Source organism: Burkholderia sp. PU8-34, assembly GCF_053427725.1.
Genome location: NZ_JBSAXC010000008.1, coordinates 227,934 through 283,273, shown reverse-complemented (window position 1 = coordinate 283,273; position 55,340 = coordinate 227,934). Strand labels below are relative to the sequence as shown.

Below are 55,340 nucleotides of genomic sequence, written 5' to 3'. Positions count from 1 at the left end.
TGATCGACTCGACGACTGCCGGCGTGTCGGGATCGACCGGCTGCCGTTGCGCCGTCACGGTGACGACGGTCAGCACGTCGCTGGCCGCAGCCGGCTCGGCCGGCGCGGCAGCAGACGCTGCAGCGGACACGCGGTTCGCTTCCCCGGCAGGTTCCGGTATGGGATCGACGCGCGCGGCGTCCGGTTGCGCCGCGTATGCGGCGGGCCACGCAAAAGCAGCCGCGCAGGCAAGCGCGAGCGGGCCGCGCGGCAGTCGCGCGGCAATGGTGAACGACATGGGTGATTTCCTGGAAACGTGATCGAACGCCGCCCGCTGCAAGGCCGCGTGACGCGCCGACGCAGGCACAGGCACAGGCACGGCACACGCGGCCGGCACGCGAGCGGAAGCGCGCCGTCAGGCGCGCGCGAAATCAGATCGAGACGGTTTCAGGCGGGGCGCGCGGCTGGGCAAGACGAATGCCCTTGCGCACGAAGACGGGAATGGACGGTGCAGGCGCGCGGATCGCGAACGTCCGCACGAAGCCCGGCATCGCGGGCAGGCTCGCACCGAGTGCGACGTTCGCCGCGAAGCCGGGACAGTACACGCAGTGCGGCACGCCCGCATGATCGAACGACGACGCGTCGTGATCGCCGGCGGCCTGCGCGAGCACGACCTGACGCGCACCCGCTGCACTGCACAATTCGAGCGTGAGCTCACCCGAACCGCTCGACGCGAGACGCGCGTAGCCGATGACGGGCGACAGTACGTTCAGTACCAGCGCCAGCCATACGAGGCCGATCCATCGCGTCGTTCGTTTCATCGCGGTCCAGGAAAAAGTGCGCGCAAGTATAACAAGGGCCGGGATTGTTGCTGAATCTGCAGAGGGTAATGACCGGCATCACACTGCGTGCCGGAACGCATGTGCCGTTAATACAACAGAGACAAAATCTAACGATTCGTTTCTGGCATAAATTCGAGCACGAGGTTGATAATTATTGAACCTGCTGGAGAAACGATCATGGACGAAAAACCGACTCGCGTGCCGCCCCCGGACCAAGTGATGAGCCCGGATCCGGAGCCCGTTGGCGTGGAATTCCTCGCCGAGCTGCCCGAACACGTTCGGGCGTTCTTCGACGAACAGCACAAGCTGTATTCGCCGAAGTGAACGAGCGTTCCGCTCTGTAACCGCCGCGTGTCGACGCTCGAAACCGTGCGGTACATCGCTGCGCACTTGCCGCAGTCCGCCTCGCACCCGGGTCGCAATGGCCTGACGGTGCCGGATCAGCTCGTCCGCTGATTCTCCTGTCGCGACGCCACGCCGCGCGACCGTCTTCGTCTATCCTTCTGCTTTTCCACTTCCGGTTCACCCGGCACGCGATCGTTCCGATGAAGCATCCCATTCGCGCGAGCCTCGCTGCAGCAGCGCTCGGCCTCGCCCTCTTCTCCGCGCCCCCTGCCGTCCATGCCGACGGCGACGATACGGCCCTGACCAACCTCGTCGCGCTCGCGTCGCAGCGCCTCGCGCTCGCCGAGCCGGTGGCGCGCTGGAAATGGGCGAACCACATGCCGATCGAGGATCGTCCGCGCGAAGCGGAATTGCTCACGTCGGTCGAACGGCGCGCGACGCGCGCCGGCGTCGATCCTGCATTCGCCCGGACGTTCTTCGAGGATCAGATCGCGGCGAGCAAGGACGTGCAGAATGCACTGTTCGCCACATGGCGCGCAACGCGGCCGCCTGAAGGCACACCGCCCGATCTCGCGACGAGCACGCGCCCGAAGCTCGACCAGCTGACGCAGGCGATGCTCGCCGGCCTCGCGCAGGTCGAACCGCTGAGAACGGCGCCCGACTGCCAGGCGCGGCTCGCCCGCAGCATTGCCAACTGGAAATCGCTGACGCGCTACGACGCAAGCCAGGCGCAAGCGCTCGGCACCGCGTTGTCGCACGTATGCGCGGCAGGCGGCGCAAGCGCGATCGGCTGACCGCGGCCGGTCAGCCGCCGGCGGGCGCGAGCACGGCGAGCGGGATCAACTGCAGCCCACGCGACAGGTGCGTCTGCAGCAGACGATACGTGAACGGCTCGAACGGCTCGGTCACTTCGGCGGCTTCGCCGGCGGCAAGCCGTGCGGCGGCATCGATCGACTCTGCCGCGCCGAGATAGCGCCAGCCGTCGATCACATGGAACAGCGAGCGCTCGCCGCGCGCTTCGAACGCCACCGCGCCCTCGAACGGCCATGGCGCCGCGCTGCCGGCGCGTGCCGCGTCCGCCGCCGGACGGCGATTGAATGCCGGCCGCAGGCGGGCGATCCACTGCGCCTCGGCAAGCATCGCGCCGAGCTCGTTGCCGGTCTCGCGCCACTCGACGCGCCGCACCTGCTGCGCAAGTCGCATCTCCTTCGACGAACGCCGCTCGCCGGTCAACAGCGCGCGCAGCCTTTGCCGCACGCGCACGCTGCGCCCGACATAGAGCGGCTCGTCCGCTTCGCCGAACAGCGCATAGGCGCCGCACCCCGCCGGCGCCGTGTCGAGCCACGCTTCGGTGATACCGCCGGCAAGACGGAAATGCCGTGTCGTGCGGGCGATCTGCTCACGCAATCGCTCGAGCGGCACGATTTCATGCAGCTGGCGCCAGAACTGCCACAGCAGGTCGGCGTCCGCGAGCGCCCGATGCCGGGCGGACGGCACGAGGCAATGCCGCTCGACCAGCGCGTCGAGTCCGTGCCGCGACTCGCGCGGAAACAGCGCGCGCGACAAGCGCACCGTGCACAGGACGTCGGGATTGAATGCGAAACCGGCGCGCTCGAATTCGGCGCGCAGGAAACCGCGATCGAAGCTCGCGTTGTGCGCGACGAACAGCTTGCCGTCGAGCCGCTCGAACAGCGCCGGCGCAAGCGATGCAAAGGATGGCGCATCGCGCACCATCGCATCGGAAATGCCTGTCAGTTGCTGAATGAACGGCGGGATCGGCTGCCCCGGATCGACGAGCGAGGCCCACGTCGACACGCCATGCGGGCCGATCTCGACCACGCCGATTTCAGTGATGCGATGCTCGGCGGACGAGCCGCCGGTGGTCTCGAGGTCGACGAAAACGAGCGGAAGTTCGCAGGCGGGATCGGACGGGCGGGAATCGGACATGAAAGGACTGGGGAAACGGCGCTTCCGTGAGTATGCACCGGCTTGCGCATCCACGGCCAGCGCGAACCGGTTGCCGGCGCGGTTCTGCCCTGTCGCAGCGCCCATCGAAGCGCCTGTCAAAGCAAAAAGCCCCCGCATCGCGGGGGCTCGGACGTGATCGGCAACACGCAGCGCGTCAGATCGCCTGGATATTCGCCGCCTGCTTACCTTTCGGTCCGACTTTCACGTCGAACGAAACGCGCTGATTTTCCTTCAGCGACTTGAAACCGTCCATCTTGATTTCGGAAAAGTGCGCAAACAAATCCTCGCCGCCATTGTCCGACGTAATGAAACCGAAGCCCTTAGCATCGTTAAACCATTTCACGATACCGGTATCCATACCTTCGTTCCCCACTCGATTTGATCAAAAAAGCTATTCCTTATAGCCGTTTTCCGAAGCCCCGAAGCGTCATGCCGGCGCAAGCCAGAAGCGCTCCGCCCGAGGACGGAGTGGTGACTTTATAAATTGGACAATCCGGGCACGTCAAGAAAATTTTTGGTAAACGCATTATAAAAAAAGCGCTAATGCCACTGGAATCGGTACCTGGTCCTTATCGATAAATCGACCCCTGCAAAAAACCTGTCATTATTACCGGGGCCGGCTCCCTGATAATCCCGACCACGAAAAACCTACCGGCTCGATATCGGGTCGGAAAAATCCTCAGTATTTTTCCGGGTTGCGGAAAACGCAGAGCATTGCAATGCTGAAGCGACGCGCATGGTGAGGGAGAGAGTCATGTGGCTGGACGGAATCAAGCGCTTCGCGAGCCGGCTCGGACGCGTACGCCGCAAGTCCCGCGCACTTGCCGACGCCGCCGCTCGTGAAACGCCCTGCGGCGCCGAGTTCGACACGACCTGGCATGGCGACCACTGGCAGAACCTGCTCGCGTCGCCGCTCGACGCGCGTCATTACGTGATGGAAGACTGGTCGCACGAGCCGCCGCCGGCCGAGACCAAGGAAGCGCTGCCGCCAGCCAGGCGCCGACGCCGCTGGTACGAGCAGTAAGGGGTGGGAAAGCGACGCAAAAAAAAAAGCGCGACTGGGAAGTCGCGCCGACAAAGGTTTGGAGATCTTTTCCGTCAACGAAAAAGTCTGCTTCGGAAAGCAGAGATTGCAGTATAGCGACATAACATCCTTTCATTATCCATGCTCCACACAAACCTCTATTGCCGCCGTGGCAATAATCGCACTAACGCACCCGGCGCCCGCCGATAACCGCCTGTCGCAATCGCGCAACGCCCGACGCGTCGAGCGCATCGCCCCACTCGCTCCCTGCATTGCCGCAAACCCTTGACGGACAGGGCTTCCCGGCTACCCGGCAATCATTGCGGAATCCAAAATAGACTATTGTTTAAAGTGTTTTCCTCGCCGCTCGGGGCCGCTCCATACACTTTGCATGAGGTCCGAAGAAACGAGGGCGTCCACGCCCGCCCGGCGTCATCGCGATTTGCCACCGATTCGCCGTACACACTCGCCGGTGCCAGCAGCAGGTTCGATTTGCATCATCCTGTTTGGAGACAGATCAATGAGAAAGACCCTGATCGTCGCGGCATTGTCGGGCGTGTTCGCAACCGCCGCGCATGCACAAAGCAGCGTCACGCTGTACGGCCTGATCGACGCCGGCATCACGTACACGAACAACCAGGGCGGCCACAGCGCGTGGCAGGAGACGAGCGGCTCCGTCAACGGCAGCCGCTGGGGCCTGCGCGGCACCGAGGATCTCGGCGGCGGCCTGAAAGCGATCTTCACCCTGGAAAACGGCTTCGGCATCAATAACGGCACGCTGAAGCAGAACGGCCGCGAATTCGGCCGGCAGGCCTTCGTCGGCCTCGCGCACAACACTTACGGCTCGGTCACGCTCGGCCGCCAGTACGACAGCGTCGTCGACTATCTCGGCCCGCTGTCGCTGACCGGCACGCAATACGGCGGCACCCAGTTCGCGCACCCGTTCGACAACGACAACCTGAACAACTCGTTCCGGATCAACAACTCGGTCAAATACCAGAGCGCGAACTACAGCGGCCTGAAGTTTGGTGCGCTGTACGGCTTCTCGAACTCGACGGACTTTGCGAACAACCGCGCGTACAGCGTCGGCGTGTCGTACACCTATATGGGCTTCAACTTCGCGGCCGCCTACCTGCAGCTGAACAACAACGTGAACGCGTTGTCGCAGGCGGTCAGCGATCCCGGCGCGGTCGCGGGCGACTGGACCTTCGCGGCCAGCCGTCAGCGCACCTGGGGTGCAGGCCTGAACTACACGTTCGGCCCGGCGACGGCCGGCTTCGTGTTCACGCAAACGCGCCTGACCGACACCCGCACCATCAGCGCCGCAGCTTCGGGCGTGACGGGCGGCATTACCGGCCTGTCGGGCGGCACCCGCTTCAACAACTATGAAATCAACGGCCGCTACGCACTGACGCCGGTGCTTTCCCTCGCCGGATCGTATACGTACACCGACAGCCGCATCGTCGGCCAGACGCCGAGCTGGCACCAGTTCAACCTGCAGGCCGACTATGTGCTGTCGAAGCGCACGGACGTATACCTGCAGGGCGAATACCAGAAGGTGAACGCGGACGGCCTGAAGCTCGACGCGAATATCAACGGCCTCGGCACTGCATCGTCGACCAACAAGCAGCTTTCCGTCACGGCAGGCCTGCGCCATCGCTTCTGAGCATCGCTGCGTTCACTGCCAGCGGATTCACCGACAAGACAGAGCGCCCCGAACGGGGCGCTTCCTGTTTGCGCGACAGCGCGTGCCCCGCCGAGCTCAGGCCTTGCCGGGCTCAAGCCTTGCCGGGCTCAGGATAGTGCACGTCGAGCACGTCGATCGGCTGCGGGCCTGCGGGGGTCAGCAGCGTAACGGTATCGCCGATCTTCGCCTTGAGCAGCGCGCGCGCCACCGGCGAGATCCAGCTCACATGTCCGCGGTCGAGATCGACCTCGTCGATGCCGACGATCGTGATCGTGTGCTCGCCGCCGTCCGGCGTCGCATAGTCGACCGTCGCACCGAAGAACACCTGGTCGGTATTCTCCTGCCGGCTCGCGTCGACCACCTCGGCGATGTCGAGCCGCTTGGTCAGGAAGCGGATACGCCGGTCGATCTCGCGCAGCCGCCGCTTGCCGTAGATGTAGTCGCCGTTTTCGGAACGATCGCCGTTCGATGCCGCCCACGACACGAGCCGCACGACCTCGGGACGCTCGACGTCGATCAGGTTCAGCAGCTCGTCCTTGAGCCGCTTGTGCCCGACCGGCGTGATGTAGTTCTTCGAGCCAGCCGGAATCGCGGGCTGGGCCTGGTCGAGATCGTCGTCGTCGCCGTCCGACTCTTTGACAAACGCCTTGTTCATGATGCACATTCAAACATGGATTGCGGATGCTTCAAGGGTACACGATGGACCGCCCCGGCAGACCCGGAGCGCATATTTTGCGAATAAGGCTTCCCTTTTTAAACAACCCTGCTATAATCCCTCTTCTGCGTGCGGCTGTAGCTCAGTTGGATAGAGTACTTGGCTACGAACCAAGGGGTCGTGGGTTCGAATCCTGCCAGCCGCGCCACCTGATTCAAGGGCCTTCTTCACCGAAGGCCCTGCCAGTTTGAAGTAGTACCGTTTTGCGTGCGGCTGTAGCTCAGTTGGATAGAGTACTTGGCTACGAACCAAGGGGTCGTGGGTTCGAATCCTGCCAGCCGCGCCATTATTGAGGGCCTTCCCATCGAAGAAGGTCCTGTCAGTTTGAAGTAGTACCGCTTTGCGTGCGGCTGTAGCTCAGTTGGATAGAGTACTTGGCTACGAACCAAGGGGTCGTGGGTTCGAATCCTGCCAGCCGCGCCACCTTCAAGGGCCTTCCTCCGGGAAGGCCCTTTTTCTTTCCCCCTCCCCGCTCGATCGCGGCGCCACGCACCCATCGGGCAATCCGGGCACACACACCTTCTGTCCCGTTCGCATCCTCCAGACAAGCCCGCACGGCTCGTCCACGCAATCATCGGCACGCCGCATGCGGGCGACGCACAGTTCGAGCGCCGCAGCCGCTTCCAAAGCGCATCAACAAAAACGGCGGCCCAAGGCCGCCGTCGCATTGCTCGATCCAAACACCCGGTGCGTCAGTAATCCTGCCGCTCGCGCTCGATACGCATCCCGCCATCGTGACGCGCATGGGCGCCGTCGTCGGTCGAGCGCTCGCGCATGATCCGCATCACGTCCGGATTGGTCCGCACGCGCCGCATCACGTTCGCCAGATGGACGCGGTCGCTGACCTGGATCACGAAGCGCAGCACCGTCGATTCGTGCGTGAGATCCTCGTCCATCGCGATGTGGACGATGTTCGCGTCGGCCGACGTGATGTCCGCCGCCACGCGCGCGAAGATCCCCTTCGTATTCTTCACGAGCGCCTTCACCGCGACGTCGAAGAGGCGCCCCGGCTGCGGCGCCCATTCGACATCGATCCAGCGGCCCGGATCGCGGCGATGGATGCGCTGCGCGACACGGCAATCGGTCGTATGAATCGCCATCCCGAGGCCGATGCCGATATAGCCCATGATCGCGTCGCCCGGAATCGGCCGGCAGCACGCGGACAGCTGCACCGACATCCCTTCGGTGCCCGTGATCACGACAGGCGGCGCATGATGCGCGGCATGTCGCTCGGCCTTCGGCAGATCGTCGTCCGCGTCGCGGCCGCTCATCAGCACCTCGATGCGCTTCGCCATCACCGCCGCGACGCGGCGGCCGAGGCCGATGTCCGCGAAGATTTCCTGGCGGCTCTTGTTGCCCGTCCACTGCACGAGCTTTTCCCACACTTCCGGCGTGATGTCGGCCAGCGCGAGACCGTAACCCTTCAGGCTCTGATCGACGAGCCGCTCGCCGAGCTGCACCGACTCGTTCAGGCGCATCGTCTTCAGGTAGTGACGGATCGCCGAGCGCGCCTTGCCGGTGCGCACGAAGCCGAGCCACGCGGGGTTCGGCTTCGAATACGGCGCGGTGATCACTTCGACGATGTCGCCGCTCTTCAGCTCGGTGCGCAGCGGCAGCAGCTCGTTGTTGATCTTCACGGCGACGCACTGGTTGCCGAGATCGCTGTGGATCGAATACGCGAAGTCGAGCGCCGTCGCGCCGCGCGGCAGCGCCATGATCTTCGACTTCGGCGTGAACACGTAGACCGCATCCGGGAACAGGTCGATCTTCACGTGCTCGAGGAATTCGCTCGAATCGCCGGCTTCGCTCTGGATGTCGAGCAGCGACTTCAGCCACTGGTGCGCGCGCTTCTGCACATCGCTGAGATCCGCGCTGCCGTTCTTGTACAGCCAGTGCGCGGCGACGCCCGCCTCGGCGATCTCGTGCATCTTGCGCGTGCGCACCTGGAACTCGATCGGCGCACCAAACGGGCCGACGAGCGTCGTGTGCAGCGACTGATAGCCGTTGATCTTCGGGATCGCGATGTAGTCCTTGAACTTGCCCGGCACCGGCTTGTACAGCGCATGCAGCGCACCGATGCACGTATAGCAGTCGAGCGGATTCTCGACGACGACACGGAAGCCGTACACGTCGAGCACCTGCGAGAACGACAGCTGCTTGTCGCGCATCTTCCGGTAGACGCTGTAGATGGTCTTTTCGCGGCCGGTGATTTCGGCGTCGATCTTCGCGTCGGCCATCGCACGCTGCGCGGCCTCGAGGATCTTGCCGATCACCTCGCGGCGGTTGCCGCGCGCGGCCTTCACGGCCTTCTCGAGCGTCGCGTAGCGATGCGGGTTGAAATTCGCGAAGCTCATGTCCTGCAGCTCGCGATAGGTATTGTTCAGACCGAGGCGGTGCGCGATCGGCGCATAGATGTCGAGCGTCTCGCGCGCGACGCGGCGGCGCTTTTCCATCGGCACCGCGCCGAGCGTGCGCATGTTGTGCAGGCGATCGGCGAGCTTGACGAGGATGACCCGCACGTCGCGCGCCATCGCGAGCAGCATCTTGCGGAAGTTTTCCGCCTGCGCTTCCTCGCGGCTGCGGAACTCCATCTTGTCGAGCTTGGACAGGCCGTCGACGAGTTCCGCGACCTTCGGCCCGAACCGCTCGGCCAGCTCGCTCTTGGTCACGCCCTGGTCTTCCATCACGTCGTGCAGCAGCGCCGCCATGACGGCCTGCGCGTCGAGCTTCCAGCCGGCGCAGATTTCCGCGACGGCGACGGGATGGGTGATGTAGGGTTCGCCGCTCTGGCGATATTGACCGAGGTGGGCTTCGTCGCTGAAGTGGAACGCCGCCTTGACCTCTTTGATTTCCTCCGGCGCGAGATACTCGGCGAGCGTGGCGGTCAGTTTCGCGATCGAAACGACGCCGTGCTTGCGCGGCTGCTCCGGGGTGGCGGTCGGCCCGAACAGATGCCGGAACGACTGTTCGAGGACCGCGTCGATGTACTGGCGCGCAGGCGATTGTGCCGTGGCTTCGGTGGTCGGATCCGCGGAGGCGGACGATGGGGTGGTGCTCATATTCGCCTCCTCGGTCAGCAATCGTTGCGCGCGTGGACTACATGGCTGGCGTGAAGCAAGCGCGGTTAGACCGGCACCTTCTTCAGCATCTCGATGCCGACCTGGCCGGCCGCGATCTCGCGCAGCGCGACGACGGTCGGCTTGTCGCGGCTTTCGATCTTCGGCGTATGGCCTTGCGCGAGCTGCCGCGCGCGATAGGTGGCGGCGAGCGCCAGTTCGAAGCGGTTCGGGATCTGCTTCAGGCAGTCTTCGACGGTAATGCGAGCCATGTTGGGTAATTCCTTCTGAATATAGTGCTTATTCTACCTTATGTCCCTTGTCGCTCGCGTCATTCCGCGTGCGGCAGGTGGATGCCGAGCTCGATGAACAGCTCCGCATGTCGCGCGTACTGCGAAGCAAAGCGAAGGCGCGTGGCGGCGACGATGCATTCCAGCTCGGCCAGCGCGCAGTCGAAGTTCTCGTTGATCACGACGTACTCCGCTTCCGACGCGTGCGCGATCTCGCTGCCGGCCGCGAGGAGGCGCCGCGTGATCACGTTCGGCTCGTCCTGGCCGCGCTTCTTCAGGCGCTCCTCGAGCGCGTCGAGCGACGGCGGCAGGATGAAGATGCCGACCGCGTTGCGGAACTGCTTCTTCACCTGCAACGCGCCCTGCCAGTCGATTTCGAGCAGCACGTCGTGGCCGTTTTTCATCTGCTCTTCGATCCACACGCGCGACGTGCCGTAGTAGTTGCCATGCACTTCCGCGCTCTCGAGGAACTCGTGCGCCGCGTGACGCTCGCGGAAATCGTCGACCGTCGTGAAGTGGTAATGCTGGCCGTCCTGCTCGCCCGGCCGCGGCTTGCGCGTCGTGTACGAGATCGACAGGCAGATCTCGCTGTCCTTCGACAGGAGCGCATTCACGAGCGTGGACTTGCCGGCGCCCGACGGCGCGACGACCATGAACAGGTTGCCGGGATAGACGCCCGCGTGCAGCGAATGCGCGGCGTGGCCGTCGTGGGGGGTTGGGGTCATGTTGCGTTACTCCAGGTTTTGCACTTGCTCACGCATCTGCTCGATCAGCAGCTTGAGCGCCATCGACGCGTCGGCCAGTTCCTTGGCCGCCGCTTTCGAGCCGAGCGTGTTCGCTTCGCGGTTCAGTTCCTGCATCATGAAGTCGAGACGTTTGCCGACGCGGCCGCCCTTCTCGATCACATGACGCGTTTCGTTCAGGTGCGCGGTGAGCCGCGACAGCTCCTCCGCGATGTCGATCCGGATCCCGTACATCGTCACTTCCTGACGGATGCGCTCCGCGGCTTCCTCGCGCGACACGATCGGCGCGCTGCCTTCCGGCGCCGCGATGCCGAGCGCCTCCTGCAGCCGCTCGACGATCTTCTGCTGATGCTTCGCGATCAGCTCCGGCACGAGCGGCGTAATGCGCGCGACGATCGCTTCCATCTCGGCGACGTTCGACAGCAGCATCGTCGCGAGCTGCGCGCCTTCGCGCGAACGCACGACGACGAGCTCGCCGATCGCTTCCTTGCCGCACGCGAGCACCGCGTCGCGGATCGCGTCGGCCGACACGCCGCTTTCCGCGATCACGCCGGGCCAGCGCAGGATCTCGCCCGCGCGCAGGCGGCCGACGCCCGGGAACGATTCGAGCACCGAGCGCTCGAGGTCGGCGAGCTGGCCGAGCGCCGTCTGGTTCAGCGCGCCCGCGCCAATGCTCTGCTCGCCGCGTTGCAGGTTGATGCGAATGTCAACCTTGCCGCGCGACAGCTTGTTCATCAGCATTTCGCGCAGCGCGGGCTCGCATGCGCGCACGTCGTCGGGCATGCGGAAATTCAGGTCGAGAAAGCGCGAGTTCACGGTACGCAATTCGACCGACACGCTGGTGCCGCCGTTACCCGTCGCCGCCGCGAGTTCGCGCGTGGCGCTCGCATAGCCCGTCATGCTGTAGATCATGGTTCGTCTCGCCGTCTGGATGCCCTTGCGGGCCGGGAATCAATCGAGGCGCCCGGCGCGTCGTAAGCGCGGGGCGGAAACGCGCATTATCCCATTTTTGGCGCCGACCCCGCCGGGCGCGCGAGGCGTTCAGCGCTAAAATCGGGGTTTCCTCTCCCACTCTCTATCTCGCTCATGACGCAATCCTTTTCCCGTCCGAGCGGCCGCCGCGCCGACGAACTGCGCAAGGTCGCCATCACGCGCCACTACACGAAGCATGCGGAAGGCTCCGTGCTGGTCGAATTCGGCGACACCAAGGTAATTTGCACCGCGAGCGTCGCCGAGCGCGTGCCGGAGTTCCTGCGCGATCGCGGGCAAGGCTGGCTGACGGCCGAATACGGGATGCTGCCGCGCGCGACGCATACGCGCAGCGACCGCGAGGCTGCACGCGGCAAGCAGACGGGCCGCACGCAGGAAATTCAGCGCCTGATCGGCCGCGCGCTGCGCGCGGTGTTCGACCTCGAGGCGCTCGGCCCGCGCACGATCCATATCGACTGCGACGTGATCCAGGCCGACGGCGGCACGCGCACCGCGAGCATCACCGGCGCGTTCGTCGCCGCGCACGACGCGGTGTCGAAGCTGATCGCCGCCGGCAAGCTCGCGCGCTCGCCGATCAACGACCACGTGGCCGCGATCTCGGTCGGCGTGTTCGAGGGCACACCCTTGCTCGATCTCGATTACGCGGAGGATTCGCGCTGCGACACCGACATGAACGTCGTAATGACGGGTGCGGGCGGCTTCGTCGAAGTCCAGGGCACCGCCGAAGGCGTGCCGTTCTCGCGCGACGAGATGAACGCGCTGCTCGATCTCGCGCAAAGCGGGATCGGCACGCTCGTGCAGATGCAGAAGGACGCGCTGGGTAAGAGTCATGTCTGAGGATCGCACCACGCCGCCGCTGTCGCGCATCGTGCTCGCGTCGAACAACGCGGGCAAGCTGCGCGAATTCACGGCGATGTTCTCGACCGTCGGCATCGACGTGATTCCGCAGGGCGACCTCGCGGTGCCGGAGGCGGACGAGCCGTTCCGCACGTTCATCGAGAATGCGCTGACGAAAGCGCGTCACGCGTCCCAGCTCACCGGGCTGCCGGCGATCGCGGACGACTCCGGCCTGTGCGTGCGCGCGCTGCGCGGCGCCCCCGGCGTCTACTCCGCACGCTACGCGCAGCGCGCGGGGCTCGAGAAAGGCGACGCGGCGAACAACGCGCACCTCGTCGACCAGTTGCGCGGCATCGCGGACCGCCGCGCATACTACTGCTGCGTGCTCGCGCTCGTGCGCCACGCCGACGATCCGGAGCCGCTGTTTGCCGAGGGCCGCTGGCACGGCGAGATCGTCGACGCGGCGCGCGGCGCACACGGATTCGGCTACGACCCGTATTTCTACCTGCCGGCGCTCGGCGCGACGGCGGCCGAGCTCGAACCGCCGGTGAAGAACGCACTCAGCCATCGCGCGCTCGCGCTCAAGGCGCTGCTCGCGCGGCTCGCGGAGGGAGAATGAACAGCCCCCACGCTCACATTCGTTCGCTGCCCCCCGAGGGGGCGGCTGCCTCCCTTGGGGCGGCCCGGCGGGAGGCAGCATGAACAGCCCCCACGCTCACATTCGTTCGTCGCAGGAGGCAGCATGAGCCAGGCTGCGGAAACCGGCGCGCGCGTCGTCGCGACGTTCACGTCGCCCGGCCAGGTGCGGCTGACGTCGCTGCCGCCGCTCGCGCTGTACGTGCATTTCCCGTGGTGCGTGCGCAAGTGCCCGTACTGCGACTTCAACTCGCACGAGTGGAAGGGCGAGCGGTTTCCGGAAACCGAGTATCTCGACGCGCTGCGCGCCGATCTCGAGCACGCGCTGCCGCTCGTCTGGGGACGCCAGGTGCATACGGTCTTCATCGGCGGCGGCACGCCGAGCCTGCTGTCGGCAGCGGGCCTCGACCGCCTGCTGTCCGACGTGCGCGCGCTGCTGCCGCTCGACGCGGACGCGGAGATCACGCTCGAGGCGAATCCGGGCACGTTCGAGGCGGCGAAATTCGCGCAGTTCCGCGCGAGCGGCGTGAACCGCCTGTCGGTCGGCATCCAGAGCTTCAGCGAGACGCACCTGAAGGCGCTCGGCCGCATCCACGACGCCGCGCAGGCGCGCGCGGCCGTCGAGGTCGCGGCGAAGACGTTCGACAACTTCAATCTCGACCTGATGTTCGCGCTGCCGAACCAGACGCTCGACGAATGCCGCACGGATATCGAAACGGCGCTGTCGTTCGCGCCGCAGCATCTGTCGCTGTATCACCTGACGCTCGAGCCGAACACGCTGTTCGCGAAGTTTCCGCCTGTCGTGCCCGACGACGACGCATCCGCCGACATGCAGGAGTGGATCCACGCGCGCACGGCCGAAGCCGGTTACGAGCGCTACGAGGTGTCCGCGTATGCGAAGCCGCATCACCAGTGCAAGCACAACCTGAATTACTGGCGCTTCGGCGACTACCTCGGGATCGGTGCGGGCGCGCACACGAAGCTGTCGTTCCCGAACCGCATCCTGCGGCAGGCGCGCTACAAGCACCCGGCCACCTTCATCGAGCAGGCGCTGGCCGGCACGCCGGTGCAGGAAGAACGCGAAGTCGGCGCGCGCGACCTGCCGTTCGAGTTCATGCTGAACACGCTGCGGCTCGTCGACGGCTTCCCGGTGCACAGCTTCGCCGAACGCACGGGCCTGCCGATGAGCACGATCGAACCGGCGCTCAAGGAGGCGGAACGGCGCGGGCTGATCGCGCGTGATTTCGCGCAGATCGCACCGACGCCGCTCGGCCAGCGCTTCCTCAACGACCTGCAGGAACTGTTCCTGCGCGACGATTGACGATGACAGGGGCGGCATTTCGGTTACAATGCCGCCTCGTGGAAGCGTGGCCGAGCGGTTTAAGGCACCGGTCTTGAAAACCGGCGACGGGCAACTGTCCGTGAGTTCGAATCTCACCGCTTCCGCCAGAAAATCCCGCTCAGGCTTGTCCAGTAAGGCGGGATTTTTTCTTTTCTGCCCTTCCCCCGCTGCAACCCACACGATGCGCTACGCATGAGCGATCGAGTCGGCGGACTGAAGGCGCCGCCTCGAGACCGCGCCGTTCCGGCGGCAACAAGATCCCCTATGAGCAGGCTCGCTCTCGGACTGCTCCTTCTGGCGTCCGCCCACACCTTCGCCGATCAGACGCCAGCCGACGAGAGCAACTGCTCGAATTTGGCCGACGACAGCAGGACTTCAGCGCCTCCCTTCTCGGAATTCAACAAGCAACGTTGAGTCCGCAACGTTCTCGCGAAAAGATTCGTTTGACGCAGCGATGGGGTGCCAGTACAATTCGCGCCGCGGGGTGGAGCAGTCTGGCAGCTCGTCGGGCTCATAACCCGAAGGTCGTAGGTTCAAATCCTACCCCCGCAACCAATATCGAAGCCCGCTCTGCGACAGCAAGCGGGCTTTTGCTTTTGGCAACCATGCAGCGGAAAGGTCTGGAAAAAGGCCCGACCCAATGAGGGTCGAGCGAAATCGTCGGATGCCCGACGATGGAGGTAATCGAAATACAACTGGCCCGCTACGGGGTTCAATTGCAGTAGCGAGCCAGTTCGTCAGAGGGGCGCGCCCAGGTACTGCGCGCTTAGAGGCGGTGCTCGGCGGCTTCGTGAGCTTCCAAGACGTCCCGCCGTCAACTTAGCTGCCGCGATACAGCGACTTCATTTCTTCGTCGCTTGCCGGGCGAACGACCGGGGCACGCGAACCGGATGCCGATGCACCCTTGGCTTCAGCGCCAAATCCGCTCTGATCGGCGCCCTGAGCTTGAGCAAGGGCGTTTTGTTGCGCCACGCGAGCTTCGGCGGCCTGGATGTCAGCCGGGTAGTGCGGATCTTCCCCTACCGCCGGGTTATAGCCAGCCTTTTCGAGCTGAACCAGTTCGGCGCGGACTTGCGCACGCGTAAGCGGCGCATTGGTTTGAGCGAAGACGGCAACCGGCGCAGCAAGGGCAGCGGCAACGACAACGGCTTGAATCAGGTTCTTCATGATGCTTACCTCCATTTTGTTTGTCGGGCTTCGAACACCTTGTTCGTAACCGATGACCGTAGTCTAGGTAAGCGCACGCTTAAGAGTTATAGGGCTGCGGGGAAGAGATTGTTCCTGATTCTTCGCTGAATCGTCGCATTCGCCGTGAGCGCGCCAGGTCGCGAAGTGTGTCCTTGCACCACGTGCGTGCGCGTGCAGCCGCTCGTGAGTTCCGTCTTCCGGATGCGCTTGCCGGGATCCCGTTACAATCCCGCGCTCTGAACCGCAACACGGGAACCCATGCCATGAAGCACCTCATCGCTTCGTCGCTCGTCGCAGCGCTGGCCGCCATCAGCGCGCACGCGTCGGCCGACACGTCGACCGGCAACGACGCGCCGGCGCAATCGTGCGCGATCGCGTACGTCACCGGCGTCGGCGGATCGGCGCAGAGCCTGCGCGAGTATCTCGCGAGCGCCAATCCGTATCGCTACCTGGCCGACAACGAGATTCAATGCAAAGTCTCCGACGATGGCCGCGCAACCGGCTGCACCGGCGTCACGAACCTGCGGCACGAGCGGGTCAGCGTATACGACGACTCCGACCCGACGACGATGACGGTCGTCGCGCGCGTCGAGCTCGACCGGGGGACGTACCCGGTGATCATCGTCGTGCAGAGGAAAGACGTGCAGTGCGCGCAGTAATGCGCGCTGCGCCGCCCTGCTTCAGTCGGGACCGGAAGTCCGCGCGCGCCGGAGCTTGCGCGGCGGCCGCCTGAACGCCGCCCTCCGGATTGCCCCGAACGTGTCCGGGCGGCCCGCCATCGCCTAGAATTCGGATCAGAACGGCGACACGAACGCCGCCGCGAACTCGCCGCCGCGCGAACCTACCGGCTCGCACGGCGCATGGAGACCGCCATGTCCGATCAGTCGACACCCACCCGCCACGTCGATTACGAAGGCTTCGAGATCCACGTCGTGCCAGGCCCGATGCCGGGCGACGACACGCGCTTCACCTACACGGGCTACGTCTGCCATCCGGGCGCGAACCCCGCGCTGCCCGGCCATGCAGTGCCGTTCCATGCGGACGGCGAAGAAAGCTTCGCCACGCTCGACGACGCGATCCACGAAGCCGTCCATATCGGCAAGAGCATCGTCGACGGCACGCATGCCGACCTGTCGGTGCTGTCGCTCGTCACGCACGGTTATTGAATCGTTCGAACCGCCCGGCACGCGGCGCGCGAAACGGACGGACCGATGCCGGGCAACGCGTCCCGATCGCGCGGCATCGCACTGCTGCCGGTGCGCATGCTGCACGTGCCAGCTTTCGTTTTTGCAACACGCGCGGTCCGCATCATCAGCCCGCGTAGCGTCGCAAAACGCGCGATATGCGTTTGTCCCGATGTCAAGCCACCGGTGCGCGACTATCATTCGTCTATCGTGTTCCTCGGCGCCGCTCCATGTCCGCCCTTCCCGTTCCGAGCGTCGTCCGGCTGCGCGTTGCCGCGCTGGCCGCCGTCGCCATGCTTGCCGCCTGCACGATCACGCCACCCTCGCCGCGTATGGTACTGACGCTGCCGTCGATCACGCGCAGCGCGAATCTCGATCAATATCGCACCGAAGTCGCCGAACGCGTTGCCGAGCGCAATCCGTCCGGCCTGCTGCACGGCGCGCCGCAGGCGATGTTGCGCTCGCTCGTCGTGCTCGCGTTCACGATCGATCGCGACGGCCGGCTGGTGCACGCTTCGGTATACCGCAGCAACGGCGACGCCGAAGCCGAAGCGCTCGCGCTCGCGTCGCTGCGCCGCGCAGCGCCGCTGCCTCCGCCGCCCGCGAAACTGCTCGACGGCAATGGGCAGGTCGAGCTGATGGAAGGCTGGCTTTTCAACGACAACGGCAAGTTCCAGCTGCAGAGCACGGCATCCGCGCAAGCACAATCGCTCGACTGAGCCCGCGCGCCGCGCGCACGATTGCCGGTACACGTCGCCGCTGGCTATAATTTTCCGCACTCGCGCGGCCATCACGTCGTGCACATGTTCGCGCGCCTCACCCGGCATGCGAGCCGACCATGCCGGCTCCGGACAGCGGCGACGCACCCGTCTCCGTCATCGACCGGCGAGCGGATGCGCGCGACTGCTCGCATCCGCGCCGCCACGCGCATTCCGCGCGACCGTCCCGGCAGGCCTTCCCTGCACGGCCGCACGCGTCGCCCGGCATTCCCATAACAACCCGGAGACACGCATGTCCGCATCCCCACCGGCCGTTGCGCACGCAACCAATGCGGCCGGCGCCATCAGCCACAAGCGCATCGTATTCGCGAGCTTCATCGGCACCGCGATCGAGTTCTACGATTTCTATGTCTATGCGACCGCCGCCGCGCTCGTGATCGGGCCGGTGTTCTTTCCGCATGGCTCCGCAACCGCGCAGGCGCTGTCCGCGTTCGTCACGTTCGGCATCGCGTTCATCGCGCGGCCGATCGGCTCGTTCCTGTTCGGCCATTTCGGCGACCGCATCGGCCGCAAGTCGACGCTCGTCGCATCCCTGCTCGTGATGGGGCTATCGACCACCGCAATCGGGCTCGTGCCGGGCTACGACGCGATCGGCACGCTCGCGCCGGTGCTGCTGTGCGTGCTGCGCTTCGGCCAGGGCATCGGCCTCGGCGGCGAATGGGGCGGCGCCGCGCTGCTTGCGACCGAGCACGCGCCGAAAGGCAAGCGCGGCTGGTTCGGGATGTTTCCGCAGCTCGGCCCGTCGGTCGGCTTCCTGATGTCGAACGGGCTGTTCTTCGCACTGGCGCTGTCGCTGTCCGACGCTCAGTTCCGCAGCTGGGGCTGGCGCATCCCGTTCGTCGTCAGCGCGGTGCTCGTCGCGCTCGGCCTGTATGTCCGGCTGAAGATCGCCGAAACGCCCGCCTTCCAGGCCGCACTCGACCGCAACGAACGCGTGCGCGTGCCGGTCGCGACGCTCATCACGCAACACTGGCGGCCGACGCTGCTCGGCGCGCTCGCGATGGTCGTCTGCTATACGCTGTTCTATATCTCGACGGTGTTCTCGCTGTCATACGGCGTCGCCACGCTGCATATTCCGCGCCAGAGCTTCCTCGGCCTGCTGTGCCTTGCGGTCGTGTTCATGGGGCTCGCGACGCCGCTGTCGGCATGGGCGTCGGATCGCTTCGGCCGCAAGCCGGTGCTGGTCGCAGGCTCGATCGCTGCGCTGCTGTCAGGCTTCACGATGGCGCCGCTGCTCGGCAGCGGCTCGATGCCGCTCGTCGCGCTGTTCCTGACGCTCGAGCTGTTCCTGATGGGGGTGACGTTCGCGCCGATGGGCGCGCTGCTGCCCGAGCTGTTCCCGACCAACGTCCGCTATACGGGCGCCGGCGTCGCGTACAACCTCGGCGGGATCCTCGGTGCATCGATCGCGCCGTACATCGCACAGCTGCTGGCCGCGCAGGGCGGCCTGTCGTGGGTCGGCGGCTATGTGTCCATTGCGGCGGCGATCAGCCTGCTCGGCGTGCTGCTGATGCGCGAGACGCGCGACACGTCGCTCGTCTGACCCCGGGGCGGCCCCGGTTGTGCGCCGGCCGGCGCTGCCTATACTCGAACCGGGTTCGAACCGACTTCGACCGGCGTTCGACCCGAGATGCGCCGGCAGGCGCGTTGCGCTCGTGAGGGAGCCGCCGCCATGAACATCCGCCTCGGCAACGCCGATCTCATCCTGATCCTCGCGCTCGCACTCGGCGGCGCACTGCTGCTCGCAGCCCGGTTCCGGCCAAAAACGTGGCGCGGCCTCGTGTTCGAAGCACTGCTCGCGAATGCCGCGGCCATCGCCGCGGTCGTCGCCGTCGAAGCGCTGCTCGCCTGATCGCGCGTCGGGGCGGCGCCCGTCAGGCCGCCACCGGCCTGCACTGCGCGCCGTAGGCGGGACCGACCGCGTCGATCGCGGCCAACGCCTCGTCGACCGTCGGCGCAGCGCCCGGCTCGCCGATCGACAGCGCATGCGGCGCACCGCCGATCCCGCAGTGGTGGCGCGACGTCGCAACGAAGATCATCACGGTCGGCCGCCGCAACGCGTGCGCCATGTGCACGAACCCCGTATCGACGCCGACCACCAGCGCAGCCCGGCCGAGCGCCGCGCCGAGCTCACGCACGGACATTGCAGGCAGCACGACCGCGCCGGGCGCACGCGCGGCAATGTCCTGTGCGTCGTCGTGCTCGGCCGGCGAACCCCACGGCAGCAACACGCGCACGCCGCGCGCCATCATCCTCGTCGCGAGCGACGCCCAGCGATCGGCCGGCCATTTCTTGTCGACGTTCGAGGTCGCATGGAACAACAGCATGAACGGCGCGCCATCGGTGACGGCGGCCGGCAGGCTCACGTCCTGCGGCGCAACGATCCCGTAATCGGCAATCCCCTGCGGTTCGTAGCCGAGCGCCTCGCCCGCGCTCACGCGCATCCCGTGCCACGCGTCGCAGGCCGGCCGCGGGCCGAAGCGGTGCGAATACGCGAAGCGCGCACCCGTCTCGCCGAGATCCTGGGTCTGGTAGCCGACGCGGCGCGCGGCGCGCGCCAAGGCCGAAATGATTGCGCTCTTGTAGACGCCGTGCAGGTCGATCACCGCGTCGTAGCGGTGCGCGCGCAACGCGCCGATCGACGACGAAATCGCCTGCAGGTCGCCGCCGTTGCGCAGCTTCTTGAAGCGGCGCAGCGGCGCGCACAGCACGTTGCTCACGCCCGGGTGCCAGCGCACGACTTCCGCGCACGACTCGTCGACGGCCCAGTCGACCTTCACGCCCGAAAAAGCGCGGTGCAGGTCGGCGACGACGGGCAACGTCTGGACGACATCACCGAGCGACGTCACTTTCACGATGAGAATGCGTTTCATTGCTGTCATGCTGGGGCAAAGGTGGGGGCTCTTCGGCATGCTAACGACGAACGGTCACGGCAATCATTACAGATTAATTACATTTGCAACAGGATAAGTCACAACTGTAAAAGAGTGTCGGACGCACCCTGGCTGCAGTTCTTTTTATAATCGGCTCTTTGCCGACCACGGCCCGCCGATGCAATCCACCACCCTGCTCCCCGCGCTGACCCGCCGCACCCAACGCATCTGGCGCCAATATGGCGTGTTCTGGCTCGGCGCGATCGCCGTCGGCCTCACCGCCGTACTCTACGCGAGACTGATCGACTGGGGTTACGAATCGTTTCGCTCGCTGCAGCAGCATGCGCCGTGGCTGCCGCTGCTGCTGACGCCGGCGATCGCGGCCGGCTCCGTGTGGCTCACCCGCCGCTTCTTCCGCGGTGCGGAAGGCAGCGGCATCCCGCAGGTGATCGCGACGCTTCATGCGCGCCCGAGCCACTTCGGCGCGCGGCTGCTGACGCTGCGTATCCTGTTCGGCAAGATCCTGATCTCGTTCCTCGGCATTCTCGGCGGCTTCACGATCGGCCGTGAGGGGCCGACCGTGCAGGTCGGTGCATCGCTGATGTTCAACCTGCGGCGGTTCTATCCGCGCTCGAACGCGCAGATCGAACGCCAGCTCGTGCTCGCGGGCGCCGCGGCCGGCCTGTCGGCCGCATTCAACACGCCGCTCGCCGGCATCGTGTTCGCGATCGAGGAGCTGACCCGCAGTTTCTCGTCGCGCGCGAGCGGCGTGCTGATCACCGCGATCATCATCGCCGGCGTCGTCGCGCTCGGCCTGAACGGCAACTACACGTACTTCGGCACGATCGACGTCGGTCCGCATTTCCCGAAGCTGCTCGCGCTCGCCGTGCTCGTCACTGCGATCGTCACGGGCATCGCGGGCGGGCTGTTCTGCTGGGTATTGCTGAACGTCGGCCGCTGGCTGCCGGCGCAGCTGCTCGGGCTGTATCGCGAACGGCCGATCACGTTCGCCGCGCTGTGCGGGTTCGTGATCGCGGTCGTCGGCCTCGTGTCGGGCGGCACGACGTTCGGCAGCGGCTATGCGGAAGCCCGCGGCCTGCTCGACGGGCGCGAGCACCTGTCGGCGCTCTATCCGTTCCTGAAGATGGTGTCGATGGTCGCGTCGTACCTGCCGGGCATCCCGGGCGGGATCTTCGCGCCGTCGCTGTCGATCGGCGCCGGCTTCGGCAACCTGCTGCACCTGGTGTTCGGCGGCATGCCGCTGCCGATGCTGATCGCACTCGCGATGGTCGGCTATCTCGCGGCCGTCACGCAATCGCCGATCACGTCGTTCGTGATCGTGATGGAGATGATCAACGGCCACGCACTGGTGATCTCGCTGATGGCCGCTGCGCTGATCTCGAGCCGCGTGTCGCGCTTTTTCGCACCGCCGCTGTACGAGACGCTTGCGCAGCGCTATCTCGCGCCGCCCGCCCCGGCGGCAGCTGCTGCGGCCGCGGCAGCCGCGGCGCCGGCAGCCGGCATGACACCGGTATCCGGCGTCAAGGAGCCGCAGGACGCGGCCGCAGCGCCCGCCGATCCGCTCGAAACGCTGCACGACGAGAGCGGCGGCGAGACTGGCTCGGAAGCGGCAGCGCACACGACGGGTGAACACGCGCCGGAACGCGGCGAACCGGCCGCGGCGGCGCATGCCACCGCAACGCAGGCCGGCCCGCGCGACGCTCAGTAGATCACCACCGGCGCAGGGCGGTAGTAGACGGGCCTCGCCGGCACGACGATGCAGCCGGCGAGCGTGACGGCGGCGAGTGCGATCACGAAGAGGGTCTTTTTCATCGCGCGCCTCCGTTACGCCCAGTGGCCGCGCGTCCAGAACCAGTTCGGACCGCGCTGGTCCCAGTGCCCCGGCACCCACTGCATGCCGATCCGCTCGGCTTCCCAGTGGCCGCCGATCCACGCATAGCGGCCGTGGTCCCAGCGCCAGTGGCCGCGCTCCCACACATAGCCGATCCGCGCGTCCGGCACGACTTCGTAGCGCACGGGCGGCGGCGCGTTCGGCGCAATCACGACGACCTCTTCCGTGCGCGCGGCAACCGGCTCGGCGATCACGACTTCGCCCGGCCGGGTGACGACCGGCGCGGCGACGAGAATTTCATCCGCGCGCGCGGCAAGCGGCGCAGCGAAAGCAGACACGCCCGCCGCAACGGCAGCGAACGCAACAACAACGCGACGAATCGATGAGACAGCCATCACAACCTCCTGATTGAACAAGCAACGCGAGCGTATTCGTTCAATGCGGGAGCAGGGGTTACGGCCGACAGACGCCGTGTTACGGCGTGCCCGAATGTGCAACAGGGCGTAAGACGCGCACGGCGGCACCTGCCGCCGTACGGGATGGAAACAACGCGGGTCAGGCTTGCGGAATCTCGATCTTCACTTCGAGGACCTCGAGATCGTCCTGGCGCTCGAGGCTCACGCGGATGTCATCGTTCGAAATCTGCACGTACTTCGAGATCACGGCGACGAGCTCCTTCTGCAGCGCCGGCAGGTAGTCGGCCGGCGGCTTGCCGCCCACCCGTTCGTGCGCGATGATGAGCTGCAGGCGCTCCTTCGCGATCGATGCGGATTTTTTCTTCTCACCGAGGAGAAACGACAGAATGGACATGGGCGGCCTCCGTTACTTGCTGCCGAAGAGGCGCTGCAGCAGGCCCGGCTTCTGGTATTCGGTGAAGCGCAGCGGCTTGTCTTCACCGAGGAAGCGCCCGACGATGTCCTTGTACGCTTCGGCGACGTCGGTGCCGTCGAGGTGCACAGCGGGCAGGCCCTGGTTCGACGCGTGCAGCACTGCTTCCGATTCCGGCACCACGCCGATCAGCTTGATGCGCAGGATCTCGCTGATGTCCTCGAGCGACAGCATCTCGCCTTCGTTGACGCGCTTCGGGCTGTAGCGCGTGATCAGCAGGTGCTCCTTGATCGGGTCCTTGCCTTCGGTCGCACGCTTGGTCTTCGACGACAGGATGCCGAGGATGCGGTCCGAGTCGCGCACCGACGACACTTCCGGGTTCGTGACGATCAGCGCCTCATCCGCAAAGTACATCGCATGCAGCGCGCCGGCCTCGATGCCCGCCGGCGAATCGCAGACGATGTACTCGAAACCCATGCCGGCCAGGTCGTTCAGCACCTTCTCGACGCCGTCGCGCGTCAGCGCGTCCTTGTCGCGCGTCTGCGACGCCGGCAGGATGAACAGGTTCTCGCACTTCTTGTCCTTGATCAGCGCCTGGTTCAGGTTCGCTTCACCCTGGATCACGTTCACGAGGTCGTACACGACGCGACGCTCGCAACCCATGATGAGATCGAGGTTGCGCAGGCCGACGTCAAAGTCGATCACGGCCGTCTTGTGGCCACGCAGCGCGATACCGGACGCGAAGCTCGCGCTCGTCGTCGTCTTGCCAACGCCGCCCTTGCCCGAGGTCACCACGATGATTTTTGCCATTTACCCTATACCCTGTGTTCGTCAATGAGAGCCGATCGATCCGGCGTGCGCCGCGTGCTTCACGTCAGGCGCAGCGGTTCGATCATCAATTTTTCCTCTTCGAGCCGGATCTGCACCGCCTTGCCGAGCACGTCGGCAGGTAGCGGGTTCTCGGTGGTTCGATAGATACCCGCAATCGAAATCAGTTCCGGCTCGAGACACGTGCAGAAGATGCGCGCGTCGTGATTGCCGTGCACGCCCGCGAGTGCACGGCCGCGCAACGGCGCGTAGATGTGGATATTGCCTTCCGCAATGATCTCGGCGCCGTTACTGACCGGCGCGAGCACGACGAGGTCTCCTTTCGCGTAAATCTGCTGCCCCGAACGCAACGGCTTGTCGATCACGAGCGCCTGGCCGCCGGCCTGCTGCGGCGCCGGAGCCGGCTCCGGCGTGGGGGCCGGAACAACCTCCGCCTGGGCGGCCGGCGCCGGCTGCTCGTCGCCTGACGCCTTCGCCGACGGCGCGCGACGGTCGCGCGCCTCGAGCAGCGGCAGCCCCGCTTCGCCCGCCCAGCCCTGCGACGCCAGCGCGACGACGCCCACCGGGCGCATCCGCACGTCGTTCAGCATCTGGCGGATGTCGGCCAGCGCCACGCGTTCGCCGTCCGCAAGTCGGCGGACGTCGATCGCGACGACATCGTCGGCAAAAAACTCGGGAGTCGCTTCGAAGCGCTTGACCAGCTCGGTACGCAACGCGTCGAGATCGGTCGTCTTCACGGTGAACAGCAACGTGTCGACCGTACCGCTGCGCAGTTCGAAGAATGGCGATTTTTTAAGCGACATGGACACTCTGCAAAAAATTTTTGCGTATTTTACAGGCGTCCACGCGGCGGGCCATTAATTTTGGGGCGTCGTGCAACAGGCGTCGTGCAACAGGCGTCGTGCAACGGGCGACGTCCAGCAAGCGTCGGGCAACAAGGAAGCGTGTAGATCGCAAGCCGGCCGCATCGTGCGCGCCGGATGGAGGGCCAGGGCGCGCCGCCCCGCGCGTCAGTGCTTCACCCGCGACACGAACAGCGTCTTCATCGCGCCGGGCATCCGCGCGATTTGCGCATGTTCTCCGGTATTGCCGAAGCCGGCACGCTCATAGAAGCGGATCGCGTTGCGGTTGGCGTCGGCGATCCACGCATAGATGTCCTGCGCGCCGCGTTCGGCAAGCCACGCGCTCGCCGTCTCGACGAGCAGCAGCCCGCCGCGCAGATGACGCACCGCGTGCGCGACCCACAGCTCGCTGACAAACGCGCGACGCTCGGGCGTATTGTCGAAATACGCGCCGATCATCCCGGCCGGGTGGCCTTCGGTGTACAGCAGGAAAGTCGTCGACTGATCGGACGTCGCGCGCTGCGCGGCAATCACCGCCGCCGCGTCGGCGTCGACGTTCAGCAATTCGGCCTCCGGCGCTTCGCCCGGTGCGTAGGGCTCACGCAGCGACGCGGCGCGGAGTTCGCGATACACGATGCCCTGGTCGGCAGCGATACGACGAACGGTCAAGGTCGAACTCATGCAGGCACAGCCCCCTTCGGACAGCAAGCTATTAGCTTCAACCGAAAGCGGGGCATGAGTCAAATCGTTATTTTCAAATGCCGGCGCGAATCGAAAGGCAACAGGCGTTGCAACCGCCCGGTAGCACCGCCGCGCGCGTACTCCTGTGCATGTGCAGCATCGTGGCCAGGCTGCGTGCCGAGCACCGCGACGGCGCGCATGGCGCCGGATCCGCCGGCCGGGTTGCCTTGCGCGACGGGGCTGCCCGTTCGACGACCCGCGCGCGCCGGGCCGGCATCTCCGTAATGTCGCGTAACACAGCCGGACGGGAATCAAACGGAACGCCAATCGGCCGCGCGTCCTTTTTGCGTCGCAACATCTGTTGTTCGGCGCACACACCCGATGCGCGCACCGTGCGCCGTCCGGATTTCGTCTGACCATCGTGCCGCTCCGGCCGGGCGAAATCTTGCCGCCCGTCTGTTTCAATCGCGGCGCGCGCGCCCTTCCCCGCCCGCGCCGCCGACACCTCGCCGTTTGGAGTTTCCCGCCTAGCGCGCGGGTTTGGAAAAGTCGGGCCGCGAGTCGTATAACAGGCAGAACCGGGCCACGACCCGGCGCCGCGCACGCGCGTGCGGCGCGGACCGACAAGCGGATTCAATCCAGCAAGGAGGGAGACATGGCAATGACCAACGGATCGGCGGCGCGCTGGTCGGATGGCAAACGCTACCTCTGGCTGCTCGGCGCGGTGACGATCACGCTGCCGGTCCTGGCGGCCCAGCTCGCGCTGTCGACGGGCCTGCACATCTTCTGGTGGTTCGGGCCGCTGTTCGCATTCGGCGTGATCCCGGTCCTCGACACGCTGATCGGCGACGACCGCGACAATCCCCCGGAAGATGTCGTGCCCCGCCTCGAGAAGGAGCGCTATTACCGGCTGATCGTCTACCTCGCGACGCTCGTCGAATACATCGCGTTCTTCATCGGCGTGTGGATCGTCGGCACGCATGCGCTCGCGTGGTACGACTACGTCGGCTTCGCGATGTCGCTCGGCACGGCGACCGGCATCTCGATCAACACCGCGCACGAGCTCGGGCACAAGACCAGCCGCTTCGAGCGCTGGCTCGCGAAGATCACGCTCGCGCCGGTCGCCTACGGACACTTCTTCGTCGAGCACAACCGCGGCCATCACGTGCGCGTCGCAACTGCCGAGGATCCGGCGAGCGCGCGCTTCGGCGAATCGTTCTGGGCGTTCCTGCCGCGCACCGTCGCCGGCAGCATCCGCTCCGCGTGGCATCTGGAAAAAACGCGCCTCGCGCGGCTCGGGAAGTCTCCGTGGACCTGGCGCAACGAAGTGCTGCACGCATGGGCGATGACGGTCGTCGTCTGGAGCATCGCGATCGCGCTGGCCGGCAAGGTCGTGATTCCGTTCCTGCTGATCCAGGCGGCTTACGGCGCATCGCTGCTCGAGGTCGTGAACTACGTCGAGCATTACGGGCTCGGACGCAGGAAGCTGCCGAACGGCCGCTACGAGCGCTGCACGCCGCAGCATTCGTGGAACAGCAATCACGTCGTGACGAACCTGTTCCTGTACCAGTTGCAGCGCCACGCCGACCATCACGCGAATCCGACCCGCTCGTACCAGGCGCTGCGCCACTTCGACGATTCGCCGCAACTGCCGGCCGGTTACGCGACGATGATCCTGCTCGCGTATCTCCCGCCGCTCTGGTATCGCGTGATGAACCCGCGCGTCGTCGCGCACTACGGCGGCGACATCGCGCAGTCAAACATCAAGCCGTCGATCCGGCACAAGGTGCTCGCGCAGTACGGAGCAGCGGCTTGAGCCTGCTGCTTGCGGCAGGTGTCCGGGGGCATCGGACACCTCCCGCGCGGTGCAACGTCCTCGTTACACCGCCACCGCGTCCGGCAGCCGGAACACCGCCACCGCGTGCCGCAGCGCCCTTGCCTGCTCCGCGAGCGCCTGGGTCGCCGCCGATGCCTGTTCGACGAGCGCCGCGTTGCGCTGCGTCGCGTCGTCCATCTGCGTGACCGCGATGTTGACCTGCTGAATCCCGCCGCTCTGCTCCTGCGTCGCCGACGCGATCTCCGCGACGATCGTCGTGACCCGCTGTGCCGCGCCGACGATCTCCTGGATCGATTCGCCCGCGCGGCCGATCAGCGCGGCACCCGCATCGACGCGCTGCGTCGACTGTTCGATCAACCCCTTGATTTCCTTCGCTGCGGCGGCGCTGCGCTGCGCGAGCGTGCGCACCTCGGCCGCGACCACCGCAAACCCGCGCCCCTGCTCGCCCGCGCGCGCGGCTTCGACCGCCGCGTTCAGCGCGAGGATGTTGGTCTGGAACGCGATGCCGTCGATCACGGCGATGATCTCGCCGACCTTCGCCGCGCTGTCGGCGATCCCGCCCATCGTCTCCACCGCCTGCGTCATCACGCCGCCGCCGGCCGCCGCGATGCCGGACGCGTCGTCGGCAAGGCGGGCCGCCTGCTGCGCATGGTCGGCCGACTGCCGCACGGTGCCCGTCAGCTGCTCCATGCTCGCCGCGGTTTCTTCCAGCGACGCAGCCTGCGCTTCCGTGCGCGCGGACAGATCGTGGTTGCCCGCCGCGATCTGCGCGCTCGCGGCAGCGACCGCTTCCGCATGCGTGCGGACTTCGAGCACGACGCCGGACAGGCTCGACTGCATCGTGTGCAACGCACGCAGCAGTTCAGCGATCTCGTCGCGGCCGGCGACATCGACCGCGCGCGTCAGATCGCCGTCGGCCACCGCCTTCGCGCACGCGACTGCCGCGTCGAGCGGCCGCAGGATCGTGCGGCTGAACAGGAATGCGCCGATCATCGCGATGCCCAGCACGACGACCATCAGCGCAAGGCTCGCGACCGTCGCGTGGCGCGCATCGCGGCTTGCCTGCGCGGATACCGTGGCGCTTTCGTCGGCGATCGCTTTCGCAGCCCGTTCGAGTAGCGTGGCCGGCTCGCGATCGACGCCCGCGACGGCCGCATCGCCAGCCGTCGGCTCGAAACCGGCGGCCTTGAACGCGTCAAAGCCGCGCCGGTAGCCGTCGCCCATCGCCGCATGCGCGCACATGAACTGCTCGACGAGCGTGCGGCTTTCGCCGGGCGGCAGCTGCTTGTCGAGCTGCGCGGCGAGCGTATCGACCGTGCGCTCGCGCGTCTGGAACGCACTCCAGTACTTGTCGAGCTTGTCGGGCTGCTTGCCGCGCAGCAGCGTGTCCTTCCACTCCTGGACCTGCAGCTTGAACTGCACGAGGGTCGTGGACACGAGCCTCTCGTTCGCGACGTTCGTCTGCACGTCGTTCGCGAACGTGTCGATCGAGCGATTGAGGATGTGAATGCCGTACAGCGCGCCGGACAGCATCAGCAGCAGCGCAATGGCGAATGCGAGGGGAATCTTGTAGCTCAGCTTCATGGGACCTTGAATCGACAGGGAGCGGCGTCGCGACATGGACGCCTGCCGCCGAACCCAGTTAACGGCGCGCAAGCTGAAGGCTTGACACAGAGGAAAACGATTGGCGCCGCCGACGGGCAGAAGCACGGCGTCGCCACCTGTTGCGCGACGCCAGCGCGATACGCAGGGGCGAGCTGGCGTTGCACGCCTCGATGCGCCGTCGCGAAGCAGTAAGGATCGGGCCAATGGAAACCCGGCCTGCGTCGAGCCCAACGCGATCGACGCAAACATCCCGGCATGCCGCAGACGATCCCGCGACCCAAAACGAAAAACCCCTTGATCCTTCCGGATCAAGGGGCTTCGTATTTTGGCGGAGAGGGTGGGATTCGAACCCACGGTACGGGGAAACCGTACGCCTGATTTCGAGTCAGGTACATTCGACCACTCTGCCACCTCTCCTTCCTTGCTGCTTCATTTCCCGGTTGGTCGTTTCCGGGAAAGAAAAGATTATAAGACGATCTCTTCGAAACTCACAAGCCCTTTTTGCAAATTTTTTTGCGGGGCCTTCGAAAGCCGATCGCCGGGCAATCTCACGACGCCTGTGCAGGCGCTTCGATCCGCTCGAGACCGCCCATGTACGGACGCAGCACCTCGGGCACCGTGACCGAGCCGTCGGCGTTCTGGTAGTTCTCGAGCACGGCCACCAGCGTGCGGCCGACCGCGAGGCCCGAACCGTTCAGCGTATGCACGAGCTCCGGCTTGCCCTGCGCATTGCGGAAGCGTGCCTGCATCCGGCGCGCCTGGAACGCCTCGGTGTTCGAGCAGCTCGAGATCTCGCGGTACGTGTTCTGCGCGGGCAGCCACACTTCGAGGTCGAATGTCTTCGCAGCCGAGAAGCCCATGTCGCCCGTGCACAGCGTGATCACGCGGTACGGCAGGCCGAGCTTCTGCAGGATCGCTTCCGCATGGCCGACCATCTCGTCGAGCGCCGCGTACGATGCTTCCGGCGCGACGATCTGCACCATCTCGACCTTGTCGAACTGGTGCTGGCGGATCATCCCGCGCGTGTCGCGGCCGTACGAGCCCGCTTCCGAACGGAAGCACGGCGAATGCGCGGTCAGCTTGATCGGCAACGCGGACGCGTCGACGATCGATTCGCGCACGGTGTTCGTCAGCGAGATTTCCGACGTGGAGATCAGGTATTGCGTGACGGTGTTTTCCGCGCCGCCCTTCTCGACGCGGAACATGTCGTCCGCGAATTTCGGCAGCTGCCCCGTGCCGTACAGAATCTCGGGGTTCACGATGTACGGCGTGTACGTTTCCGTATAGCCGTGCTGCTGCGTGTGCGTGTCGATCATGAACTGCGCGAGCGCGCGGTGCAGGCGTGCGATCGCGCCGCGCAGCATCGTGAAGCGCGCGCCGGACAGCTTCGCGCCGGTTTCGAAGTCGAGACCGAGCGGCGTGCCGACGTCGACGTGGTCCTTCACGTCGAAATCGAACTGGCGCGGCGTGCCCCAACGGCGCACTTCGACGTTGTCGTTCTCGTCGTTGCCGACCGGCACGCCGTCGTGCGGCAGGTTCGGCATGCCCAGCATCAGGTCGGACAGGCGCGCCTGAATGTCGACCAGCTTCGCCTCCGACGCCTTCATCTCGTCGGCGATGCCGCCGACCTCGGCCATCACCGTCGACGTGTCTTCGCCCTTGCCCTTCATCGCGCCGATCTGCTTCGACAGGCTGTTGCGGCGGGCCTGGAGTTCTTCGGTACGGGTCTGGATCGCGCGGCGTTCCGCTTCGAGCGCGGAGAACGCGGCGACGTCGAGGGTGTAGCCGCGATCGGCGAGGCGCTTCGCGACGCCGTCGAGGTCTTTGCGCAGCAACTGGATGTCGAGCATGGGAGGACTGGAAAATCGTTGTGTAAGACGGGAATTCTAACGCACCGCGAGGCTGCCACGGCGTCAGCCTGACGGACGATGCCGCAAACGGGCGCCCCGTGGCAGTATCGCACTGCCGGTACGCGCGTTGCGTGCCGGTGAAACGCCTGGCATGGAGGACCGATGGCCATCGAACTGGACAAGGACGTGCGCGACCGCGCAATCGCGTCGCTGCAACGCTATTTCACCGAAAACATGGAAGAGCCGATCGGCAACATCCAGGCCGGCGCGCTGCTGCATTTCTTCGTCGAGGAAATCGCGCCTGCGATCTACAACCTCGCGATCGCCGATGCGCAACAACGCCTGCACGCGCGCATCGCCGAACTCGACATCGAGTGCCACGAGGAGCCGTTCGGCTACTGGAAGAAGCAGCCGGGACGCAAGCGCTGACGCGGGACAACAGCGCCGCGCTTGCAACGAGTCCGTTGCCGACGCGCGTGGCGGGAGCCCGCATGGAGCCCCGCCTGAAGCACCGCGTGAAGCCCATTACGCGCGTCATTCCGCTCGCTGGCCCGGCCCATCAACGTCCCGCGCCGTCTGCAGGACCGGCGCTAGTCCTTCTTGCCGGCTTCGCGGTCAAGCTCGCGCAGCCACGCGAGCTTGTCGGCGATCTTCGATTCGAGCCCGCGCGGCACCGGCTTGTACCAGCGCGGCTCGCGCATGCCGTCCGGCAGATACGTCTCGCCCGCCGCGTATGCGTTCGGCTCGTCGTGCGCGTAGCGGTATGCGTGGCCGTAGCCGAGCTCCTTCATCAGCTTGGTCGGCGCATTGCGCAGATGCACGGGCACCTCGCGCGACTTGTCCTGCTTCACGAACGCCATCGCCTGGTTGAACGCGTTGTAGCCGGCGTTGCTCTTCGCCGCGCACGCGAGATAGATCACCGCCTGGCCGAGCGCCAGCTCGCCTTCGGGTGAGCCGAGCCGCTCGTAGGTCTCGGCCGCGTCGTTCGCCATCTGCATCGCGCGCGGATCGGCGAGGCCGATGTCTTCCCACGCCATCCGCACGATCCGCCGCGCGAGGTACTTCGGATCCGCGCCGCCGTCGATCATCCGGCAGAACCAGTACAGCGCGCCGTCCGGGCTCGACCCGCGCACCGACTTGTGCAGCGCCGAGATCTGGTCGTAGAAGTTGTCGCCGCCCTTGTCGAAACGCCGCGCGTTCAGCGTCATCGCGCTGCTGACGAATTCGGCATCGATAGTCGTCACGCCCGCGGACGCCGCCGCCGTCTGCGCCTGCTCGAGCAGGTTCAGGAAGCGGCGCGCGTCGCCGTCCGCATAGCCGATCAGCGTATCGACCGCCTTGTCGTCGAACGCGAGGCCGTCGAGCGCGATCTCCTGTGCGCGCTTCAGCAACTGACGCATCTCGTCGTCGGTCAACGACTTCAGCACGTATACCTGCGCGCGCGACAGCAGCGCCGAATTGACCTCGAAGCTCGGGTTCTCGGTCGTCGCACCGATGAAGGTCACGAGCCCCGATTCGACGAACGGCAGCAGCGCATCCTGCTGCCCCTTGTTGAAGCGGTGGATCTCGTCGACGAACAGGATCGTGTGGCGGCCCGTGCGGTTCAGCGTGTCCTGCGCGTGCTCCATCGACTCGCGGATGTCCTTCACGCCGCCGAGCACCGCGGACAGCGCGATGAACTCGCAATCGAACGCCAGCGCGGTGAGCCGCGCGAGCGTGGTCTTGCCGACGCCGGGCGGCCCCCACAGGATCATCGAATGCGGCTTGCCCGATTCGAACGCGAGCCGCAGCGGCTTGCCTTCACCGAGCAAATGCGTCTGGCCGATCACCTCGGCGAGCGTCTTCGGCCGCAGCGCCTCGGCAAGCGGCCGGCGCGGTTCGACTTGAAACAGGTCGGACATGAACCCTCGCTCCACATGATTCGTTAGCGGCCGAACGGGGCCGCCGGACCCGCCATTATGACAGCCGCACGACGGCGCCGCCGCGCCCGGTGCCCTCGCCCAGTGCCCGCGCCCGGTGCCCGCGCCCGGAAACGGCACGGGCCTGCCATCGCTGGCAGGCCCGTGTCCGCATTGGCGCGCTTGCCGGTCAGCCGGTGATCACGTCGGCGCCCTTCGGCACGACGAACTTGAACGTGTCGGCCTTCAGCGGCGGGTTGGTCTGGATATTCGTAAACGTCAGCAGCGTGACGTTGCCGAACACGTCGTGCAGCTCCATCGCGGCGAGCGTGCCGTTCCTGAAGCCGATGCCGATGCGCTGGAACTGCGTGTCCTGCGCCTTCGGCAGCATCTCGAGCCACTCGATGCCGCCCTTCTCGCCCGCATCGCGCAGCGTGTAGTTCTTGTCGACGTCGTTGCTGCCGAACAGGATCGCGGCGGGGCTCGCGCCCAGCGCGCCGGCCAGCTTGCGCTCGGTGACCTGGTTCAGGTCGCGGTCGTACACATACAGCTTCTCGCCGTCGGCCTGCAGCACCTGCTGGTACGGCTTCTGGTACGTCCAGATGAACTTGCCCGGACGCGAGAACACGAACGTGCCGCTCGAATTGTCGGTGGCCTTCGGCACCGCCTGCGCGGCGCTCGCGCCCTTCGCGGGCGCCTTGACGATCTGCTGCGTGAAATCGCCCTTCGCCGAACGCACCTGCGACACGAAGGCCTTCAGCTGTTCGGTGCCGCCCGCGAACGCGTGCGTCGCCGCGAGCATCAGCGATGCGCCGGCGAGCGCCGCGCCGAGCCAGCGCCGCGTCGAACGAAGGGAATGGGCGAACGGATGTTGCTGCATGATGCGGTTTTCTCCCTGGGTGGCCGGCGCCGCGAGCGCCGCGGACTCATTCCGCGTCGCGCGCCGGCACAAGAATTTCGCGGTTGCCGCTCGACGACATCGCCGACACGAGCCCCGACTGCTCCATCTGCTCGAGCAGCCGTGCCGCGCGGTTATAGCCGATCCGCAGATGGCGCTGCACGAGCGAGATCGACGCGCGGCGGTTCTTGACGACGATCTCGACCGCCTGGTCGTACAGCGGATCAGACTCGCCGCCGCCTTCGCCGGTTCCCGCGCCGGCCGAGCCCTCGTCGCCGTCGGCGGTGCCACCTTCGAGCAGGCCCTCGATGTAGTTCGGCTCGCCCTGCTCCTTGAGCTTCTCGACGACGCGGTGCACTTCGTCGTCGGCGACGAACGCGCCGTGCACGCGCACCGGCAGCCCGGTGCCGGGCGGAAGGTACAGCATGTCGCCCATCCCGAGCAGCGATTCGGCGCCCATCTGGTCGAGAATCGTGCGCGAGTCGATCTTCGACGACACCTGGAACGCAATGCGCGTCGGCACGTTGGCCTTGATGAGGCCGGTGATCACGTCGACCGACGGACGCTGCGTCGCGAGGATCAGGTGAATGCCGGCCGCGCGCGCCTTCTGCGCGATCCGCGCGATCAGTTCCTCGACCTTCTTGCCGACGACCATCATCAGGTCGGCGAGCTCGTCGATCACGACGACGATGTTCGGCAGCCGGCCGAGCGGCTCAGGATCTTCCGGCGTCAGGCTGAACGGGTTCGGAATCTTCTCCTCGCGCTTCACCGCTTCGTCGATCTTGTTGTTGTAGCCCGCGAGGTTGCGCACGCCGAGCTTGCTCATCAGCTTGTAGCGGCGCTCCATCTCGGCGACCGTCCAGTTGAGCGCGTTGCCCGCCTGGCGCATGTCGGTGACGACCGGGCACAGCAGGTGCGGAATGCCTTCGTAGACGCTCATTTCGAGCATCTTCGGATCGATCAGGATCAGGCGCACCTGCTCTGCGCTCGCTTTATACAGCAGCGACAGGATCATCGCGTTGATCCCGACCGACTTGCCCGAGCCCGTGGTGCCCGCCACCAGCAGGTGCGGCATCTTCGCGAGATCCGCGCACACGGGCTTGCCGCCGATGTCCTTGCCGAGGCTCAACGTGAGCGCCGACGGCGCGGCCGCGTACACCTCGGAGCCGATGATCTCCGACAGGTGCACGGTCTGGCGGCGCTGGTTCGGCAGTTCGAGCGCCATGTAGTTCTTGCCGGGGATCGTCTCGACGACGCGGATCGACACGAGCGACAGCGAGCGCGCGAGGTCCTTCGCGAGGTTGACGATCTGGCTGCCCTTCACGCCGGTCGCCGGCTCGATCTCGTAGCGCGTGACGACCGGGCCCGGATACGCGGCGACGACGCTCGCCTCGACGCCGAAGTCCTTCAGCTTCTTCTCGATCAGGCGCGACGTGAATTCGAGCGTATCGGCAGGAATCGCTTCCTGCGCCTTCGGCGCGGGGTCGAGCAGCGAGATCGGCGGCAGCGTCGAATCGCCCGGCAGGTCGGTGAAGAGCGGCACCTGGCGCTCCTTCTCGACGCGCTCGGACTTCGCCGGCGTGACGACCGGCGGCACGATCGTCACCGGCTCGTGATCCTCGATGCGCACGCGCTCCTCCTCGACCTTGCCTTCGCGGCGCACGGCCGCGGCCTCGCCGAGCTTGCGGTCGCGCTCCGCCTCGCGGCGCAGCTTCGCGACGTTGACGGCCGACAGGATCGCGCCGCCGACGCGCTCGGCGACCGACAGCCACGAGAACCGGAAATACAGCGACAGGCCGATCGCGAGCGCGACCAGCAGCAGCAGCGTGCCGCCCGTGAAGCCGAACGCGTGCGACATCGCGCCCGCGACCGCCTCGCCGACGACGCCGCCCGGCGCGCGCGGCAGTTGCACCTTCAGCGACCACATGCGCAGCGCCTCGATGCCGTCGCACGCGAGCAGCACGAGCACGAACGCGAACACTTCGGTCAGCCAGCCGATCGGCCGCTCCGGCTCATCGGCCAGCGGCTCGTGGCGGGTGATGCGGCGGTAGTTGGCAGCGATGCGCCGCCCGAGCGGCACGATCAACCAGTAGGCCGACAGGCCGAACAGCAGCAGGATGATGTCGGCCGTCCACGCGCCGACGCGGCCCGCCCAGTTCGTGATGTGATCGACCTGCGCCGCGTGCGTCCAGCTCGGATCGCGGCGGCTGTAGCTCAACAGGGCCATCACCAGAAACGCGCAGAGCGCAACCTGGAGAATCCAGCGGATCTCCGTGAGGAGCTTCGACATCCGGTGTGGCAACGCCTGTGCCTGAGCGGAATAAGGAGCTTTTGCCATGAATCCGTATAAAGAAGACGGGCCATGCACGCTGCACGCCCGTCAATCGTTCGATCCCGCTTATTGTAAACGCTGCGCCGGCCCATCAAGTGTAAATGACGGTTACATGCGGCCGCCTAGGTGCGGCCGGCGAGGTGAGCCCGGCGAGGTCGAGCCGCCTGGGTGCGGCCGCCTGGGTGTAGCCGGCGAGGTCTGGCCGCCCAAGTCGCGGCCGGCGACGCGGGCCGCCTCGTTACCGCTGGCGAGGTGGGGCCGCGGACACGCGGTCCCCCACATGCGCGACAGCCCCGCCCGCGCGAAACGCTATCGCCGCGATTGAAACTCTCGTTCGGCAGCGCAGCAACAGGGCCTTTATAATGCGCGTCTGATACCCATCTACGGTGGCATCCCGGTCAACCCCGACCGTCCGGCGCGCTCACCCCGCCCGCCGCGGCCGCCTTTTACGGATTTCGCACATGTCCACGCCCAAACACGCCAAAGTCCTGATTCTCGGTTCCGGCCCCGCCGGCTATACGGCTGCCGTCTACGCGGCGCGCGCCAACCTGTCCCCGGTGCTGATCACCGGCATCGCGCAGGGCGGCCAGCTGATGACCACGACCGACGTCGAAAACTGGCCGGCGGACGCGAAAGGCGTGCAGGGTCCCGATCTGATGCAGCGCTTCCTCGAACACGCGGAACGCTTCAACACCGAGATCCTGTTCGACCACATCCACACCGCGAAGCTGCACGAGAAGCCGATCCGCCTGATCGGCGACGCCGGCGAATACACGTGCGACTCGCTGATCATCGCGACCGGCGCGTCCGCGCAGTACCTCGGGCTGGCGTCCGAGGAAGCGTTCATGGGCAAGGGCGTGTCGGCCTGCGCGACCTGCGACGGCTTCTTCTATCGCGGCCAGAACGTCGCGGTGGTCGGCGGCGGCAACACCGCGGTCGAGGAAGCGCTCTACCTGACCGGCATCGCGAACAAGGTCACGGTGATCCACCGCCGCGACAAGTTCCGCGCGGAGCCGATCCTCGTCGACCGCCTGCTCGAGAAGGAAAAGGAAGGCAAGGTCGAGATCAAGTGGGACCACGTGCTCGACGAAGTGACGGGCGAGGATTCGGGCGTGACGGGCCTGCGCATCAAGAACGTGAAGACCGGCGCGACGGAAGACCTGGCCGTGCAGGGCCTGTTCGTCGCGATCGGCCACAAGCCGAACACGGACATCTTCCAGGGCCAGCTCGAGATGAAGGACGGCTACATCATGACGAAGAGCGGCCTGCACGGCAACGCGACGGCCACCAGCGTGCCGGGCGTGTTCGCCGCGGGCGACGTGCAGGACAACGTGTACCGCCAGGCGATCACGAGCGCGGGCACCGGCTGCATGGCCGCGCTCGACGCGCAGCGCTTCCTCGAAAGCCTGCACGACCACAAGTAAGCAAATGGCCGGGCGGGCGCTACAATGGCGTCCGCTGCCGCGACGCAAGCCCGCCGAAAGGCCGCTGCCGACGCAGCGGCTTTTTTGTGCCCGCGCGCCCCGCGCGTTTGCCTTGCGTGTGTGAATCATGGCGAAGAATCAACTCCATCCGAGCGACCCTGCGAAGCGGCAGGCCGCCGCCCGTCCCAAGCAACCCGCCCCGGCCGCGCCGCCGGCGCCCGAGCCTGCCGCGCTGCGCGGACAGGGCCTCGCCGGCCTCGGCGCGCTGCGCACTGCACTGAAGGGCGAAGCCGAGCGCCGCGAGCGCGAGCGCACCGAAACCGCGAAGGCCGAGCGCCAGGCCGAAGCCGACGCGAACCTGTTCCGCAACGAGATCGGCGCGATCCGGCCGCTCAACGCGCCGCCGCGCGCGGCGGCCGGCCGCACGCCGCCCGATCCGGTACCGAAGCAGACGCAGCGCGACGAGGAAGCGGTGCTGAACGCGACGCTGTCCGACGAGTTCGATCCCGAGACGCTGCTCGACAGCGACGAGTCGCTCTACTACCACCGCCCCGGCGTGAGCCGCGACGTCGTGCGCAAGCTGCGAAGCGGCGCGTGGATCGTGCAGGCGCAGCTCGACCTGCACGGGATGCGACGCGACGAAGCGCGCGACGCGCTCGCCGTCTTCATCCGCGAGTCCGGCAAGAAGGGGCTGCGCTGCCTGCGCGTGATCCACGGCAAGGGCCTGGGCTCCATCGGCAAGGAGCCGGTGCTGAAAGGCAAGGTGCGCGCGTGGCTCGTCCAGAAGGAAGAAGTGATCGCGTTCTGCGAGGCGCGCAGCCACGACGGCGGCGCCGGCGCGGTGCTCGTGCTGCTGCAGCCGCTCGCGGCGCCCGCCGATCGGGGGCCGCGTGCCGCATCCTAGGCTGACGCTCGCGATCGCGGTGCTCGAGGCGATCGCGACGCTCGCGTTCGCGATCTCCGGCTTCATCGAGGCGCGCAAGAACCGGCTCGACTCGGTCGGCACGTTCGTCGTCGCGCTCGCCACTGCGTTCGGCGGCGGCACGCTGCGCGACATCCTGCTCGAACGCCGGCCGTTCTACTGGGTCGTGCACGACGACTACGTGATCGCGATCTTCGCGCTGGCGCTGTTCGCGCCGTTCGTGCTGCGGATGCTGTCACGGCTGTCGGCCGAGCGGCTGCTGCTCATCGCCGACGCGATCGGGCTCGGCATCTTCAGCATCTCCGGCACGTCGATCGCGCTCGACGCCGAAATGCCGCACTTCATCTCGGTGATGATGGGCGTGATCACCGGCGTCGTCGGCGGGATCATCCGCGACGTGCTGTGCAACGACATCCCGCTGATCCTGCGCGATTCGCGGCCGTACGCGACCTGCGCGTTCGTCGGCTGCTGGTTCTACCTGCTGCTCGTGTGGCTGCAGGTCGATTCGGTCTACAGCGTGCTGGCGGCGACCGGCTTCATCCTCGCCGCGCGGCTCGTCACGTTCAAGTTCGACGTGCGGCTGCCGCACTGAGCGGCACACGCATCCGCACAAAAAACCGGGGGCCGTCGAAACGGCCCCCTTGTCGTTTGCAATCCCGCCCTTGCCGCGTCAGGCGATCCGCTCTTCCGACGCCGGATCGAACAGCACGGCCTTCGACACATCGAACAGCAGCGACAGCGTCTGCTCCGGCTGCGGGTTCGCGGCCGGATGCACGCGGCTCACGATGCGCTTGCCGTTCACCTGCGCGAACACGTGCGTGTCCGGGCCGGTCGGCTCGGTCACGTCGACGCGCACGGCGAGCGGCTGCAGGTGCGACGCGTCGCCGTTGTGCGCGCTGCGCGCGTCGGTGATGCGCTCCGGGCGCAGCCCGAGGATCACCTCGCGGCCGACGTAGGACTTCAGCTTCGCCGCGTCGAACGGCAGGTTCAGCGCGCCGCGCGTGACGCCCGTGTCGATCTCCAGCGCGACGCCGCTGCCCTGCTCGACGAGCCGGCCGTTGATGAAGTTCATCGGCGGCGCGCCGATGAAGCCCGCGACGAACAGGTTCGACGGCGAATCGTAGATCTCCTGCGGCGCGCCGAACTGCTGGACGACGCCGTCCTTCATCACCGCGATGCGGTCGCCGAGCGTCATCGCCTCGATCTGGTCGTGCGTCACGTAGACGATCGTCGTGCCGAGACGCTGGTGCAGCAGCTTGATCTCCGCGCGCATCTCGATGCGCAGCTTCGCGTCGAGGTTCGACAGCGGCTCGTCGAACAGGAACATCACGGGATCGCGCGCAAGCGCGCGGCCCATCGCGACGCGCTGCCGCTGGCCGCCCGACAGCTGCCCGGGCTTGCGGTCGAGCAGGTGCGAGATCTGCAGCATGTTCGACACGCGATCGACGATCTGCGCCTGCTCGCTCTTCGGCACCTTGCGGATGTTCAGGCCGAACGAGATGTTCTCGCGCACCGTCATCGACGGATACAGCGCGTACGACTGGAACACCATCGCGATGTCGCGGTCCTTCGGCGACAGGTCGTTGACGACCTTGCCGTCGATCCGGATCTCGCCGCTCGTGACCGTCTCGAGCCCGGCGATCATGTTGAGCAGCGTCGATTTCCCGCAGCCCGAGCCGCCGACGAGAATCAGGAACTGACCGTCCTCGATGTCGATGTCGACACCCTTCAGGACGGGCACGCCGTTCGGGTAGGTCTTGTACACGTCACGGATGGAAAGGCTTGCCATGCTGTGAATCCTCTGTCTCTGGTGTCGGCCGGAGCTGGCGCTTCAGCGCTTGCTCCGGTCCCATGCAAAGCTCGGCGCGCGCCGTGCGCCGCGTCCGGTTCGTTTCGATGCGCCGCGCGTCGCGCGGCAGGTTCGTCGTGTCGTGAAAACCGCGCTCAGCCCTTCACCGCGCCCGCCGTCAGGCCGCGCACGAAGTAGCGGCCGGCGATCACGTAGACGAGCAGCGTCGGCAGCGCGGCGATGATCGCGCCCGCCATGTCGACGTTGTATTCCTTCACGCCCGTCGACGTGTTCACGAGGTTGTTCAGCGCGACCGTGATCGGCATCGAGTCGACGCCGGAGAACACGATCCCGAACAGGAAGTCGTTCCAGATCTGCGTGAACTGCCAGATCAGGCACACCATGAAGATCGGCAACGACACCGGCAGCAGGATCTTCGTGAAGATCGTGAAGAAACCCGCGCCGTCGATGCGCGCCGCCTTCACGAGCTCGGCCGGCACGCTCACGTAGAAGTTGCGGAAGAACATCGTCGTGAACGCGATCCCGTACACGACGTGCACGAACACGAGGCCGGGGATCGTATTGGCGAGGCCCAGCATCCCCTGCAGGCGCGCCATCGGCAGCAGGATCACCTGGAACGGGATGAAGCAGCCGACCAGCAGCATCGTGAACAGCGCATCCGCACCGCGAAAGCGCCAGTGCGTGAGCACGTAGCCGTTGAACGCGCCGATCAGCGACGAGATCAGCACGGCCGGGATCACCATCTGCAGCGAGTTCAGGAAGAACGGCTTCATGCCGTCGCAGCGCACGCCGGTGCACGCCCCGCTCCACGCCTTCACCCACGGATCGACGGTCCAGTGCGACGGCGGCGTCAGCAGGTTGCCGGTGCGCAGCTGGTCGAGACCCTTGAACGACGTCGACAGCATCACGTAGATCGGGAACAGGAAGTACAGCGCGAACAGGATCAGGGCCGCGTAAATGACCGCGCGGCTGATGGTCATCTTAGGCTGCATTGCGGGTGCTCCTCGATTCCAGGTACATCAGCGGCACAAGCACCGCGACGACGGTCGCGAGCATCATCACCGACGATGCGGCGCCGAGGCCGAGCTGGCCGCGGTTGAACGAAAACGTGTACATGAACATCGCGGGCAGCGACGACGACGTGCCGGGCCCGCCCGCCGTCAGCGCGACGACGAGGTCGAAGGTCTTGATCGTGATGTGGCAGAGGATCAGCAGCACCGAGAAGAACACGGGGCGCATGCTCGGGATCACGATCTTGCGGTAGATCGTCGGCATCGTCGCGCCGTCGACCTGTGCGGCCTTGAAGATCTCCGCGTCGACGCCGCGCAGGCCCGCCAGGAACAGCGCCATCACGAAGCCGGTCGATTGCCAGACGGCCGCGATCACGACGCAGAAGATCGCCTTGTCCGGATCGCCGAGCCAGTCGAACGAGAAGCTCGTCCAGCCCCAGTCGTGCATCACCTTCTCGAGGCCGAGGCCCGGGTTCAGGATCCACTGCCACGCGGTGCCCGTCACGATGAACGACAGCGCCATCGGATACAGGAAGATCGCGCGCAGCGCGCCTTCGTTGCGGATCTTCTGGTCGAGCAGGATCGCGAGAAACAGACCGAGCGCGACGCAGATCGCGATGAACGGAATGCCGAACCAGCCGAGGTTCGCGGCGGAGGTCCACCACACGTCGTTCTGGAACAGGTCCGTGTAACGGCCGAAGCCGTCGAATTCGTAATTCGGCAACAGCCGCGAACGGGTCAGCGACAGATAGCCGGTAATCAGGATGAAACCGTAGATGAACACCACGGCGATCGCCACGCTGGGCGCGAGCACGAGCTTCGGTATCCAGCGGTCGGCGAAGGCCGACATCGGCGACATGCGCCGTGCGGCGGCAGCGCCGGATCCGTTTCCGCTAAGAGGGGCAGCCACTTGATTCGACTCCTGGGACGAAAGTGACGCCGGCCAGCCAAACCGGCGCCGGCGTCGGGTACGCCGCGGGCCCGGACGGCGGCCCGTTTGCTGCAGAGACAAACGATGCGAAAGCGCCCGGCAGGTGAAGCAGGTCCGGCCGGGCGTTCGTCGCGCGCGTTACTTCACCTTCGCGGCCTTCGCGAGCGCGGCGACCGCGCTCTTCGAATCCTGCTGCGAGTTCATGAACTTCGTCACGACGTCGGTGATCGCGCCGGCGGTCGCGTCGCCCTGCGCCATCCCGTGTGCGAGCGACGGCACGAAGCCGCCCGACTTGATCGCCGTCTGCTCGTCCGCATACGACTTCTTCGCGCAGTCGTCGAACTTGTCCATCTTCACGCCGAGGCGCACCGGCACCGAGCCTTTCTGCAGGCTGAACTGCTCCTGGAAGTCTGGCGTCATGATGGTTTTCGCGAGCGCGATCTGGCCCGGCGTCGCCGCGTTCTGGCCCTTCTGCTGGAAGAACACGAACGAATCGACGTTGAACGTGTACGAATTCGCGGTGCCCGGCACCGCCGCGCAGATGTAGTCCTTGCCTGCCTTCTTGCCCGCGTTCTCGAACTCGCCCTTCGCCCAGTCGCCCATGAACTGCATGCCGGCCTTGCCGTTGATGACCATCGCGGTCGCGAGGTTCCAGTCGCGGCCGTTGCGGCCGCTGTCGAAGTAGCCCTGAATCTTGCGCACCGTGTTGAACACGTCGAGCATCTGCGGCGACGTGAGCGTCGCCTGGTCGAGATCGACGAGCGCCTTCTTGTAGAACGCCGGGCCCTGCGACAGCACGACGTCTTCCCACAGCGTCAGGTCCTGCCACGGCTGGCCGCCCATCGCGACCGGCTGGATGCCCGCGGCCTTCAGCTTGTCGGCGACCGCGAAGAATTCAGGCCAGGTGGCCGGCACCTTCGCGCCGACCTTGTCGAGCGCGGCCTTGTTGATATAGAGCCAGTTCACGCGGTGCACCGAGAACGGCGCGCCGACGTAGTGGCCCTTGTATTTCATGATCTTGTCGATTTCCGGCGGCAGGTTCTGCTTCCAGTCGCCGGCGGCCGGATCGATGTTGACGAGCACGCCCTGGTCGGCCCAGTCCTGGATCAGCGGGCCCTTGATCTGCGCGGCCGACGGCGCGTCGCCGCTGATCACCTTGGTCTTCAGCGCGGTCATCGCCGCTGCGCCCGCGCCGCCCGCGACCGCGAAGTCCTTCCAGACGTAGCCCTGCTTCTGCAGGTCGTCCTTCAGCACGCCGACGGCTTTCGACTCGCCGCCCGAGGTCCACCAGTGCAGCACCGTCACATTCTCGGCCGCCTGCGCCGCCACGGCGCCAGCCATCAGGCCTGCGGCGCCGAGCGCGCCCATGATCGCGCGAACTTTCATTACTTATCTCCTCCAGACTGAATCAACTCGTGAGGTTCCGCAGCGGGAACCGGCTTCTTGGTGACGAACGACTGGGAAATCGAGCCGCGGGACGCTGCGCGCGTACGGGGCCGATGACCGGCCGGGCTCTTACAGAAAGCGTGACTTGAGATTCAACGGCGTGTCTCCTCTTGTGTTTCTGGCCCGCCGCGACGCGGTACGGGCCCGGGGCCGACGACCTGCGCACGATGCGCGTCATCAATGTCCGATAACATTCGGCACTTGGCGCGCCCGGCGACGAAGCACGCGCTGTTGCATCGACCGCGCTTCATTTTTTCTTCGTCCGGGTGCTACCCCTTGCGGCGAATTGTAGTTAAACTACAATTCAGTGTCAAAAATATTTTTATCGCACTACGGTCGCATCACGGATCGCTTCACAGCTACCCCAACCGGGCGGAGACACATGCATACGGATTCCAGCTTTACCTTCGTACTTTTCGGCGGCACCGGCGACCTGTCGATGCGCAAGATCCTCCCCGCGCTGTTCGAAGCGCACCGCGCGCACATGCTGGCCGAGAGCGGCCGGATCGTCGCGGTCGCGCGCCACGCGGCCGATCTCGCCGGGTATCTCGAGTGGGTCGAGGAACACGTGAAGCCGCACGCGGCGAAGGCGTCGCGCGGCGGGTTCGACGAAGCGGCGTGGAAGACCTTCGTCGAGCGCATCGTCTACGTGAAGCTCGACCTCGGCCGCATGGAAGACTACGCGCTGCTGCGCGACACGGTCGACCCGTTGCCCGGCACCCGGGTGTTCTATCTCGCGACGGGCCCGTCGCTGTTCGAGCCGATCTGCAAGGCGCTCGCGTCGGTCGGCCTGAACCAGGGCGCGCGCATCGTGCTCGAGAAGCCGCTCGGCTACGACCTGCGCTCGTCGAACGCGATCAACGATGCGGTCGGCGAGATCTTCGCGGAAGACCAGATCTACCGGATCGACCACTACCTCGGGAAGGAGCCGGTGCAGAACCTGCTCGCGCTGCGCTTCGGCAACGCGCTGTTCGAGCCGCTGTGGCGCCGCGAATGGGTCGAGAGCATCCAGATCACGATTGCCGAGGAGCTCGGCGTCGAAGCGCGCGGCGACTTCTACGACAACACCGGCGCGCTGCGCGACATGGTGCAGAACCACCTGCTGCAGCTGTTGTCGATCGTCGCGATGGAGCCGCCGCATTCGATGGATTCCGACTCGGTGCGCGACGAGAAGCTGCGCGTGCTGCGTGCGCTGAAGCCCGTCGATTCGCGCGACATCGGCAAGGTCGCGGTGCGCGGCCAGTATCATGCGGGCGTGATCAAGGGCGCGCAGGTGCCGGCCTATGCGACCGAGCCGGGCGTGAAGCCGGACAGCCCGACCGAGACCTTCGTCGCACTGAAGGTCGAGATCGAGAACTGGCGCTGGGCCGGCGTCCCGTTCTTCCTGCGCACCGGCAAGCGCCTGGCCGACCGCGTCGCGGAGATCGTCGTCAACTTCCGTCCGGTGCCGCACTCGGCGCTGGGGGCCTCCGCGCTGCGCGCCGGCGCGAACCGCCTCGTGATCCGCCTGCAGCCGAACGAGACGATTCGTCTCTACTGTCTCGCGAAGCAGCCCGGCGAAGGGATGAACCTCGCGAGCGTGCACCTCGACCTCGCGTTCGACCAGTTCTTCAAGGAAGGCCAGATGGAGGCGTACCAGCGCCTGCTGCTCGACGTGATCAACGGACGCCTCGCCCTCTTCGTGCGCCGCGACGAGCAGGAAGCCGCGTGGCGCTGGGTCGAGCCGATCCTGAACGAATGGGCGCGTTCGCTGAAGCCGCCGAAGCCGTATGCGGCAGGCACGTGGGGGCCGGCCGCGTCGAGCGCGATGCTCGCGCAGCACGGCACCTGCTGGCTCGAAGAAGAGAACTGATGCAAGCGGCGGGCACTGCACGCCCGGTGCCCGCCGTCGTACCCCACACTACAGACAACAGCAGTCCGGAGGAGATGTGATCGAGATCCACGCTTTCGACACCCAGGAAGCGCAAAGCCAGGCGCTCGCGCAGGCGGTGGGCGACGCGCTGCGCGCGGTGCTCGCCCGCCCCGCGCGCCCGACGCTCGCGGTGTCCGGCGGCACCAGCCCGCGCCCGTTCCTGCAGACGCTGTCGCATGCGGCGCTCGACTGGTCGCACGTCGACGTCACGCTGGTCGACGACCGCTGGGTGCCGGAGGACGACGCAGCGAGCAACGCGCGCCTCGTGCGCGACACGCTGCTGCAGCACACGGCCGCGAGCGCGACGTTCCTGCCGCTCGTCGATACGCGCGCGGCGCTCGACGCGCACATCGCAGCGCTGAACGCGAACCCCGCGCACCGCGTGCCCGACATCGCCGTGCTCGGCATGGGCGAGGACGGCCACACCGCGTCGATCTTCGCCGACGCGCCCGAATGGGATCACGCGGTCACGACCGCCGAACGCTTCGTCGCCGTGCATCCGGGCGCAGCGCCCCATGCGCGCGTGAGCTTTTCGCTCGATGCGCTGAAGCGCATCGACCGGCTGTTCCTGCTGATCGCGGGCAGCCGCAAACGCGAGGTGCTCGAGGCCGCCGCCTCGTCGCCGCAGAAAAACGCCATTTCGCAACTGGCCAACGACAAGGGGACCCAGCTCGATGTCTACTGGTGCGCATAGTAAAGCCGCCGCCGCGAGCCAACATGCCGACGGTCCGCGCCTGCTCGCGGACGTCGGCGGCACCAACGCGCGTTTCGCGCTGGAGACCGGGCCGGGCGAGATCACGCAGATCCGCGTCTACCCGGGCGCCGAGTATCCGACGCTCACCGACGCGATCCGCAAGTACCTGAAGGACGTGAAGATTGCTCGCGTAAACCACGCGGCGATCGCGATCGCGAACCCGGTCGACGGTGACCAGGTCACGATGACCAACCACGACTGGAGCTTCTCGATCGAGGCGACGCGCCGTGCGCTCGGCTTCGACACGCTGCTCGTCGTCAACGACTTCACCGCGCTCGCGATGGCGCTGCCGGGCCTGACCGACGCGCAGCGCGTGCAGATCGGCAGCGGCACGCGCCGCCAGAACAGCGTGATCGGGCTGCTCGGGCCCGGCACCGGGCTCGGCGTGTCGGGGCTGATACCGGCCGACGACCGCTGGATCGCGCTCGGCAGCGAAGGCGGCCACGCGTCGTTCGCGCCGCAGGACGAGCGCGAGGATCTCGTGCTGCAGTACGCGCGCAAGAAGTTTCCGCACGTGTCGTTCGAGCGCGTGTGCGCGGGGCCCGGCATCGAGATCATCTATCGCGCGCTCGCCGCGCGCGACAAGAAGCGCGTCGCGGCAACCGTCGACACGGCCGAGATCGTCGAGCGCGCGCATGCGGGCGACGCGCTCGCGCTCGAGACGGTCGAATGCTTCTGCGGGATTCTCGGCGCGTTCGCGGGCAGCGTCGCGCTGACGCTCGGCGCGCTCGGCGGCGTCTATATCGGCGGCGGCGTCGCGCTGAAACTCGGCGAGCTGTTCACGCGCTCGTCGTTCCGCGCGCGCTTCGAGGCGAAGGGCCGCTTCACGCAGTACCTCGAGAACATTCCGACCTACCTGATCACCGCCGAATATCCGGCGTTCCTCGGCGTATCGGCGATCCTCGCGGAGCAGCTGTCGAACCACTCCGGCGGCGCGTCGTCGGCCGTGTTCGAGCGGATCCGCCAGATGCGCGACGCGCTGACGCCGGCCGAGCGCCGCGTTGCCGACCTCGCGCTGAACCACCCGCGCTCGATCATCAACGATCCGATCGTCGACATCGCGCGCAAGGCCGACGTCAGCCAGCCGACGGTGATCCGCTTCTGCCGCTCGCTCGGCTGTCAGGGGCTGTCCGACTTCAAGCTGAAGCTCGCGACGGGCCTGACCGGCACGATTCCGATGAGCCACAGCCAGGTGCATCTCGGCGACACGGCCACCGACTTCGGCGCGAAGGTGCTCGACAACACGGTGTCCGCGATCCTTCAACTGCGCGAGCACCTGAATTTCGAGCACGTCGAAAAGGCGATCGAGATCCTGAACAGCGCGCGGCGTATCGAGTTCTACGGGCTCGGCAACTCGAACATCGTCGCGCAGGACGCGCACTACAAGTTCTTCCGCTTCGGGATTCCGACGATCGCGTACGGCGACCTGTACATGCAGGCTGCGTCGGCCGCGCTGCTCGGCAAGGGCGACGTGATCGTCGCGGTGTCGAAGTCCGGGCGCGCACCCGAGCTGCTGCGTGTGCTCGAAGTCGCGATGCAGGCCGGCGCGAAGGTGATCGCGATCACGTCGAGCAACACGCCGCTCGCGAAGCGCGCGACCGTCGCGCTCGAAACCGATCACATCGAGATGCGCGAGTCGCAGCTGTCGATGATCTCGCGGATCCTGCATCTGCTGATGATCGACATCCTCGCGGTCGGCGTCGCGATCCGCCGTGCGTCGCCGAACGCGGAGCTGAGCGACGCCGTCGCGCAGGCGAAAGCGCGCGCGAACGACGACGAGACGGCCGACGTGCTCGACTGGCTCAGCCACGGCGCGTCGCCGGCGCCGAAGGACGCCGCGCGGGACTGACGCGCGAAGCTGCGCGGCAGTCGAATCGCAGACATGCCACCGGGCGCTTCGTCCGGTGGCATTTTTCATTCATGGGCGGCCCGCGCCACGGCAGGATATGGCAGCGGACCCACCCCAATGAAAAACGCCACCGGCGCAGCGCGCACGGTGGCGTTCGTTCATCCGGGATCGGCGCTCAGGCGCCGGCCTTCACCGGCCTTCCGTGCCAGCGCAGCACGAGGAATCGTCCGGCAAAGCACAGCACGCCGGTGACGCCGATCGTCACGCCCATCGCGAACGGCGTGCCGTCCGCGAGCGCCCCGATCGCGACGCTCGCGAGCGCGCCGAGCGCGAGCTGCATCGCGCCGAACACGGCCGCCGACGCGCCCGCGTTGTGCGGGTACCGGTGCATCAGGTCGGTCGTGCAGTTCGCGGACAGGATCCCGACGACGCCGACGACGAAGAACAGGCACACGACGATCGACCACAGCCCGCCCCACCCCGTCAGCGCGACGAGCGCGACCGCGAGCGACGCGATGCAGCTGACGAGCGACGCCGCCGAGATGATCCGCAGCGAGCCCACGCTGCCGACGAGCCGCGTGTTCGTGAAATTGCCGATCATGATGCCGACGACGTTCAGGCCGAACAGCAGCCCGTAATGCTGCGGCGACACGTGGAAATACTCGATGTAGACGAACGGCGTGGCCGTGATGTACGAGAACATCGACGCGAACGCCATCCCGCCGCACAGCATGTGCCCCCACGCGACGGGGTCGGACAGGATGCGCCCGTACGACGCGAACGACGCGAGCACGGCCGCGCTCTTGCGACGCTCCTTCGGCCAGGTCTCGGGCACGCGCAGGTACGCGGTCACCGCGCACAGCGCGCCGAACGCCGCGAGCACCACGAACACGCCGCGCCAGCCCGCGAAGCGCAGGATCTGTCCGCCGATGAGCGGCGCGAGCAGCGGCCCGACCGCGGTGACGATCGCGACCATCGACAGCACCTTCGCGGCGTCGCTCGGCTCGTGCGCGTCGCGCGCGATCGCCCGCGCGAGCACCGACGCCGCGCCGGCGCCGAGCGCCTGCAGGAAGCGCACGGCGATCAGCATGTCGATCGAGCCCGCGACGAAGCAGCCGACGCTCGCGAGCGTGAACAGCGCGATGCCGCCGAGCAGCACGGGACGCCGCCCCAGGGTGTCGGACAGCGGGCCGTACAGCAGCATGCCGATCGAGAAGCCGGCCATGAAGCTCGTCAGCGTGCGCTGCGCGGCGCCGGGGCTGACGGAGAAGCCGTCCGCGATCGACGGCAGGCTCGGCAGGTACATGTCGGTGGCGATCGGCCCGCAGGCGGCGAGCGCGCCGAGCAACAGGATCAGCCGGGCATCGGGCCGGCGCCGGACGACGTGAGACATGGGAATCCGGGTAGGAGCCGGCGCGCATCGGGGCGCGCGCGGCGGTGAAGACGGAGAAGGTCGGCGCCGCAAGCGGCGCAGTCAGGCCCATGATTGTACGCGCAACTTTTTCAGGATACCTGGGCTGCTGACCGGGCCGCCCCAGACGAAAGCACGCGGCCGCGACGCGGGTTCCGATCGGCCGGGCCTGCGGCATGCCGCTCGTCTGCTGGTCGGCTGCCCTGGCCGGCCGCGACTGCCGCGACTGCCTCGACCGCTCCCGACTGCCCCCGAGCTTACCCCGACTGCCCGCGGCCGGTCACGTACGCTCGGCACGCGACTGCGCGCGGATTCGATTAAGCTTGCTCCCCTTGTCTGACCAATCCGTCGCCCGACCGAACCGATGACCGCCTTCCTGCTGATCTGGAGCCCCAAGAAATGGCCGTGGCCCGAGCTGCCCGACGTCGTCGCGCGCGTGAAGGCCGGCGAGGCCGTGCACGACGTATGGGGCTGCGGCTTCGCGCGCAGCATCCTGCCCGGCGACCGCGTGTTCCTGCACCGCGTCGCGAAGGAGCCCAAGGGCGTGTTCGGCTCCGGCTACGTGACGCGTGCGCCGTACGAGGTGCCCGATCCGTCGACGAAACGCGGCTACCGGCTGTGCATCGACTTCGTGTACGACTGGCTCGTCGACGGCCACCAGGAAGTCGTGATCCCGCGCGACGCGCTGCGCGTGCATCCGTACTCGGTACAGACGTGGGACGCGCAGACGTCCGGCACGTCGATCAAGCCGATGGTCGAGGGCCCGCTCGAGAAGCGCTGGGCCGAGCTGACGGGCGGCCGGCGCAAGCCGCCTCGATAATCGGGTCGCATTCACCCTCCCGGCCTCGCGTCCAGCCCAATCCCCCACGCGCCGAATGGCCGCATCCCGCCCGGCGGGCCCGCCGCGCGCGTCTCCGGTACAATCGGACGGATCGTTCCGCCCAGGCGCCGCGGCCCGTGCAGCGGCCCCCGCGCCCTTCTCTCGCAGGTTTCGCCCATGTCCAACAATCAGATCCTCTTCGAACGCGCCCAGAAAACCATCCCCGGCGGCGTCAACTCGCCGGTCCGCGCGTTCCGTTCGGTCGGCGGCACGCCGCGCTTCGTCGCGCGCGCGCAAGGTCCGTATTTCTGGGACGCCGACGGCAAGCAGTACATCGACTACATCGGCTCGTGGGGCCCGATGATCGTCGGCCACGTCCATCCGGAAGTCCTTGCGGCCGTGCAGAACGTACTGGCCGACGGCTTCTCGTTCGGTGCGCCGACCGAAGCCGAGATCGAAATTGCCGAGGAGATCTGCAAGCTCGTGCCGTCGATCGAGCAGGTGCGGATGGTGTCGAGCGGCACCGAGGCCACGATGAGCGCGCTGCGCCTCGCGCGCGGCTTCACGGGCCGCAGCCGCATCGTCAAGTTCGAGGGCTGCTACCACGGCCATGCGGACAGCCTGCTCGTGAAGGCCGGCTCGGGCCTGCTGACGTTCGGCAACCCGACGTCGGCCGGCGTGCCCGCCGACATCGCGAAGCACACCACCGTGCTCGAATACAACAACGTCGAGAAACTCGAGGAAGCGTTCGGCGCGTTCGGCGACGAGATCGCCGCGGTGATCGTCGAGCCGGTCGCCGGCAACATGAACCTCGTGCGCGGCACGCCGGAATTCCTGAACGCGCTGCGCGCGCTGTGCACGAAGCACGGCGCCGTGCTGATCTTCGACGAAGTGATGTGCGGCTTTCGCGTCGCGCTCGGTGGTGCGCAGGCGTACTACGGGATCACGGCCGACCTCACCTGCCTCGGCAAGGTGATCGGCGGCGGGATGCCGGCCGCCGCGTTCGGCGGCCGCCGCGACATCATGGCCCACCTCGCGCCGCTCGGCGGCGTCTACCAGGCCGGCACGCTGTCGGGCAACCCGATCGCGGTCGCCGCGGGCCTGAAGACGCTGCAGCTGATCCAGGCGCCGGGCTTCTACGACGCGCTGACCGCGCAGACGAAACGCCTCGCCGACGGCCTTGCCGCCGAGGCGCGCGCGGCCGGCGTGCCGTTCGCGGCGGACTCGATCGGCGCGATGTTCGGCCTCTACTTCGCCGAGCGCGTGCCGACGAGCTTCGCGGAAGTCACGAAGAGCGACATCGAGCGCTTCAACCGCTTCTTCCACCTGATGCTCGACGAAGGCGTGTACTTCGCGCCGTCCGCGTATGAAGCCGGCTTCGTGTCGAGCACGCACGACGACACGGTGATCGACGCGACGCTCGCCGCCGCGCGCCGCGCGTTCGCCGCGCTGGCCGCCTGACCCGGGGCCGCGCGGATGTTTTCGGATACCGATTTCGCCCACATGCAGCGCGCGCTCGCGCTGGCCGCGCGCGGCATGTACACGACGACGCCGAACCCGCGCGTCGGCTGCGTGATCGTCAAGGACGGCGACGTGATCGGCGAAGGCTACACGCAGCCGGCCGGCCAGGATCACGCGGAAGTGCAGGCGCTGAAGGACGCGCGCTCGCGCGGCCACGACCTCGCGGGCTCGACCGTCTACGTGACGCTCGAGCCGTGCAGCCACTTCGGCCGCACGCCGCCGTGCGCGAACGCGCTGATCGACGCGCGCGTCGCGAAGGTGGTCGCGGCGATGGAAGACCCGAATCCGCAGGTGTCCGGGCGCGGCCTCGGGATGCTGCGCGACGCGGGCATCGACGTGCGCTGCGGGCTGCTCGCGCATGAAGCGGGCGAACTGAACATCGGCTTCGTGTCGCGGATGACGCGCGGCCGCCCGTGGGTGCGGATGAAAACCGCCGCGTCGCTCGACGGCCGCACCGCGCTGCCGTCCGGCGAGAGCCAGTGGATCACCGGCGGCGAAGCGCGGCTCGACGGGCACGCGTGGCGTGCGCGCGCTTGCGCGATCCTCACCGGCATCGGCACCGTGCGCGAGGACAACCCGCAACTGACCGTGCGCGGCATCGACACGCCGCGCCAGCCGCAGCGCGTGCTGGTCGACAGCCGCCTCGAGCTGCCGCTCGACGCGCGCCTGCTCGAAGGCGCGCCGCTCCTGATCTTCTGCGGCCGGCTCGACGACGCGGGCGAAGCGCGCGCGGCCGCGCTGAAGGCGCGCGGCGCGGAAATCGTGCCGCTGCCGAACACGCACGGCAAGGTCGACCTGCCGGCGCTGCTGATGGCGCTCGGCGCGCGCGGCATCAACGAGCTGCATGTCGAGGCCGGCCACAAGCTGAACGGCTCGCTGCTGCGCGAGCACTGCGTCGACGAACTGCTGGTCTACCTCGCGCCGAGCCTGCTCGGCGCGGACGCGGCCGGCATGTTCGATCTCGCCGCGCCCGCGAGCCTCGACGCCCGCGCGCAGCTCACGTTTCACAGCATCGAGCGGATCGGCGACGATCTGCGGATCCTGGCGCGCTTCGCGCCGCCCACCGCCACTCATTGAACGGAATCGTCACGATGTTTACCGGAATTGTCGCGGCCGTCGGCCGCATTGAATCGATCCAGCCGCTCGGCACGGAGCCCGAGGCCGGCGTGCGCCTGTCCGTGCAGGCCGGCGGGCTCGACCTCGCCGACGTCGCGCTCGGCGACAGCATCGCGATCCAGGGCGCGTGCATGACGGTGATCGAGAAGACCGACACCGCGTTCGACGTCGAGGTGTCGCGCGAGAGCCTGAACCGCACGGTCGGTCTCGCGGAGCCCGGCGACGTCAATCTGGAGAAGGCGCTGCGCGCGCACGACCGGCTTGGCGGACACATCGTGTCGGGCCACGTCGACGGGCTCGGCACCGTGTCGCACTTCGCGCCGGTCGGCGAATCGCACGAGTTGCGCATCGTCGCGCCGCGCGAGCTCGGCCGCTATCTCGCGTACAAGGGCTCGATCACGGTCAACGGCGTGAGCCTGACCGTCAACGCAGTGACCGATCGCGCCGACGGCTGCGAATTCTCGATCAACCTGATTCCGCACACGGTCGAGGTCACGACGCTGCGCCACCTGAAGGCGGACAGCACCGTGAATCTCGAAGTCGACATGATCGCGCGATACGTCGAGCGGATGCTGTCGGCGTCGCAGCACGCGGGCATGCCGCAGGACTGACGGCCCGGCTCCGGCGTGCGGCGCGCTGCGCTCGCAAGCACGCCGGAAAAATGCGCGGGGCTTCCCTTCCCGCGCATCACGATCGGTGCGGCCCTCCGGCGCACATCCTGTCGCACTGCGCCAGGCCGGAACCCGGTCGACGCGCGTCCTGTCTACGTGAATTCCTCACAACAAAGACGAGACGCACGCATGACGGACGGCCCCACCGATGGCGCGCACGCCGGGCACGATGATGACCGGCGCAGGTTCACCGTCGACGGCCTGCTGTCGATCGACACATTCCCGCAGTACTACGGCAAGGCCTGCGCGTTCTCTCCCGATCGCACCGCAGTCTGCTTCGCCGTCATCCGTTCGCTTCGCAGCGGCGTCCGGTTCGACCGGCCGTATCTCGGCGGGCTCGACCGCTCGGAACTCCATCTTTTCGAATTCGACAGCGGTACGCTGCGCCGGCTGGCCGGCAACGCGACGCAGGGGCAAGCGTACTTTGCGCCGTCGTGGTCGCCCGACGGACGCTTCATCGCGGCGGCAATGGTGTCGGCCGGCCATTGTGCAATCGCGCCCGTGCTCATCGAGGTGGCGACGGGGCGCGTGACGCCGATGGCCGAATCGCAAAGCCTCGATCTTGCAGCCTTCGACGTCGAAGGGCCGTTTGCGTGGCTTGACCGCCACCGCGTCGCCATGCCGCTTCTCGCGGGCGGCTCGACCCCGCTGGTCTCGCATCTTCAGTCCCGCCTCTTCGAGCATGCAACCGCGCAGTGGGCGGAATCGTCGCTCGGCCTGCGGGCGACGGTCGACGTCCTCGACAGCGCGTCATTCGACGCGCCGGTCGAGCCGCCACCCGAATGGCGCCTGTTCGACATCGCGACGCACACGCTGCGCGCGCTGTCGGATGAGGAACGCACCGGGATCGAACGGCTGCGCATGGCGCGCGAAGCGAATCCGCCGGCGCCGCCCGAGCATCGGGACGCCCTCGAGTGCGCGCATGATCACGCGGATTGGGAACGCGTCGCCATCGACGAGAGCGGGCGCTACGCCGCATTCGTCGCACAGGACGCCGATGCGACCCGCCTGCTGGTCCGCACCCCGGACTCGCCTGAACCGGCGATCGTCTTCGAGACCAATCGCTGGTTTCGCGAGATCCGGGCCGGCCAGACGCGCCGGCTGCCCTGCCGCGCCCCGGCGCCGGACCAGGACCGGTTCGTCGATGTCCTGCTCCCACCGGACTTCTCCGGCGCGCCGGTGCCGGCGGTCGTATGGATCTACCCCGGCGCGGAGGTCAAGGGCCGCCGGCGCGTGGTTCACGAGATCAGTTGCCCGTTTCCGTTCAATTTCCAGCTGCTCGCGGCGCACGGTTACGCAGTCATCGAGGTCAGCATGACGGATATTCTGAAGGCATCGCCATCGGCCATCGCGGACATCATGGCCGATGATGTCCGCGCAGCCGTGAGCGCCTGCGTCGACGCGGGCTACGTGGATCCGGACCGGCTTCACGTGTACGGACAGAGCCTTGGCGGCTGGGCCGCGATGATGCTGCTCGCGCACACGTCGATGTTCCGTTCCGGCATCGCATCGGCCGGTATCAGCGACCCGGCCGCGCTCTACACATCGCTGGACCCGCGCACTCGATACGAAACCGCGGCGGACGGCCGGCGCGAACGGTTCGAACTGATCGGCAAGGTGCTTTGCGACAACAGCTGGGGCATCGACGCGCCGCCGTGGTCCGCGCCTGACGCCTATCGAGCGATCAGCCCGATTGCACACGCGGACCGCATCACGGCCCCGCTGCTGCTCCTTCACGGCGATGCGGACTACGTGCCGCTCGAACAGAGCGAGCGCATGTTCGCGGCGCTGACCCGGCTGAACCGCCCTGTCCG

Annotated in this window: 52 protein-coding genes and 6 tRNA genes (2 of these 58 cut by a window edge); 31 read left to right on the top strand and 27 right to left on the bottom strand. The window is 66.9% G+C overall.

Annotated features, from left to right (window positions below):
- Positions 1 to 277, bottom strand: the 5' portion of a protein-coding gene (locus ACV22Z_RS20915) for a TonB-dependent receptor (protein ID WP_448078192.1). The gene continues 2,087 nt to the left of window position 1, outside the view; 277 of the gene's 2,364 nt are visible here — the first part of the coding sequence; it begins with the start codon at positions 275 to 277; its stop codon lies beyond the left edge, outside the window.
- Positions 278 to 410: 133 nt separating this feature from the next.
- The gene (locus tag ACV22Z_RS20910; RefSeq protein WP_448078191.1) at positions 411 to 800 is read right to left on the bottom strand and encodes a DUF2946 domain-containing protein; all 390 of its coding nucleotides are present in this window, start codon (positions 798 to 800) and stop codon (positions 411 to 413) included.
- Positions 801 to 998: 198 nt separating this feature from the next.
- Between ACV22Z_RS20910 and ACV22Z_RS20905 the strand changes: the two genes are divergently transcribed.
- Together ACV22Z_RS20905 and ACV22Z_RS20900 are read left to right on the top strand one after the other, a co-directional pair.
- A complete protein-coding gene (locus tag ACV22Z_RS20905; RefSeq protein ID WP_448078190.1) occupies positions 999 to 1,145 on the top strand; it encodes a hypothetical protein in 147 nt (48 codons plus the stop codon).
- Positions 1,146 to 1,366: 221 nt separating this feature from the next.
- On the top strand, positions 1,367 to 1,960 hold the full coding sequence (locus tag ACV22Z_RS20900) for a chorismate mutase (protein WP_448078189.1): 594 nt from the start codon (positions 1,367 to 1,369) through the stop codon (positions 1,958 to 1,960).
- A 10-nt stretch (positions 1,961 to 1,970) separates the two neighbouring features.
- Here the strand turns inward: ACV22Z_RS20900 and ACV22Z_RS20895 are convergent, their stop codons facing one another.
- Together ACV22Z_RS20895 and ACV22Z_RS20890 are read right to left on the bottom strand one after the other, a co-directional pair.
- Entirely contained in the window at positions 1,971 to 3,113 is a 1,143-nt protein-coding gene (locus ACV22Z_RS20895; RefSeq protein WP_448078188.1) for an exonuclease domain-containing protein, read from the bottom strand.
- 175 nt (positions 3,114 to 3,288) lie between these two features.
- Positions 3,289 to 3,492, bottom strand: a complete 204-nt coding sequence (locus ACV22Z_RS20890) for a cold-shock protein (protein WP_448078187.1) — start codon at positions 3,490 to 3,492, stop codon at positions 3,289 to 3,291.
- 396 nt (positions 3,493 to 3,888) lie between these two features.
- Here ACV22Z_RS20890 and ACV22Z_RS20885 point away from each other — a divergent pair, with 396 nt between their 5' ends.
- Positions 3,889 to 4,158 (top strand): hypothetical protein, encoded by a 270-nt coding sequence (locus ACV22Z_RS20885; RefSeq protein ID WP_448078186.1) that lies wholly within the window; start codon positions 3,889 to 3,891, stop codon positions 4,156 to 4,158.
- 520 nt (positions 4,159 to 4,678) lie between these two features.
- Complete coding sequence (locus ACV22Z_RS20880; protein WP_448078185.1) at positions 4,679 to 5,824, top strand: porin; 1,146 nt, start codon at positions 4,679 to 4,681, stop codon at positions 5,822 to 5,824.
- A gap of 112 nt (positions 5,825 to 5,936) precedes the next feature.
- On the opposite strand, the gene greB is transcribed toward ACV22Z_RS20880, so the two are convergent.
- Entirely contained in the window at positions 5,937 to 6,500 is a 564-nt protein-coding gene (gene greB, locus ACV22Z_RS20875) for a transcription elongation factor GreB (protein ID WP_448078184.1), read from the bottom strand.
- Between the two features lie 131 nt (positions 6,501 to 6,631).
- Between greB and ACV22Z_RS20870 the strand changes: the two genes are divergently transcribed.
- The 3 genes from ACV22Z_RS20870 to ACV22Z_RS20860 all read left to right on the top strand — a co-directional run bounded on the left by ACV22Z_RS20870 (position 6,632) and on the right by ACV22Z_RS20860 (position 6,983).
- A tRNA-Arg gene (locus ACV22Z_RS20870) sits at positions 6,632 to 6,708 on the top strand.
- Positions 6,709 to 6,769: 61 nt separating this feature from the next.
- Positions 6,770 to 6,846 (top strand) — tRNA-Arg (locus tag ACV22Z_RS20865).
- Positions 6,847 to 6,906: 60 nt separating this feature from the next.
- Positions 6,907 to 6,983: transfer RNA gene (locus tag ACV22Z_RS20860), tRNA-Arg, on the top strand.
- Between the two features lie 269 nt (positions 6,984 to 7,252).
- Here ACV22Z_RS20860 and ACV22Z_RS20855 read toward each other — a convergent pair.
- The 4 genes from ACV22Z_RS20855 to ACV22Z_RS20840 all read right to left on the bottom strand — a co-directional run bounded on the left by ACV22Z_RS20855 (position 7,253) and on the right by ACV22Z_RS20840 (position 11,561).
- Complete coding sequence (locus tag ACV22Z_RS20855) at positions 7,253 to 9,619, bottom strand: RelA/SpoT family protein (RefSeq protein ID WP_448078183.1); 2,367 nt, start codon at positions 9,617 to 9,619, stop codon at positions 7,253 to 7,255.
- Between the two features lie 65 nt (positions 9,620 to 9,684).
- Entirely contained in the window at positions 9,685 to 9,888 is a 204-nt protein-coding gene (rpoZ, locus tag ACV22Z_RS20850; RefSeq protein ID WP_006999799.1) for a DNA-directed RNA polymerase subunit omega, read from the bottom strand.
- 59 nt (positions 9,889 to 9,947) lie between these two features.
- Entirely contained in the window at positions 9,948 to 10,631 is a 684-nt protein-coding gene (gene gmk, locus ACV22Z_RS20845; RefSeq protein WP_448078182.1) for a guanylate kinase, read from the bottom strand.
- 6 nt (positions 10,632 to 10,637) lie between these two features.
- On the bottom strand, positions 10,638 to 11,561 hold the full coding sequence (locus tag ACV22Z_RS20840) for a YicC/YloC family endoribonuclease (protein ID WP_448078181.1): 924 nt from the start codon (positions 11,559 to 11,561) through the stop codon (positions 10,638 to 10,640).
- A 174-nt stretch (positions 11,562 to 11,735) separates the two neighbouring features.
- Here ACV22Z_RS20840 and rph point away from each other — a divergent pair, with 174 nt between their 5' ends.
- From rph to ACV22Z_RS20815, 5 genes are all read left to right on the top strand, one after another.
- Positions 11,736 to 12,476: a ribonuclease PH gene (gene rph, locus ACV22Z_RS20835; protein WP_448078180.1), complete on the top strand. Its 741-nt coding sequence runs from the start codon at positions 11,736 to 11,738 to the stop codon at positions 12,474 to 12,476.
- The gene (gene rdgB / locus ACV22Z_RS20830; protein WP_448078179.1) at positions 12,469 to 13,095 is read left to right on the top strand and encodes an RdgB/HAM1 family non-canonical purine NTP pyrophosphatase; all 627 of its coding nucleotides are present in this window, start codon (positions 12,469 to 12,471) and stop codon (positions 13,093 to 13,095) included. Before rph ends, rdgB begins: the two co-directional genes overlap by 8 nt.
- A 123-nt stretch (positions 13,096 to 13,218) precedes the next feature.
- Positions 13,219 to 14,433, top strand: coding sequence for a radical SAM family heme chaperone HemW (gene hemW, locus ACV22Z_RS20825; protein WP_448078178.1), 1,215 nt, complete (start codon positions 13,219 to 13,221; stop codon positions 14,431 to 14,433).
- Positions 14,434 to 14,473: 40 nt separating this feature from the next.
- Positions 14,474 to 14,561: transfer RNA gene (locus ACV22Z_RS20820), tRNA-Ser, on the top strand.
- Between the two features lie 371 nt (positions 14,562 to 14,932).
- Positions 14,933 to 15,009, top strand: a tRNA-Met gene (locus ACV22Z_RS20815).
- 264 nt (positions 15,010 to 15,273) lie between these two features.
- Here the strand turns inward: ACV22Z_RS20815 and ACV22Z_RS20810 are convergent.
- On the bottom strand, positions 15,274 to 15,621 hold the full coding sequence (locus tag ACV22Z_RS20810) for a DUF4148 domain-containing protein (protein ID WP_448078177.1): 348 nt from the start codon (positions 15,619 to 15,621) through the stop codon (positions 15,274 to 15,276).
- Between the two features lie 284 nt (positions 15,622 to 15,905).
- On the opposite strand from ACV22Z_RS20810, the gene ACV22Z_RS20805 reads away from it, so the two are divergent.
- The 5 genes from ACV22Z_RS20805 to ACV22Z_RS20785 all read left to right on the top strand — a co-directional run bounded on the left by ACV22Z_RS20805 (position 15,906) and on the right by ACV22Z_RS20785 (position 19,457).
- A complete protein-coding gene (locus ACV22Z_RS20805) occupies positions 15,906 to 16,301 on the top strand; it encodes a hypothetical protein (RefSeq protein WP_448078176.1) in 396 nt (131 codons plus the stop codon).
- A gap of 213 nt (positions 16,302 to 16,514) precedes the next feature.
- A complete protein-coding gene (locus tag ACV22Z_RS20800; RefSeq protein ID WP_448078175.1) occupies positions 16,515 to 16,808 on the top strand; it encodes a hypothetical protein in 294 nt (97 codons plus the stop codon).
- A 248-nt stretch (positions 16,809 to 17,056) separates the two neighbouring features.
- Complete coding sequence (locus tag ACV22Z_RS20795) at positions 17,057 to 17,545, top strand: energy transducer TonB (RefSeq protein WP_448078174.1); 489 nt, start codon at positions 17,057 to 17,059, stop codon at positions 17,543 to 17,545.
- A gap of 292 nt (positions 17,546 to 17,837) precedes the next feature.
- Positions 17,838 to 19,148, top strand: coding sequence for an MFS transporter (locus ACV22Z_RS20790; RefSeq protein WP_448078173.1), 1,311 nt, complete (start codon positions 17,838 to 17,840; stop codon positions 19,146 to 19,148).
- 129 nt (positions 19,149 to 19,277) lie between these two features.
- Positions 19,278 to 19,457, top strand: coding sequence for a hypothetical protein (locus tag ACV22Z_RS20785; protein WP_448078172.1), 180 nt, complete (start codon positions 19,278 to 19,280; stop codon positions 19,455 to 19,457).
- A gap of 22 nt (positions 19,458 to 19,479) precedes the next feature.
- Here the strand turns inward: ACV22Z_RS20785 and waaC are convergent, their stop codons facing one another.
- Positions 19,480 to 20,478: a lipopolysaccharide heptosyltransferase I gene (waaC, locus tag ACV22Z_RS20780; RefSeq protein WP_448078171.1), complete on the bottom strand. Its 999-nt coding sequence runs from the start codon at positions 20,476 to 20,478 to the stop codon at positions 19,480 to 19,482.
- 178 nt (positions 20,479 to 20,656) lie between these two features.
- On the opposite strand from waaC, the gene ACV22Z_RS20775 reads away from it, so the two are divergent.
- Positions 20,657 to 22,207 (top strand): chloride channel protein, encoded by a 1,551-nt coding sequence (locus ACV22Z_RS20775; RefSeq protein ID WP_448078170.1) that lies wholly within the window; start codon positions 20,657 to 20,659, stop codon positions 22,205 to 22,207.
- Between the two features lie 116 nt (positions 22,208 to 22,323).
- On the opposite strand, the gene ACV22Z_RS20770 is transcribed toward ACV22Z_RS20775, so the two are convergent.
- From ACV22Z_RS20770 to ACV22Z_RS20750, 5 genes are all read right to left on the bottom strand, one after another.
- The gene (locus tag ACV22Z_RS20770; protein WP_448078169.1) at positions 22,324 to 22,725 is read right to left on the bottom strand and encodes a YXWGXW repeat-containing protein; all 402 of its coding nucleotides are present in this window, start codon (positions 22,723 to 22,725) and stop codon (positions 22,324 to 22,326) included.
- A 160-nt stretch (positions 22,726 to 22,885) separates the two neighbouring features.
- Entirely contained in the window at positions 22,886 to 23,140 is a 255-nt protein-coding gene (minE, locus tag ACV22Z_RS20765) for a cell division topological specificity factor MinE (protein WP_010091676.1), read from the bottom strand.
- Between the two features lie 12 nt (positions 23,141 to 23,152).
- On the bottom strand, positions 23,153 to 23,968 hold the full coding sequence (minD, locus tag ACV22Z_RS20760) for a septum site-determining protein MinD (protein WP_448078168.1): 816 nt from the start codon (positions 23,966 to 23,968) through the stop codon (positions 23,153 to 23,155).
- A gap of 59 nt (positions 23,969 to 24,027) precedes the next feature.
- Complete coding sequence (gene minC, locus ACV22Z_RS20755) at positions 24,028 to 24,789, bottom strand: septum site-determining protein MinC (protein ID WP_448078167.1); 762 nt, start codon at positions 24,787 to 24,789, stop codon at positions 24,028 to 24,030.
- Positions 24,790 to 24,996: 207 nt separating this feature from the next.
- A complete protein-coding gene (locus ACV22Z_RS20750) occupies positions 24,997 to 25,509 on the bottom strand; it encodes a GNAT family N-acetyltransferase (RefSeq protein WP_448078166.1) in 513 nt (170 codons plus the stop codon).
- A gap of 655 nt (positions 25,510 to 26,164) precedes the next feature.
- Here ACV22Z_RS20750 and ACV22Z_RS20745 point away from each other — a divergent pair.
- A complete protein-coding gene (locus ACV22Z_RS20745) occupies positions 26,165 to 27,325 on the top strand; it encodes an alkane 1-monooxygenase (protein ID WP_448078165.1) in 1,161 nt (386 codons plus the stop codon).
- 63 nt (positions 27,326 to 27,388) lie between these two features.
- Here ACV22Z_RS20745 and ACV22Z_RS20740 read toward each other — a convergent pair whose 3' ends face one another.
- The 3 genes from ACV22Z_RS20740 to serS form a co-directional block, all read right to left on the bottom strand.
- Entirely contained in the window at positions 27,389 to 28,930 is a 1,542-nt protein-coding gene (locus ACV22Z_RS20740) for a methyl-accepting chemotaxis protein (protein ID WP_448078164.1), read from the bottom strand.
- A 347-nt stretch (positions 28,931 to 29,277) separates the two neighbouring features.
- Positions 29,278 to 29,368 (bottom strand) — tRNA-Ser (locus ACV22Z_RS20735).
- Between the two features lie 131 nt (positions 29,369 to 29,499).
- Positions 29,500 to 30,801: a serine--tRNA ligase gene (gene serS / locus ACV22Z_RS20730; RefSeq protein ID WP_448078163.1), complete on the bottom strand. Its 1,302-nt coding sequence runs from the start codon at positions 30,799 to 30,801 to the stop codon at positions 29,500 to 29,502.
- A gap of 162 nt (positions 30,802 to 30,963) precedes the next feature.
- Here serS and ACV22Z_RS20725 point away from each other — a divergent pair, with 162 nt between their 5' ends.
- Positions 30,964 to 31,230, top strand: coding sequence for a DUF2164 domain-containing protein (locus tag ACV22Z_RS20725; protein ID WP_448078162.1), 267 nt, complete (start codon positions 30,964 to 30,966; stop codon positions 31,228 to 31,230).
- Positions 31,231 to 31,391: 161 nt separating this feature from the next.
- Here ACV22Z_RS20725 and ACV22Z_RS20720 read toward each other — a convergent pair whose 3' ends face one another.
- The 3 genes from ACV22Z_RS20720 to ACV22Z_RS20710 form a co-directional block, all read right to left on the bottom strand.
- A complete protein-coding gene (locus ACV22Z_RS20720) occupies positions 31,392 to 32,702 on the bottom strand; it encodes a replication-associated recombination protein A (RefSeq protein ID WP_448078161.1) in 1,311 nt (436 codons plus the stop codon).
- 187 nt (positions 32,703 to 32,889) lie between these two features.
- On the bottom strand, positions 32,890 to 33,579 hold the full coding sequence (lolA, locus tag ACV22Z_RS20715; protein WP_448078160.1) for an outer membrane lipoprotein chaperone LolA: 690 nt from the start codon (positions 33,577 to 33,579) through the stop codon (positions 32,890 to 32,892).
- A 46-nt stretch (positions 33,580 to 33,625) separates the two neighbouring features.
- On the bottom strand, positions 33,626 to 35,935 hold the full coding sequence (locus ACV22Z_RS20710) for a DNA translocase FtsK (RefSeq protein ID WP_448078159.1): 2,310 nt from the start codon (positions 35,933 to 35,935) through the stop codon (positions 33,626 to 33,628).
- Between the two features lie 455 nt (positions 35,936 to 36,390).
- Between ACV22Z_RS20710 and trxB the strand changes: the two genes are divergently transcribed.
- The 3 genes from trxB (at position 36,391) to ACV22Z_RS20695 (ending at position 38,867) form a co-directional block, all read left to right on the top strand.
- Entirely contained in the window at positions 36,391 to 37,353 is a 963-nt protein-coding gene (gene trxB, locus ACV22Z_RS20705; protein WP_448078158.1) for a thioredoxin-disulfide reductase, read from the top strand.
- A 127-nt stretch (positions 37,354 to 37,480) separates the two neighbouring features.
- Entirely contained in the window at positions 37,481 to 38,257 is a 777-nt protein-coding gene (locus ACV22Z_RS20700) for a Smr/MutS family protein (protein ID WP_448078157.1), read from the top strand.
- Positions 38,244 to 38,867 carry a trimeric intracellular cation channel family protein gene (locus ACV22Z_RS20695; protein WP_448078156.1) on the top strand — a complete coding sequence of 208 codons (624 nt, stop codon included), beginning with the start codon at positions 38,244 to 38,246 and terminating at the stop codon, positions 38,865 to 38,867. The genes ACV22Z_RS20700 and ACV22Z_RS20695 overlap by 14 nt, the downstream gene beginning before the upstream one ends.
- A 78-nt stretch (positions 38,868 to 38,945) precedes the next feature.
- On the opposite strand, the gene ACV22Z_RS20690 is transcribed toward ACV22Z_RS20695, so the two are convergent.
- The 4 genes from ACV22Z_RS20690 to ACV22Z_RS20675 all read right to left on the bottom strand — a co-directional run bounded on the left by ACV22Z_RS20690 (position 38,946) and on the right by ACV22Z_RS20675 (position 43,412).
- The gene (locus tag ACV22Z_RS20690) at positions 38,946 to 40,064 is read right to left on the bottom strand and encodes an ABC transporter ATP-binding protein (protein WP_448078155.1); all 1,119 of its coding nucleotides are present in this window, start codon (positions 40,062 to 40,064) and stop codon (positions 38,946 to 38,948) included.
- Between the two features lie 155 nt (positions 40,065 to 40,219).
- Positions 40,220 to 41,077 carry a carbohydrate ABC transporter permease gene (locus ACV22Z_RS20685; protein WP_448078154.1) on the bottom strand — a complete coding sequence of 286 codons (858 nt, stop codon included), beginning with the start codon at positions 41,075 to 41,077 and terminating at the stop codon, positions 40,220 to 40,222.
- On the bottom strand, positions 41,067 to 42,005 hold the full coding sequence (locus ACV22Z_RS20680) for a carbohydrate ABC transporter permease (protein ID WP_448078153.1): 939 nt from the start codon (positions 42,003 to 42,005) through the stop codon (positions 41,067 to 41,069). The genes ACV22Z_RS20685 and ACV22Z_RS20680 overlap by 11 nt, the downstream gene beginning before the upstream one ends.
- A gap of 159 nt (positions 42,006 to 42,164) precedes the next feature.
- Positions 42,165 to 43,412: an ABC transporter substrate-binding protein gene (locus ACV22Z_RS20675; protein ID WP_448078152.1), complete on the bottom strand. Its 1,248-nt coding sequence runs from the start codon at positions 43,410 to 43,412 to the stop codon at positions 42,165 to 42,167.
- 442 nt (positions 43,413 to 43,854) lie between these two features.
- Between ACV22Z_RS20675 and zwf the strand changes: the two genes are divergently transcribed.
- From zwf to ACV22Z_RS20660, 3 genes are all read left to right on the top strand, one after another.
- Positions 43,855 to 45,324 carry a glucose-6-phosphate dehydrogenase gene (gene zwf / locus ACV22Z_RS20670; RefSeq protein ID WP_448078151.1) on the top strand — a complete coding sequence of 490 codons (1,470 nt, stop codon included), beginning with the start codon at positions 43,855 to 43,857 and terminating at the stop codon, positions 45,322 to 45,324.
- A gap of 76 nt (positions 45,325 to 45,400) precedes the next feature.
- On the top strand, positions 45,401 to 46,078 hold the full coding sequence (pgl, locus tag ACV22Z_RS20665; RefSeq protein ID WP_448078150.1) for a 6-phosphogluconolactonase: 678 nt from the start codon (positions 45,401 to 45,403) through the stop codon (positions 46,076 to 46,078).
- A complete protein-coding gene (locus ACV22Z_RS20660) occupies positions 46,059 to 47,987 on the top strand; it encodes a bifunctional transcriptional regulator/glucokinase (RefSeq protein WP_448078149.1) in 1,929 nt (642 codons plus the stop codon). Before pgl ends, ACV22Z_RS20660 begins: the two co-directional genes overlap by 20 nt.
- 175 nt (positions 47,988 to 48,162) lie before the next feature.
- On the opposite strand, the gene ACV22Z_RS20655 is transcribed toward ACV22Z_RS20660, so the two are convergent.
- Positions 48,163 to 49,380, bottom strand: a complete 1,218-nt coding sequence (locus tag ACV22Z_RS20655; protein ID WP_448078148.1) for a Bcr/CflA family multidrug efflux MFS transporter — start codon at positions 49,378 to 49,380, stop codon at positions 48,163 to 48,165.
- A gap of 382 nt (positions 49,381 to 49,762) precedes the next feature.
- Here ACV22Z_RS20655 and ACV22Z_RS20650 point away from each other — a divergent pair, with 382 nt between their 5' ends.
- The 5 genes from ACV22Z_RS20650 to ACV22Z_RS20630 form a co-directional block, all read left to right on the top strand.
- Complete coding sequence (locus ACV22Z_RS20650; protein ID WP_448078147.1) at positions 49,763 to 50,218, top strand: hypothetical protein; 456 nt, start codon at positions 49,763 to 49,765, stop codon at positions 50,216 to 50,218.
- Between the two features lie 177 nt (positions 50,219 to 50,395).
- Positions 50,396 to 51,679 (top strand): glutamate-1-semialdehyde 2,1-aminomutase, encoded by a 1,284-nt coding sequence (gene hemL / locus ACV22Z_RS20645; RefSeq protein WP_448078146.1) that lies wholly within the window; start codon positions 50,396 to 50,398, stop codon positions 51,677 to 51,679.
- A gap of 15 nt (positions 51,680 to 51,694) precedes the next feature.
- Complete coding sequence (gene ribD / locus ACV22Z_RS20640) at positions 51,695 to 52,816, top strand: bifunctional diaminohydroxyphosphoribosylaminopyrimidine deaminase/5-amino-6-(5-phosphoribosylamino)uracil reductase RibD (RefSeq protein ID WP_448078145.1); 1,122 nt, start codon at positions 51,695 to 51,697, stop codon at positions 52,814 to 52,816.
- A 14-nt stretch (positions 52,817 to 52,830) separates the two neighbouring features.
- A complete protein-coding gene (locus ACV22Z_RS20635; protein WP_448078144.1) occupies positions 52,831 to 53,466 on the top strand; it encodes a riboflavin synthase in 636 nt (211 codons plus the stop codon).
- Between the two features lie 189 nt (positions 53,467 to 53,655).
- Positions 53,656 to 55,340: the 5' portion of a S9 family peptidase gene (locus tag ACV22Z_RS20630; RefSeq protein WP_448078143.1), read on the top strand. Its footprint extends 97 nt past the window's final position; the window shows 1,685 of its 1,782 coding nt (coding positions 1-1,685); its start codon is at positions 53,656 to 53,658; its stop codon lies off the right edge, out of view.

Bases quoted from the DNA above. Each gene is read 5' to 3' on its own strand.
- ACV22Z_RS20655 (WP_448078148.1), bottom strand. From the start codon at position 49,380: ATGTCTCACGTCGTCCGGCGCCGGCCCGATGCCCGGCTGATCCTGTTG.
- minC (WP_448078167.1), bottom strand. From the start codon at position 24,789: ATGTCGCTTAAAAAATCGCCATTCTTCGAACTGCGCAGCGGTACGGTC.
- hemW (WP_448078178.1), top strand. From the start codon at position 13,219: ATGAGCCAGGCTGCGGAAACCGGCGCGCGCGTCGTCGCGACGTTCACG.
- ACV22Z_RS20660 (WP_448078149.1), top strand. From the start codon at position 46,059: ATGTCTACTGGTGCGCATAGTAAAGCCGCCGCCGCGAGCCAACATGCC.
- ACV22Z_RS20885 (WP_448078186.1), top strand. From the start codon at position 3,889: ATGTGGCTGGACGGAATCAAGCGCTTCGCGAGCCGGCTCGGACGCGTA.
- ACV22Z_RS20905 (WP_448078190.1), top strand. From the start codon at position 999: ATGGACGAAAAACCGACTCGCGTGCCGCCCCCGGACCAAGTGATGAGC.
- ACV22Z_RS20900 (WP_448078189.1), top strand. From the start codon at position 1,367: ATGAAGCATCCCATTCGCGCGAGCCTCGCTGCAGCAGCGCTCGGCCTC.
- ACV22Z_RS20890 (WP_448078187.1), bottom strand. From the start codon at position 3,492: ATGGATACCGGTATCGTGAAATGGTTTAACGATGCTAAGGGCTTCGGT.
- ACV22Z_RS20700 (WP_448078157.1), top strand. From the start codon at position 37,481: ATGGCGAAGAATCAACTCCATCCGAGCGACCCTGCGAAGCGGCAGGCC.
- rph (WP_448078180.1), top strand. From the start codon at position 11,736: ATGACGCAATCCTTTTCCCGTCCGAGCGGCCGCCGCGCCGACGAACTG.
- ACV22Z_RS20745 (WP_448078165.1), top strand. From the start codon at position 26,165: ATGGCAATGACCAACGGATCGGCGGCGCGCTGGTCGGATGGCAAACGC.
- ACV22Z_RS20895 (WP_448078188.1), bottom strand. From the start codon at position 3,113: ATGTCCGATTCCCGCCCGTCCGATCCCGCCTGCGAACTTCCGCTCGTT.
- serS (WP_448078163.1), bottom strand. From the start codon at position 30,801: ATGCTCGACATCCAGTTGCTGCGCAAAGACCTCGACGGCGTCGCGAAG.
- ACV22Z_RS20880 (WP_448078185.1), top strand. From the start codon at position 4,679: ATGAGAAAGACCCTGATCGTCGCGGCATTGTCGGGCGTGTTCGCAACC.
- gmk (WP_448078182.1), bottom strand. From the start codon at position 10,631: ATGACCCCAACCCCCCACGACGGCCACGCCGCGCATTCGCTGCACGCG.
- rdgB (WP_448078179.1), top strand. From the start codon at position 12,469: ATGTCTGAGGATCGCACCACGCCGCCGCTGTCGCGCATCGTGCTCGCG.
- zwf (WP_448078151.1), top strand. From the start codon at position 43,855: ATGCATACGGATTCCAGCTTTACCTTCGTACTTTTCGGCGGCACCGGC.
- greB (WP_448078184.1), bottom strand. From the start codon at position 6,500: ATGAACAAGGCGTTTGTCAAAGAGTCGGACGGCGACGACGACGATCTC.
- ACV22Z_RS20690 (WP_448078155.1), bottom strand. From the start codon at position 40,064: ATGGCAAGCCTTTCCATCCGTGACGTGTACAAGACCTACCCGAACGGC.
- ACV22Z_RS20770 (WP_448078169.1), bottom strand. From the start codon at position 22,725: ATGGCTGTCTCATCGATTCGTCGCGTTGTTGTTGCGTTCGCTGCCGTT.
- ACV22Z_RS20675 (WP_448078152.1), bottom strand. From the start codon at position 43,412: ATGAAAGTTCGCGCGATCATGGGCGCGCTCGGCGCCGCAGGCCTGATG.
- minD (WP_448078168.1), bottom strand. From the start codon at position 23,968: ATGGCAAAAATCATCGTGGTGACCTCGGGCAAGGGCGGCGTTGGCAAG.
- ACV22Z_RS20720 (WP_448078161.1), bottom strand. From the start codon at position 32,702: ATGTCCGACCTGTTTCAAGTCGAACCGCGCCGGCCGCTTGCCGAGGCG.
- ACV22Z_RS20740 (WP_448078164.1), bottom strand. From the start codon at position 28,930: ATGAAGCTGAGCTACAAGATTCCCCTCGCATTCGCCATTGCGCTGCTG.
- hemL (WP_448078146.1), top strand. From the start codon at position 50,396: ATGTCCAACAATCAGATCCTCTTCGAACGCGCCCAGAAAACCATCCCC.
- ACV22Z_RS20775 (WP_448078170.1), top strand. From the start codon at position 20,657: ATGCAATCCACCACCCTGCTCCCCGCGCTGACCCGCCGCACCCAACGC.
- lolA (WP_448078160.1), bottom strand. From the start codon at position 33,579: ATGCAGCAACATCCGTTCGCCCATTCCCTTCGTTCGACGCGGCGCTGG.
- ACV22Z_RS20785 (WP_448078172.1), top strand. From the start codon at position 19,278: ATGAACATCCGCCTCGGCAACGCCGATCTCATCCTGATCCTCGCGCTC.
- ACV22Z_RS20750 (WP_448078166.1), bottom strand. From the start codon at position 25,509: ATGAGTTCGACCTTGACCGTTCGTCGTATCGCTGCCGACCAGGGCATC.
- ACV22Z_RS20840 (WP_448078181.1), bottom strand. From the start codon at position 11,561: ATGATCTACAGCATGACGGGCTATGCGAGCGCCACGCGCGAACTCGCG.
- ACV22Z_RS20685 (WP_448078154.1), bottom strand. From the start codon at position 41,077: ATGCAGCCTAAGATGACCATCAGCCGCGCGGTCATTTACGCGGCCCTG.
- ACV22Z_RS20855 (WP_448078183.1), bottom strand. From the start codon at position 9,619: ATGAGCACCACCCCATCGTCCGCCTCCGCGGATCCGACCACCGAAGCC.
- ACV22Z_RS20710 (WP_448078159.1), bottom strand. From the start codon at position 35,935: ATGGCAAAAGCTCCTTATTCCGCTCAGGCACAGGCGTTGCCACACCGG.
- ACV22Z_RS20810 (WP_448078177.1), bottom strand. From the start codon at position 15,621: ATGAAGAACCTGATTCAAGCCGTTGTCGTTGCCGCTGCCCTTGCTGCG.
- ACV22Z_RS20910 (WP_448078191.1), bottom strand. From the start codon at position 800: ATGAAACGAACGACGCGATGGATCGGCCTCGTATGGCTGGCGCTGGTA.
- ACV22Z_RS20805 (WP_448078176.1), top strand. From the start codon at position 15,906: ATGAAGCACCTCATCGCTTCGTCGCTCGTCGCAGCGCTGGCCGCCATC.
- trxB (WP_448078158.1), top strand. From the start codon at position 36,391: ATGTCCACGCCCAAACACGCCAAAGTCCTGATTCTCGGTTCCGGCCCC.
- ribD (WP_448078145.1), top strand. From the start codon at position 51,695: ATGTTTTCGGATACCGATTTCGCCCACATGCAGCGCGCGCTCGCGCTG.
- minE (WP_010091676.1), bottom strand. From the start codon at position 23,140: ATGTCCATTCTGTCGTTTCTCCTCGGTGAGAAGAAAAAATCCGCATCG.
- rpoZ (WP_006999799.1), bottom strand. From the start codon at position 9,888: ATGGCTCGCATTACCGTCGAAGACTGCCTGAAGCAGATCCCGAACCGC.
- ACV22Z_RS20650 (WP_448078147.1), top strand. From the start codon at position 49,763: ATGACCGCCTTCCTGCTGATCTGGAGCCCCAAGAAATGGCCGTGGCCC.
- waaC (WP_448078171.1), bottom strand. From the start codon at position 20,478: ATGAAACGCATTCTCATCGTGAAAGTGACGTCGCTCGGTGATGTCGTC.
- ACV22Z_RS20790 (WP_448078173.1), top strand. From the start codon at position 17,838: ATGTCCGCATCCCCACCGGCCGTTGCGCACGCAACCAATGCGGCCGGC.
- ACV22Z_RS20725 (WP_448078162.1), top strand. From the start codon at position 30,964: ATGGCCATCGAACTGGACAAGGACGTGCGCGACCGCGCAATCGCGTCG.
- ACV22Z_RS20795 (WP_448078174.1), top strand. From the start codon at position 17,057: ATGTCCGCCCTTCCCGTTCCGAGCGTCGTCCGGCTGCGCGTTGCCGCG.
- ACV22Z_RS20800 (WP_448078175.1), top strand. From the start codon at position 16,515: ATGTCCGATCAGTCGACACCCACCCGCCACGTCGATTACGAAGGCTTC.
- ACV22Z_RS20635 (WP_448078144.1), top strand. From the start codon at position 52,831: ATGTTTACCGGAATTGTCGCGGCCGTCGGCCGCATTGAATCGATCCAG.